At 70.5% G+C, this 57415-nt stretch carries 48 protein-coding genes (2 of these 48 cut by a window edge); 17 read left to right on the top strand and 31 right to left on the bottom strand.

What is annotated here, in order from left to right; translation table 11 throughout:
- A protein-coding gene (locus tag MWN52_RS01000; RefSeq protein WP_130516108.1) for an AI-2E family transporter crosses the window boundary here: on the bottom strand, positions 1–710 show its 5' portion. The gene continues 274 nt to the left of window position 1, outside the view; only the first 710 of its 984 coding nucleotides appear in the window; it begins with the start codon at positions 708–710; its stop codon lies off the left edge, out of view.
- A 200-nt stretch (positions 711–910) separates the two neighbouring features.
- On the opposite strand from MWN52_RS01000, the gene MWN52_RS00995 reads away from it, so the two are divergent.
- Entirely contained in the window at positions 911–3451 is a 2541-nt protein-coding gene (locus MWN52_RS00995; RefSeq protein ID WP_286576141.1) for a DEAD/DEAH box helicase, read from the top strand.
- Entirely contained in the window at positions 3448–4620 is a 1173-nt protein-coding gene (locus MWN52_RS00990) for a ribonuclease H-like domain-containing protein (protein WP_425608066.1), read from the top strand. Before MWN52_RS00995 ends, MWN52_RS00990 begins: the two co-directional genes overlap by 4 nt.
- A gap of 12 nt (positions 4621–4632) precedes the next feature.
- Here MWN52_RS00990 and MWN52_RS00985 read toward each other — a convergent pair whose 3' ends face one another.
- The 17 genes from MWN52_RS00985 to MWN52_RS00905 form a co-directional block, all read right to left on the bottom strand.
- A complete protein-coding gene (locus tag MWN52_RS00985; protein ID WP_286576140.1) occupies positions 4633–5883 on the bottom strand; it encodes an XVIPCD domain-containing protein in 1251 nt (416 codons plus the stop codon).
- Between the two features lie 89 nt (positions 5884–5972).
- Complete coding sequence (locus MWN52_RS00980) at positions 5973–6620, bottom strand: hypothetical protein (protein WP_286576139.1); 648 nt, start codon at positions 6618–6620, stop codon at positions 5973–5975.
- 166 nt (positions 6621–6786) lie between these two features.
- Positions 6787–7221: a glyoxalase superfamily protein gene (locus tag MWN52_RS00975; RefSeq protein ID WP_286576137.1), complete on the bottom strand. Its 435-nt coding sequence runs from the start codon at positions 7219–7221 to the stop codon at positions 6787–6789.
- Positions 7218–8609 (bottom strand): MATE family efflux transporter, encoded by a 1392-nt coding sequence (locus MWN52_RS00970; RefSeq protein WP_286576135.1) that lies wholly within the window; start codon positions 8607–8609, stop codon positions 7218–7220. Before MWN52_RS00970 ends, MWN52_RS00975 begins: the two co-directional genes overlap by 4 nt.
- A 486-nt stretch (positions 8610–9095) precedes the next feature.
- A complete protein-coding gene (locus MWN52_RS00965) occupies positions 9096–10925 on the bottom strand; it encodes a M56 family metallopeptidase (RefSeq protein WP_286576133.1) in 1830 nt (609 codons plus the stop codon).
- 2 nt (positions 10926–10927) lie between these two features.
- Positions 10928–11314: a BlaI/MecI/CopY family transcriptional regulator gene (locus tag MWN52_RS00960; RefSeq protein ID WP_130514591.1), complete on the bottom strand. Its 387-nt coding sequence runs from the start codon at positions 11312–11314 to the stop codon at positions 10928–10930.
- A 289-nt stretch (positions 11315–11603) separates the two neighbouring features.
- Positions 11604–12926, bottom strand: a complete 1323-nt coding sequence (locus tag MWN52_RS00955; RefSeq protein WP_286576130.1) for a DUF3999 domain-containing protein — start codon at positions 12924–12926, stop codon at positions 11604–11606.
- 13 nt (positions 12927–12939) lie between these two features.
- Positions 12940–15591, bottom strand: a complete 2652-nt coding sequence (locus tag MWN52_RS00950; protein ID WP_286576128.1) for a DUF2339 domain-containing protein — start codon at positions 15589–15591, stop codon at positions 12940–12942.
- A gap of 296 nt (positions 15592–15887) precedes the next feature.
- A complete protein-coding gene (locus MWN52_RS00945) occupies positions 15888–16220 on the bottom strand; it encodes a hypothetical protein (protein WP_286576127.1) in 333 nt (110 codons plus the stop codon).
- Positions 16221–16231: 11 nt separating this feature from the next.
- Positions 16232–16513: a hypothetical protein gene (locus MWN52_RS00940; RefSeq protein ID WP_286576126.1), complete on the bottom strand. Its 282-nt coding sequence runs from the start codon at positions 16511–16513 to the stop codon at positions 16232–16234.
- Positions 16514–16565: 52 nt separating this feature from the next.
- Entirely contained in the window at positions 16566–17279 is a 714-nt protein-coding gene (locus MWN52_RS00935; protein ID WP_130514587.1) for a response regulator, read from the bottom strand.
- Positions 17263–19920 carry a sensor histidine kinase gene (locus tag MWN52_RS00930; RefSeq protein ID WP_286576124.1) on the bottom strand — a complete coding sequence of 886 codons (2658 nt, stop codon included), beginning with the start codon at positions 19918–19920 and terminating at the stop codon, positions 17263–17265. The genes MWN52_RS00935 and MWN52_RS00930 overlap by 17 nt, the downstream gene beginning before the upstream one ends.
- Positions 19921–20298: 378 nt before the next feature.
- Entirely contained in the window at positions 20299–20889 is a 591-nt protein-coding gene (gene kdpC, locus MWN52_RS00925; protein ID WP_286576123.1) for a potassium-transporting ATPase subunit KdpC, read from the bottom strand.
- Between the two features lie 56 nt (positions 20890–20945).
- Positions 20946–22988, bottom strand: coding sequence for a potassium-transporting ATPase subunit KdpB (gene kdpB, locus MWN52_RS00920; RefSeq protein ID WP_286576122.1), 2043 nt, complete (start codon positions 22986–22988; stop codon positions 20946–20948).
- A gap of 12 nt (positions 22989–23000) precedes the next feature.
- Complete coding sequence (gene kdpA, locus MWN52_RS00915) at positions 23001–24704, bottom strand: potassium-transporting ATPase subunit KdpA (RefSeq protein ID WP_286576121.1); 1704 nt, start codon at positions 24702–24704, stop codon at positions 23001–23003.
- 13 nt (positions 24705–24717) lie between these two features.
- The gene (locus MWN52_RS00910) at positions 24718–24810 is read right to left on the bottom strand and encodes a potassium-transporting ATPase subunit F (RefSeq protein ID WP_130514578.1); all 93 of its coding nucleotides are present in this window, start codon (positions 24808–24810) and stop codon (positions 24718–24720) included.
- A gap of 217 nt (positions 24811–25027) precedes the next feature.
- A complete protein-coding gene (locus MWN52_RS00905) occupies positions 25028–25771 on the bottom strand; it encodes a transporter (protein WP_345783522.1) in 744 nt (247 codons plus the stop codon).
- A gap of 437 nt (positions 25772–26208) precedes the next feature.
- Between MWN52_RS00905 and MWN52_RS00900 the strand changes: the two genes are divergently transcribed.
- From MWN52_RS00900 to MWN52_RS00885, 4 genes are all read left to right on the top strand, one after another.
- Positions 26209–26610 (top strand): type II 3-dehydroquinate dehydratase, encoded by a 402-nt coding sequence (locus MWN52_RS00900; RefSeq protein ID WP_286576120.1) that lies wholly within the window; start codon positions 26209–26211, stop codon positions 26608–26610.
- 11 nt (positions 26611–26621) lie between these two features.
- On the top strand, positions 26622–27068 hold the full coding sequence (locus MWN52_RS00895) for a 3-dehydroquinate dehydratase (RefSeq protein WP_286576118.1): 447 nt from the start codon (positions 26622–26624) through the stop codon (positions 27066–27068).
- A complete protein-coding gene (locus MWN52_RS00890; RefSeq protein WP_286576117.1) occupies positions 27055–27294 on the top strand; it encodes a hypothetical protein in 240 nt (79 codons plus the stop codon). The genes MWN52_RS00895 and MWN52_RS00890 overlap by 14 nt, the downstream gene beginning before the upstream one ends.
- Before the next feature lie 100 nt (positions 27295–27394).
- A complete protein-coding gene (locus MWN52_RS00885; RefSeq protein ID WP_130530032.1) occupies positions 27395–27709 on the top strand; it encodes a hypothetical protein in 315 nt (104 codons plus the stop codon).
- Between the two features lie 69 nt (positions 27710–27778).
- On the opposite strand, the gene MWN52_RS00880 is transcribed toward MWN52_RS00885, so the two are convergent.
- Positions 27779–28939, bottom strand: a complete 1161-nt coding sequence (locus tag MWN52_RS00880) for a DNA topoisomerase IB (protein WP_425608065.1) — start codon at positions 28937–28939, stop codon at positions 27779–27781.
- 54 nt (positions 28940–28993) lie between these two features.
- Between MWN52_RS00880 and MWN52_RS00875 the strand changes: the two genes are divergently transcribed.
- From MWN52_RS00875 to MWN52_RS00840, 8 genes are all read left to right on the top strand, one after another.
- Positions 28994–29356 (top strand): I78 family peptidase inhibitor, encoded by a 363-nt coding sequence (locus MWN52_RS00875; RefSeq protein WP_286576116.1) that lies wholly within the window; start codon positions 28994–28996, stop codon positions 29354–29356.
- Positions 29357–29428: 72 nt separating this feature from the next.
- Entirely contained in the window at positions 29429–30451 is a 1023-nt protein-coding gene (locus tag MWN52_RS00870) for an RNase A-like domain-containing protein (protein WP_425608064.1), read from the top strand.
- A complete protein-coding gene (locus tag MWN52_RS00865) occupies positions 30448–30729 on the top strand; it encodes a contact-dependent growth inhibition system immunity protein (RefSeq protein WP_286576115.1) in 282 nt (93 codons plus the stop codon). The genes MWN52_RS00870 and MWN52_RS00865 overlap by 4 nt, the downstream gene beginning before the upstream one ends.
- Before the next feature lie 346 nt (positions 30730–31075).
- Entirely contained in the window at positions 31076–35533 is a 4458-nt protein-coding gene (gltB, locus tag MWN52_RS00860; RefSeq protein WP_286576114.1) for a glutamate synthase large subunit, read from the top strand.
- Positions 35534–35649: 116 nt separating this feature from the next.
- Complete coding sequence (locus tag MWN52_RS00855; protein ID WP_286576113.1) at positions 35650–37095, top strand: FAD-dependent oxidoreductase; 1446 nt, start codon at positions 35650–35652, stop codon at positions 37093–37095.
- A 294-nt stretch (positions 37096–37389) separates the two neighbouring features.
- Positions 37390–38571, top strand: coding sequence for a benzoate/H(+) symporter BenE family transporter (locus MWN52_RS00850; RefSeq protein ID WP_286576111.1), 1182 nt, complete (start codon positions 37390–37392; stop codon positions 38569–38571).
- 194 nt (positions 38572–38765) lie between these two features.
- Positions 38766–39824, top strand: coding sequence for a glycoside hydrolase family 5 protein (locus MWN52_RS00845; protein WP_286576110.1), 1059 nt, complete (start codon positions 38766–38768; stop codon positions 39822–39824).
- 446 nt (positions 39825–40270) lie between these two features.
- A complete protein-coding gene (locus MWN52_RS00840; protein ID WP_425608141.1) occupies positions 40271–41401 on the top strand; it encodes a glycoside hydrolase family 5 protein in 1131 nt (376 codons plus the stop codon).
- A gap of 32 nt (positions 41402–41433) precedes the next feature.
- On the opposite strand, the gene bphP is transcribed toward MWN52_RS00840, so the two are convergent.
- The 3 genes from bphP to MWN52_RS00825 all read right to left on the bottom strand — a co-directional run bounded on the left by bphP (position 41434) and on the right by MWN52_RS00825 (position 45324).
- Complete coding sequence (gene bphP, locus MWN52_RS00835) at positions 41434–43341, bottom strand: bacteriophytochrome BphP (RefSeq protein WP_286576108.1); 1908 nt, start codon at positions 43339–43341, stop codon at positions 41434–41436.
- A complete protein-coding gene (locus MWN52_RS00830) occupies positions 43338–43931 on the bottom strand; it encodes a biliverdin-producing heme oxygenase (protein WP_286576107.1) in 594 nt (197 codons plus the stop codon). Before MWN52_RS00830 ends, bphP begins: the two co-directional genes overlap by 4 nt.
- A gap of 94 nt (positions 43932–44025) precedes the next feature.
- A complete protein-coding gene (locus MWN52_RS00825; protein ID WP_286576106.1) occupies positions 44026–45324 on the bottom strand; it encodes an ATP-binding protein in 1299 nt (432 codons plus the stop codon).
- Positions 45325–45615: 291 nt separating this feature from the next.
- Here MWN52_RS00825 and MWN52_RS00820 point away from each other — a divergent pair, with 291 nt between their 5' ends.
- Entirely contained in the window at positions 45616–46209 is a 594-nt protein-coding gene (locus tag MWN52_RS00820) for a hypothetical protein (protein ID WP_286576104.1), read from the top strand.
- Between the two features lie 88 nt (positions 46210–46297).
- A complete protein-coding gene (locus tag MWN52_RS00815) occupies positions 46298–46720 on the top strand; it encodes a hypothetical protein (protein WP_286576103.1) in 423 nt (140 codons plus the stop codon).
- Between the two features lie 50 nt (positions 46721–46770).
- Here the strand turns inward: MWN52_RS00815 and MWN52_RS00810 are convergent, their stop codons facing one another.
- From MWN52_RS00810 to folE, 6 genes are all read right to left on the bottom strand, one after another.
- The gene (locus MWN52_RS00810) at positions 46771–47628 is read right to left on the bottom strand and encodes a D-hexose-6-phosphate mutarotase (RefSeq protein ID WP_286576101.1); all 858 of its coding nucleotides are present in this window, start codon (positions 47626–47628) and stop codon (positions 46771–46773) included.
- Positions 47629–47695: 67 nt separating this feature from the next.
- Entirely contained in the window at positions 47696–48757 is a 1062-nt protein-coding gene (locus tag MWN52_RS00805; RefSeq protein ID WP_130514542.1) for an NAD(P)-dependent alcohol dehydrogenase, read from the bottom strand.
- A gap of 167 nt (positions 48758–48924) precedes the next feature.
- Complete coding sequence (locus tag MWN52_RS00800) at positions 48925–49323, bottom strand: YchJ family protein (protein ID WP_286576098.1); 399 nt, start codon at positions 49321–49323, stop codon at positions 48925–48927.
- A complete protein-coding gene (locus MWN52_RS00795) occupies positions 49316–49900 on the bottom strand; it encodes a manganese efflux pump MntP (RefSeq protein WP_130524022.1) in 585 nt (194 codons plus the stop codon). Before MWN52_RS00795 ends, MWN52_RS00800 begins: the two co-directional genes overlap by 8 nt.
- Positions 49901–50138: 238 nt before the next feature.
- On the bottom strand, positions 50139–50678 hold the full coding sequence (locus MWN52_RS00790) for a cytochrome b (RefSeq protein WP_286576095.1): 540 nt from the start codon (positions 50676–50678) through the stop codon (positions 50139–50141).
- Between the two features lie 75 nt (positions 50679–50753).
- Positions 50754–51356, bottom strand: coding sequence for a GTP cyclohydrolase I FolE (folE, locus tag MWN52_RS00785; RefSeq protein ID WP_130514534.1), 603 nt, complete (start codon positions 51354–51356; stop codon positions 50754–50756).
- Positions 51357–51576: 220 nt separating this feature from the next.
- Between folE and MWN52_RS00780 the strand changes: the two genes are divergently transcribed.
- Entirely contained in the window at positions 51577–53409 is a 1833-nt protein-coding gene (locus tag MWN52_RS00780; protein WP_286576090.1) for a glycoside hydrolase family 15 protein, read from the top strand.
- 391 nt (positions 53410–53800) lie between these two features.
- On the opposite strand, the gene MWN52_RS00775 is transcribed toward MWN52_RS00780, so the two are convergent.
- The 3 genes in view from MWN52_RS00775 to MWN52_RS00765 are tightly spaced (at most 30 nt apart) and all read right to left on the bottom strand, a layout consistent with a single transcriptional unit that may run on beyond the window.
- Positions 53801–54604, bottom strand: a complete 804-nt coding sequence (locus tag MWN52_RS00775) for an SDR family NAD(P)-dependent oxidoreductase (RefSeq protein WP_130534295.1) — start codon at positions 54602–54604, stop codon at positions 53801–53803.
- Positions 54605–54634: 30 nt separating this feature from the next.
- A complete protein-coding gene (locus MWN52_RS00770; protein ID WP_286576087.1) occupies positions 54635–56158 on the bottom strand; it encodes a GMC family oxidoreductase in 1524 nt (507 codons plus the stop codon).
- On the bottom strand, positions 56155–57415 hold the 3' portion of the coding sequence (locus tag MWN52_RS00765; protein WP_425608140.1) for an alpha/beta fold hydrolase. Its footprint extends 107 nt past the window's final position; 1261 of the gene's 1368 nt are visible here — the last part of the coding sequence; its start codon lies off the right edge, out of view; its stop codon occupies positions 56155–56157. The genes MWN52_RS00770 and MWN52_RS00765 overlap by 4 nt, the downstream gene beginning before the upstream one ends.

The following is a 57415-nucleotide window of genomic DNA, read 5'->3' as shown; positions in this document are numbered from 1 at the left end:
CCAAGCAGGATGGCCGGGATCGCCGCCAGCACCGGGCCGACGATGGGAATGAAGTCCAGCAGCGCGGTCAACAGGCCGATGCCCAGCGCCACCGGCACGCCCAGCGCCCACAAGCCCAGGCCGGTCAGCGTGCCGATCACCGCCATGGCCAGCAGCTGGCCGCCCAGCCAGGCGCGCAGGGCCTTGCCGCTGCTGCTCAGGGCCTCGTCGGCGACCGGGCGCTGGTCCAGCGGCAGCAGGCGCAGCACGCCGCGGCGGTAGAGGTCCGGCTGCGCGGCCAGGTAGAGGCCGCCGACCACCATCAGCACCGCGTCGGTCACCCCGCGTCCGGCCGACATGACGAAGGCGCCGGCGTGCGCGGCCAGGGTCGAGGCGCCCTGGCGCAGCTGCTCGGGCAGGCGCTCCAGCTGCGGGCCCAGCGGGCTGGCCTGCAGCCAGGCGTGGAACTTGTTCCAGGCCGCCGGCAGGGTCTCGCGGAAGGTGTCGATCTGCCCGGCCACCTCGGTGCCGAACAGGGTGAAGATCCCGGCCAGCACCACCACCAGCACGGTGACCACCAGGCCCAGCGCGGCCCAGTCGGGCACCCGGATCCAGCGCCGCACCAGCAGGGTCAGCCCGTGCAGCAGCACGGCCACCACCACCGCGCCGAACATGATCAGCAGCAGCTCGGACAGCTGCCAGGCCAGCAGCGCCAGCGCGCCGATCGCCAGCACGACCAGCACGCGCGCCGCGAAGGGCCGCAGCGGGGAAGAAGGCACAGGGGTGGCGGTCATCCAGGACATCCAGGTAGGCAAGTGCGCAGACAGTAGCCGCAACCCGGGTCGAAACGAAGCGAAGGCGCCCGCGCCGGTCTCGCCGGCTGAGACGCCGCCGTGCTCCCCTGCCTCGCCCTGACCGCCCGGGCCCTCGCATGACCTACTCCCTCGCCCCCCGCACCGAAGCCAGCGAACGCGCCCTGGCGACCACCCAGGGGCAGCCCTCGCGCGACGGCGCGGTGCTGGGCGCGCGCCTGGCCCAGCGCTATGCCGACCGCATCACCGGGCGCTTCACCCTGCCCGGGCGCGAAGGCCGCTACGCGCCGATCCCGGACGATGTGCCGCGCGCGCTGGCCGATGCCCTGCGCGCGCGCGGCATCGAGCAGCTGTACGCGCATCAGGCGCAGGCCTGGGCCGCCGCGCAGCGCGGCGAGCACATCGCCGTGGTCACGCCCACCGCCAGCGGCAAGTCGCTGTGCTACACGCTGCCGGTGGTGAGCGCGGCGATGCGCGGCAAGGCCAAGGCGCTGTACCTGTTCCCGACCAAGGCGCTGGCGCAGGACCAGGTGGCCGAGCTGCTGGACCTCAACCGCGCCGGCGAGCTGGGGGTCAAGGCCTTCACCTTCGACGGCGACACCCCGGGCGATGCGCGCCAGGCCATCCGCCTGCACGGCGACATCGTGGTGTCCAACCCGGACATGCTGCACCAGGCGATCCTGCCGCATCACACCAAGTGGGCGCAGTTCTTCGAGAACCTGGCCTTCGTGGTGATCGACGAGATCCACACCTACCGCGGCGTGTTCGGCAGCCACGTCACCAACGTGCTGCGGCGGCTGAAACGCATCTGTGCCTTCTACGGCGCCAACCCGCAGTTCATCCTGTGCTCGGCCACGATCGGCAACCCGCAGGCGCATGCCGAAAGCCTGATCGAGGACCGCGTGCATGCGATCACCGAGTCCGGCGCACCGACCGGGGACAAGCATGTGCTGCTGTGGAACCCGCCGGTGGTCAACGCCGACCTGGGCCTGCGCGCCTCGGCGCGCTCGCAGTCCAATCGCATCGCGCGCATCGCGATCAAGTCGGGGCTGAAGACGCTGGTGTTCGCGCAGAGCCGGCTGATGGTCGAGGTGCTGACCAAGTACCTGAAGGACATCTTCGACCACGACCCGCGCAAGGCGCCGCGCATCCGCGCCTATCGTGGCGGCTACCTGCCGACCGAACGGCGCGAGGCCGAGCGCGCGATGCGCGACGGCCGCATCGACGGCATCGTCTCGACCTCCGCGCTGGAGCTGGGCGTGGATATCGGCAGCCTGGACGTGGTGGTGCTCAACGGCTATCCGGGCAGCGTGGCGGCGACCTGGCAGCGCTTCGGCCGCGCCGGCCGCCGCCAGCGCGCCAGCCTGGGCGTGCTGGTGGCCAGCTCGCAGCCGCTGGACCAGTACGTGGTGCGGCACCCGGAGTTCTTCGCCGACGCGCCGCCCGAACACGCGCGCACCGCGCCGGACCAGCCGCTGATCCTGTTCGACCATATCCGCTGCGCGGCGTTCGAGCTGCCGTTCAACGCGGGCGAGGCCTTCGGCCCGATCGATCCGCTGGTCTACCTGCAGGCCCTGGCCGAGAGCGAGGTCGTGCACCAGGAAGGCGAGCGCTGGGAGTGGATCGCCGACAGCTATCCGGCCAACGCGGTCAGCCTGCGCTCGGTGGCCGACGGCAACTTCGTGGTGGTCGACAAGACCAACGGCAAGCAGACCATCATCGCCGAGGTCGACTACTCGGCCGCCGCGCTGACCCTGTACGAGGGTGCGATCCACATGGTCCAGTCCACGCCCTACCAGGTCGAGCATCTGGACTGGGAAGGACGCAAGGCCTTCGTCACCCGCACGCACGTGGACTACTACACCGACAGCATCGACTACACCAAGCTCAAGGTGCTGGAGCGTTTCGACGGCGGCCCGGCCGGGCGCGGCGACGCGCACCACGGCGAGGTGCACGTGGTGCGGCGCGTGAGCGGCTACAAGAAGATCCGCTACTACACCCACGAGAACATCGGCTACGGCCCGGTCAACCTGCCCGACCAGGAGCTGCACACCACCGCGCTGTGGTGGCAACTGCCCCAGGCCACGCTGGGCAAGGCCTTCGCCTCCAAGCAGGACGCGCTGGACGGCTTCCTCGGCGCCGCCTACGCGCTGCACGTGGTCGCCACGGTGGCGGTGATGGCCGACGCGCGCGATCTGCAGAAGGCGGTGGGCAATGGCGATGGCGCATGGTTCGCGCTGGCCGACCAGACCGGCCGCGGCCAGCTGCGCGGCGCCGATGGCGCCGAAGGCGTGGTGGAACTGGAGCAGGCCTTCGTGCCCACCGTCTACCTGTACGACAACTTCCCCGGCGGGGTGGGCCTGAGCGAACCGCTGTGGCAGCGCCAGGCCGAACTGGTGCAGCGCGCCGGCGAGCTGGTGCAGCGCTGCGACTGCAGCGCCGGCTGCCCCGCCTGCGTCGGCCCGGTCCTGGCCGCGCACGAGGACGGCCAGGGCGCCTCGCCCAAGACCCTGGCGCTGAAGGTGCTGGCGCTGCTGTCGGACCTGGAAGCGCGTGCGCGGCGCGAAGCGTCCTTCGACGGCGAAGCGGTGTTCGCGCCGATCGACCCCGCGCCGCAGATGCTGGATGGAGACCGTCCGGCCCGGGAGGCGCGGTCGTGAGCATGAGCCTGGAGCGCCTGCGCGCGCTGCGCAGACAGGCCGGCGACCCGACGGTCCGGCAGGCGCCTGCGGCGCCGAGCGCCGCCGCGTCTGCTGCTGCGGAAACGGCGCAGGACAGCGGTGCCCAACCTTCTCAGTCGTTTCCCGCAATCCCGAACTCCGCTTCGCAGCGCGAAAGACAGGGCGCCCTCAGTACCTCCGACCGCGCCGGTCCCGCTTCTGCCCCCTCCCTTTGCGAAGCAAGGGGAGGGCTGGGGAGGGGTAAAGCTCTTGATCTTGATCTCGCTCTTGATCCGCACTCCACACGCCCGGTCCGCCTGCGAACGCCCTCCACCCCTGCCGCCAACGACACCCAACCACCGCGCAGCCTGGACGCCCTGCGCCGACTGATCGCCACCCGCGAACGCAAACCCGGCACGACGCCGGTACCGGCACGCAAGCCGGCCTCACTGGACCGCAGCCTGCCCGGGCGCGAACTCTCGCCCGGCCTGCACCTGATCGAGGCCTTCCTGCCGCAACCCATTCCCCGCGCGGCCCTGTCGCTGGCCTTCGCCAAGCGCCACGAAGAAGCCGTGCACCCGCGCGACCTGCTGTTCTTCGACACCGAGACCACCGGCCTGGCCGGCGGCACCGGCACCCGCGCCTTCATGATCGGCGCGGCGGACTGGCATGTGGACGCCGACGGCGGCGAAGGCCTGCGCGTGCGCCAGCTGATGATCTCCACCATGGCGGCCGAAGCGCCGATGCTGCGCGCCTTCGCCGGCTGGCTGTCGCCGACCACGGTGCTGTCCAGCTACAACGGCCGCTGCTACGACGCGCCGCTGCTGAAGACGCGTTACCGCCTGGCGCGCATGGCCGAGCCGCTGTCCGCGCTCGACCATGTCGACCTGCTGTTCCCCACCCGCCGCCGCTATCGCGGCACCTGGGAGAACTGCCGGCTCGCCACCATCGAGCGCCAGTTGCTGCGCATCGTGCGCCAGGACGATCTGCCCGGCGCCGAGGCGCCGGCCGCGTGGCTGTCGTTCCTGCGCGGCGGCAGCGCCGGCAACCTGCGCCGCGTCGCCGAGCACAACCGCCAGGACGTGGTCACGCTGGCCCAGTTGTTCCAACGACTGGTGCAGGCCGAAGCCGACGATCGCGAGGTACTGTCGTTCGAAGAGGCGCCGTAGCGCGCGACGCGCTCAGCGGCCGAGGGCGCCCATCGACTCGTGCTGCTGCGGGGCCTGCCGCGCCTGCGCGGCCGCCTGCTGCTGCAGGGTTCGGCTCTGCTCGGCCTGGCTGAAGGACTGCTCGACCGGCGCCTGCACCGCCTCCTGGGTGGACACGGACGTGCGCAGATGCGTCGGATCGGCCGGGTTGCCCTGCACGGCGAACACGCGTTCGCCGGCGCGGGACTGTGCGCCCTCGATGCTCAGATGCACGCCATCGACCCGGGTCATGCCCGACTCGACGGCCTTGGCGTAGAGGCTGGCGCTCATGCGCTCGCTGGCGGCATCCGGCGTGCGGCCCAGGCTCGCATCCAGCCGGGCCACATGCCCCTGGATCTGCTGGAACATCGGGTCCAGCCGCAGATCCGCATGGCCCGGCAGCGGCACGGAGACCGGCTCGACCTCGCCACCGACCTGCCCATGGCGCGCCTCGCGCCCATGGCCCAGCACATCGGCCATGCCGTGGACGACGTTGCGCGGCAGGGCCAGGCCCTGATGCACCAGATGGATGTCGTTGCGGTACTTGTCGATCATCGGCCGATACTCGGCGTAACGCGCCGCGTCCTCGGCGTTGATGATCGAGCCGCCGCCTTCGGGATTGGTCGGCAGGAAGTTGCTGCTGTAGTGCGCGGCGACCCCGACACCGAGGGCCACGCCGAACGGATTGCGCAGATCGGTCAGCACGCGGTGGTCGTTGGCGTAGCCGTGGCCCTTGAGCGCGGCGATGTCCTGCACGGTCGCATAGGTGCGGACTTCACCGTAATGGCGGCTGGCGGCGCTCACGAAGTCGGTCGCACGCACGTGGTTGACGACGTCCTGGCCGCCTTCCGGAATGTGCCGCGTCAGGCCCGCGGCGCCGTATGCATCGAAGGTCTCGCCCTTGAGGCCGTACTCGTACGCGGTGATCTGGGCCAGCGTTCCGCCGAGGGAGTGGCCCACGACGATGGGACGCGACGTCAGGTAGCCGCGCGCCTCCAGTCGCTCGTACTCCTCGATGGCGCTGCGAGTGAATGCTGCGGCATCGGCCGCTTGGCTGTTGACGCCAGCGAGGACCATCCCGCCGTCCGCCACGATGCCGTCTTTCACCAGTTGCCGGTCGAACTCCGTCCCACGATGGGCCACCACCAGTTCACCCGTTTCGATGTTCTTGTAGAGCGTGCCTTGGTAGCCACTCGGCCGAGAGACTTGATCGACGATGGCATAACGCACGCCATCGGCGGTCACGCCCTTTTCCCATTCCTCCCGGGGATGAAACTGGTATGCGTCCGCTGCCAGTATCGCTCTCGCTTCCGTCGAGACCGTCATGATCGTTCCTACTTGGTAGAGATGATCAGGGTGAAGAGCTGGTCGCGCACTTCGGGTTTAAAGCGCGATGGCGACTCCTCGCCTGGATATGCGATGCCGCTTCGGTCAGAACTGGCATAGGCACTCCTGGGAAAGTACGCACGGATCTCATGCGCGTGCTGAAGGTCCTCACGCCAGAGGTGGTAGGAAAAACTCGGCGAGTCCGGCTCCTCGCTCTTGAGCAACTTGAACTGCGTTGTCACCAGCGACCAATGACAGACACCGAGTCCGTAGTAGTCCTCGTCCTTCAGAAGCCCGTCGTAGATCGTGCCGCGATAGGTGCCGTCGGCCTGCTTCGCCAGCTCGACGGGCACCCACTCCAGCAGGCTGGCGCGAGTGCCGGCCATGCCGCCGAGATCGGGACGACACGCGGGGTCCAGCACCTCGTACTGCATGGCCGCCTTGACCACCTCGAACGGCCCCGGCGCATCCTTGATGGCGACAGTGACCTCGTATGCCGTGGGATGCGGATTACGGTGGATGACCGGCTTCGGGGGCTGGTTGTCCTTGACGTCCACATGGGTGCGCGGGACTTGGCTTTGCATGGGCGTGGATCCACAGGCGGTGGCGACGAGCGCCAGAAGAAGGCCGGGCGCGATGACCGATGCGGATTTCATGGGCAGCGTCCTTGGCGGGAAGGAAGATCGGCCTGCTCCGAGCAGGCAGGCCGATCTAAGCGCACTTCGGTGACGACTTCAACTTGCGCCGGGCAGCCTGCTTGTAGGTATCGCATTCGAGGCTCGAGCGCTGACGCCGCGCGTACCGGTCGCGACGCGGACGCGTTCAGCGCCGCCTGGCGCCTGCGTCCAGCACCAGATGCGGCACGCCGTCGGAGGTCTTCTGCGGCGATCGCCCGTGCGCATCGACCGTGGCGCGCACCAGGCTGCGCAGGTTGGAGAAACTGGCGAACCGCACCGTATCCACCGGCGCATCGAGCCTGATCTCGATCCGGAACAAGTCGCCGACGGCAGACAACGTCACCACACGGCCGGTGAAAGGCTGCCCCAGGTAGCGCCCATGCACCCGCGCGTTCAAGTCCAGGGCGGGCAGCCCTTGCTGCCGCGCCAGGCGCGCATGCAAGGTGTTCCAGTCCTTCGCGCCGTGCTGGGCGGCGATCGCCTCCAGCGCCTGGGCATGACGGATTGCCGTCCCCTGCGCCTGCAGCGCCAGGCGCAATGCCTTGGCCTGGCGTTTGGCTTCGACGAGGGTCAGGGTCATGGCGTCCCCTCGCCTGTCGCATCGCCAACCGGACCTCGCCCACGGCGCAGACGCCAGACGACAAACACGGCGCACAGCAGCATCGCGTCCGCCAACGGAAACGCCCACCACAGCGCGCGGCTGCCCCACGACGCGACGCAGATCAGGACAAGTCCCGGAGTGAGCACCCAGGGCTTGAGCAGCGTGAGCAGCGCCGCCTCGCGCGCCCTGCCCGCCGCCTGGACGGACAGCGCCAATACCAGCAGCGGCCCGGAGCAGACGTAGAACAGCAGCTGTGCGTGCAGGATCCTGGCGACGTCGTGGGCGACCTCGCGCGAGGGGGTGAACCACCACCCCAGCTCGGCACCGCCGGCCAGCAGCACGACCGCCACGCACAGGCACCAGAGCGCGGCGGCGACCATGCCCAGACGCACGCACGCCGTGGCGCGCTGCGGGAGGCCCGCGCCCAGGTGATGGCCCACGATCGTCTGCACCGCCAGCGCCATGGCCATCTGCACCAGGAAGGCCAACCCCATCAGGCGGGTCACGATGCCATAGGCCGCCAGCGTCGTCTCGCGATCCGGCGCCGTGCGCAGCGCCAGGATCACCGTCGCCGACACCACGACGGTGCCCAGCAGCCCCAGGCTGACCGGCAGGCCCAGCAGCAGGATGCTGCGCCAGGCCTGCGCGGGAATCGCGCCGGGTCGCGGGGGCGTCGGCAACCCCCGCACCGCGCGCCGGCGTGCGGCGACCAACAGGATCAATCCCACGGCCTGCGCCAGCAGCGTGCCGAGCGCGGAACCGGCCACGCCCAGGCCGCACCCTGCGATCAGCACCGCGTTGGCCGCGATGTTGACCAGGTTCATCACGACCGAAAGCCGCGCGACCAAGGCGGCGCGGCCCTCGGTGCGCGAGGCGTCGGCGTAGACGCCGAGCAGCAGCTGCAAGGGCGCGGCCAGCGCGATGACGCGCAGGTAGTCGTGACTCAGCTGTGCCGCCCGCGAGCCGCCGCCTGCCAACGCCGCCTCGAGCGGCCTGCCGCACGTCAGGAACAGCGCCATCAGTCCGAAGCCGATGACCAGGGCCAAGGCCCGCGCCGCGCGCAGGTCATCGAACGCTGCGGCGTGTTGCCCGGCACCCAGGTGGCGGGCCATGCGGCTGGACAGGCCACCGCCCACCAGCGCGGACAGCGCCGTGGTCAGCATGACCAGGGGAAAGAGCGCGCTGACGGCCGCCAGTGCGTCGGGGCCGACAAAGCGCCCGACGAAGACGCCATCGACCGCATTGAGCAGGCCGCCCAGCGACAACACGATCGCCATCGGCAGGGCGTTGGAAACGAATAGACGGCCAACCGGCGCCGTCAGGAACGGCTGCGCCGCTCCGGCTTGCTGGGCGTGTCGGGACGACATCGCTCACTCCTCATCTGAGGCATTTCGATGGGGGTGGGGCGCTTGCGTTGCCCACCTGCGAAATGCTTCGAGGGTGAGGGTTCACTGCTTCGGGGCTTCACCGTGACATGGCGTCAGCAAGCGGCCGGTGCCCGAGACCGGCGCGCATCTTACCCGACAAGCCGTCGCCGCTGTCGCGGCGACGCGGATGGAAGCCGCTGCGGGATGCTGGTTCATGCCCGAGGGCTGACGAGGACGGCCCTTGAGCGTGCCGCTCAGGGAGATCGCTCCAAGCTTCGATTCGCGACGCGTTCCGTAGCCGCTGCTCGCCTCACTGACGGGATGCCGGCCTGCAGCGTCTGCTTCGCTCTCACCGTCGCCGTGGCCCAGCGAGTGCCGAGACCGGCCGCGGTGCCGCGATTCGAAGAACCCGGAAAGCATTCGGCACCCGCATCATGCGGGTGCCGAAGCCTCGTTCACGACCCGCCCGCTTCTCGCACCAAGCACTCAGCCGTCGATGGGCTGGGCGAGGCCGCTCTGGAGGGTCTGGTTGATGATGCTCTCCGCCTCGCGTTGCGCGCGTGCGCTGGCGGCGGCCTGCTGTTTGCCCAGCACGGCCTGCTGCTGGCCCAGCGCCTCCTGCTGGCGGGACAGCTCGGCCATCTCGCGTTGCATGGCCGGGTCGTCCATTTCCGCGCGGGCCTTCTCGGTGGCGCGGTGGGCGTCCTCGATGGCCTTGCGTGCGGCGGCGCTGTCGCCGCCGGCCAGGCTCAGCTGCGCCTCGCGCACAGCGAGATCACCCAGGCGACTGCCGATCTCGCCCATGCGCCCGCCGATGCTGCCCTGCCGTTCGCCCAGCGCGCCCTGCTGCTCGCCGAGCTTGCCCTGGGCCTCGCCAATGCGAGAGGTCTCGGCATACACCGCCTTGAAGCGCGACAGGGTGGCCGCGTCGCGGATCACGTAGCTCTTGCCGGCGCGACGCACGAACAGCACGCCCTTGCCGTCGTCCAGCGCGCGCGCCCGGCGCAGATCTTCGGAGGACCCGCTCATCGTGCTCTCATTGCCCTGCACCAGCACGTAGGCGTCGCGAGTGGGGTCATGCGACTGGTGGAACAGGCCCCGGGTGCTGAACGCCGTGGCCGGCGGCTTGGGCGGGGCCGGCGGCGCAGGAACCGCGTCTGCCGGTGGCGCGGGCGGCGGCGGCGGCGGAGCGGGAGGCGCCAGCAGGGCACGCATGCCGGCCGCCCGGGCCGCAGGCGCCGCGGGCGCGGCGGCGGCGGCCGGCTGCGCGGCAGCAGCGGGCTTGGCGTCGGCTACCGGCGTCTGCGGGGCCGGCGCGGCCGCCACCAGCCGCAGCGGAGTGACGCCGGCCACCGCAACACCGGCCAGGATCAGGACCGCGCCGATGCGCGGGAAGGAGTGCGTGTTCTGCAGCATGAGCAGTCTCCGTTTGAGGCTGAGGAAGGACGGCGATGCACTGGCCAGGCCCGCCCCCGGTCTCGGCGCGACGCCGAGGCGGACCAGCAGGCGGCCGTAATCGCCGCGACAGTGACGGTTGCCGGCGATCACCGCGGCATCGACGGCGGCCTCGCGGGCCACGCCGTATTCGCGCACCGCGTAATGCACCAGCGGATGGAAGAAGGCCACGTGCTGGGCCAGCGCGGGCAGCAGGCCCCACCACAGGTCGCGGCGACGCAGGTGGACCAGCTCGTGGGTGAGGGCCATGTCCAGGTCGTCGTCGCCGATGCGGGCAGCTTCGGGCGTGGGCAGCAGCAGCACCGGGCGCCGCACGCCGACCAGCTGCGGCGAGCTGATCTGGCGCGACAGCCGCAGCGGCGGTGCGGTGCGCAGGCCGTGGGCCTCGGCCGCCAGGCGCAGGGCGCCGCACAGCACCGCGTCATCGCAGGGATGCGAGGCGCGCACCAGCGCGCGGCTCGCGCGCCAGGCCAGCGCCGTGCGCAGGCCCATCACGACGATCCCGGCCAGCCACAGCGCCAGCAGCACCGTCTGCCAGGCCGGCAGCGCCCACAGCGGCGCGAGGGTGGGCGCCGAAGCGAGCGGCGCGATCACGAGCGGCGCGGTCGCTTCGGCCGCAGGCACCAAAGCGGGCGCGGCGGCCGATGCGCGCGCGGCGGCCGGCAGCCACGGCAGCTCCAGCGGCGCGGCGACCAGGCCGATCACCGCCTGCAGCGCCACCGTCCACCACAGCCAGCATTGCGTGGACGCCGGCAGACGCGGCAGCGCGCGGCACAGCGCCCACACCAGCGCGACCAGCAGCGCGGTCTGCACGCTGGTCGTGGCCAGGCGCGTGATCAGTTCCGAGGCGAGGGCGTCCATGCTCAGCCCTCCTTGCGCTGCGACTGCAGCTTGGCGACCAGCGCCTCGAGTTCGGCCAGCTCATCGTCGCTGACCTCGCTGCGCTGGGACATCCACGCCACGAACGGCGAGACCGAGCCCTGCAGCGTCTTCTCCACGAAGCTCTGCACCGCGCCCTGGACCACCGCGTCCTGGCCGGCCGTGGCGGCGTAGCGATACACGCCGTCGACCTGCTTGCGCCGCAGGTAGGCCTTGGTGCGCAGGCGCTCCATCATGGTCAGCACGGTCGAGCGCGCCAGCCCGCGCGCCTCGCCGAAGCCAGCGGCCACCTCGCCTACCGTCGCCTCGCCCTGCTCGCCGATGTACTGGAGCAGCGCCAGCTCCTGGTCCCCGATGCTCTTGCGGCGCATGGCCGTCTCCGGTTGCCTACACTTGTAGTCAACCTAGCCGTGACGACAACTGTAGTCAACCCTGCCGGAGGTCATGGCTGACGAACGGCTTGCCCATCCTGCATCGCCACCACCGCGCCTCCCCGGTGCGCAAGCGCCGGGAGTTCGTCTGCACTCGTTGAAGGACGGAATCGCGGGGGATCCGGATACCGGCCGGTTCGCCTGCGAAGGCCTCAGCGTCGCATCACGAACCCAGGCCCTGTGCGCTGGCAGCAGGCGCCATCGCAGCCAGGCCCGCGCCCATGCTGGATCAGTCAGGCTTTGCGCCGAAGGCGCCACGCAACAGGCTGAGGGCGAAGCCGCCCACCACCAGCGCGCCAAGTACCAGCAGGCCCCATAGCAGCCATGTCTTCCAGTCGCGCGCCGGTTGCAAGGCGGCCTGGCCGGCCAGATCGCTGGGCGCGGCGAGGGTGGCCGGCGCCGGTTGCCATTGCGGACCGCCTGCCCGCTGCAGGCTATCCAGCAGCGATTGCAGCGGGGCGTTGGCGCGCGCCGCACGCGCACTGCCGGCGACCAGGATGTAAGGAGGCTGCCCGCTGGCGACGAAGACCAGTTCCTCCGCCCGCCAACCCAGGCGCAGGCGCGGCGGCACCGAGACGGTCGCGCCGTCGGCCGGCAACAGCCGCCACTGACGGTCGCGGGTGAGTTCGAACGACTGCGGTTGCGACCGGGAGGCCGCATCGCCGCCGACGCGGAATGCCAGCCACGGACCGGCCCGCTCGCGCCAAGGGGCGTCGTCCGCATCACGGCTCTGCAGCCGCCATTGGATGGCGTCGTTGCCGGCAAGCGCGACATCGGCCAGCTCCACGGGGAAGCGCCCGCTGGTGGTGAACACATAGCCGCCCTCGCGCGCGGCGCCGTCCAGTTCCAGCCATTGCAGCGGCGCCTGCGTCCGCTGTGGCGCCAGTTCGGCCTGCGCCGCGCTGATGGCGACCAGGCCCGGCGTCAACGCGGTGAGACGCAGGTAGCGCGCGCGCAGGTTCAACGGAATGCGCCGCTGTGCCAGTCGCTGGGTGCCATTGTCTACCTGCACCAGCGTGGTCGCCGCCTGTACCGTGGTCCAGTCGCGCAGGTCGTCGCTGACCTCCACCCGCACCTGCGCTTGGGCCTGCGTGGCCGGCCAGTCCAAGCGCAGGGCCCGCAGCGGTTCATGCACGCCGCTGGCATCTAGCAGCCAGGCTGGCAGGCCGTCGGCGGCCATGGTCGTGCGCGTCTGGATGCGCTGCACCGCGCCGCTGGCATCGCGTTCGGCGACCACGTCGGTGGATTGCCCGGACGCCGGCACCGACGGCAGCGCGAAAACGGGCAGCGGCTGCAGCCGTGGCTGCGCCTGGGACGCGAGCGCGTCCAGCAGCGCCGCAGGCAGCGGCTGGCCGCCCGAGTCGAGCGGCTGCACGTCGCGCAGCGATGCATCGATGGCGGTGCGATACACCGTCGCGTCCAGCGCCACGCGGTAGGCGCCAGCGTCGGCCGGAGACAGTTGCAGCGGCCATTGGCGCGCGTAGTCGCCGCGCAGATCCGCGGCTGGAGCGGCCGGGGCCAACAGCAGGGCCAGGATCAGCCAACGTTTCATGCGTGCGGTGTCCTCAAGCATCGCGCCGGCGCGGAGGCGCCGGCGCCAGGTAGCCCACCGCCGTGCACAGCAGGCCGTAGGCGATGAACGAACCGATTCCCAGCAGATTGCCCAGATGCTGGCGGTCCACCAGCACCAGCTTGGCCAGCACCAGCGCCATCAGCGCGGCGCCGGCGATCCACAAGGGGCGCTGGCCCCGGCGCGAACCCAGCACCCAACCGATGACCCCCAACAGACTCCAGGCCACCGTCAGGCTGGTCTGCGCCAGACTGGACGAAAGCAGGCGCGCGTCCCAGGCGATCCCACCCCAGTGGTGCACGCCGTGCAGCACGCTGCCGGTGAGCAGCAGCAGGGCGCCTCCGGCCAGCACAAACAGGCGTTGCCGCCGCAACATCGCCGGCGACCAGTCCTGCGCCAGCCAACGCCCCAGCAGCACCAGCATCGCCAGCTGCGCCAGTTCGCCCGGATTGAGCAGCGGCAGCCACGGCAGCGGCGCCGGCGAGGCCGGGCTCATCAACACGCCCAGCCAGCCAAGCGCCAGGATCGCGAACAGTACGCGCATCAGCGGCCCGCGCAGCCCAGCGACGTCCGCGTTCTGCGGCCACGCCAACCACGACCATCGCCACAGCGCCAGCGCAGTGGCCAACAGCCACGGCCAGCCGGCCAGCGCCCAGCGCCAGCCATCGGCCAGGTCGAAACGCTCCGCCACCCAGGCGCCGCCTAATGCCAGCACGGTCGGCCACAGCAGCACCCACAGGCATTGCGCCAGCATGCTGGCGCGGCCGCCGCCGGCGCGTCGCAGATTCCACAGACCGCGCAAGGCGAGCGCAGCGAACACCACCCATGCGGGCCCGCCCGAACCAGCAAAGGGCTGGTCATGCGCGGCGATCTGCCAGGCGACGAGGGGGAAGGCCACGGCCAGGGCCGCGATCATCGTCCACGCCAGCGGCGCGGCGGGACGCCGGCGATGCGCCTCGGCCGCGGCCGCGCCACTCAGCGCCGTCCAGGCCAGCAAGGCATCGGGAACGGCCTGTCCGGGGACGAAGCGCACGATGTCGACCACCCCTGCCACGCACCACCATCCCAAGCCCCACAGGTAGGCGAGCAGCGCTTCCCGGCGCCGTTCATGCGCGCGCAGTGTCCACGCGCTGGCCAAGCCCGCCAACGCCAACAACAACGCGCTCATGAAACCGGGATTGGCGACGGCCTTCTCATCCAATGTCATCCCATCCGTGCCCAGCGCATAGCCGGCCGCCGCCATCGCCTGCAGTGCCACACCGGCCAGCTGCGGCAGGCGCCGCTGCTGGCGCAGGCCCAGCCACAGCAGCCCGGCGCCTTCCAGCGCGAACACGCTGGCGGTAGCGCGCGCCGACAACGCGAGAGGAATGGCCAGGGTGGCGAAGCCGACCGCCAGCGCCGCATGGCCCTGGCCAAGCAGACGCGTGCGGTCGCCACGCAGCAGCCACGCTGCCAGCGCGGCGTAGATCGCCGCCAGGACCAGTGCGTTCAGCGCCAGCGGCATGCGCGCGCCGTCCAGCAACCCCGCCTGCAGGGCGAAAGCCACGAGCGGGGTGCCGAACAGCAGGCTGCCGTCCACCATGGGAGCGCGCACGTCGCCGCGGCGCGCGTGCAGCACCGGGATCAGCAGGTAGAAGGCGAAGAACAGCAGCAGGAAAGGCTCTGCGCTGGCGAACAGCGCCGGCCGGTAAGACAGCACGCCCCACACCGTACCGATGCCGAAGGTGAAGGCGAAGCCCAGCAGGTTCAGCACCCGCCACGCGCGGAACCAGGCAATGGCGAAAACCGCCGCGTTGAACATCGCGTAGTAGGCGAACAGCGCCACGTGGTTGCCGCTCCCGTCGGACAGCCACACCGGCGCCATGAAGCCGGCGAGCAGCGCCAACATCGCCAGCGTGCGCGAATCCTGCGCCACCGCCAGCACGCACATGCTCGCCACCAGGGCCACGCTCAACCCCAGCGCCAGCGGCGCGGCCATGAGCGCGCTGAGCTTGAACGCAGCGAACACCACGAGCAGCAGCACGCCGATCGCACCGCCCTGCAAGGCCAGCGCGAAGCCGCGCCGCGCGAAGCGCTGGCGCCAGCCGAACACCAGCCCGCCCAGCGCGGCGGCGGCGATGCCGGCATAGCGCAGCTCCACCGGCAGGGTCAACCAGCCCTGGTCGCCGGCGTACTTGAGCAGCGCTGCCACGCCGGCCAGCAGCACCAGCATGCCGACCTTGACCGGCACATTGCCTTCAGTGATCCACCGCTTCGCGGCGGCCAGCGCGCGCTCCAGAACGGAGGGGCCGTGCACGTCGCCGGCCTGGACCGGCTCGGGAGGAGGCAGCGGGGGCGGGCCTTCCTGCGCGGAAGAGGCGGCCACCGGCCGGGCGGCAACGTCCTCCGATGCAACGGAGGAAGGCGACCCCGGGTCGTCGCGCTCGGTGAGCGCATCGAGCGCCGACTGCGCGGGCTCGTCCTCCGGCCTCCAGGCCGAAGCGCTTGCCGCGCGCGAGTCGGTCGACGTCGAGGGGGTACGTGCGTCCAGCCGCTCCTCGAGCATTCGCAGGCGCCGCTTCAGTCCGGCGATCTGAGCCAGCGCCACCACCAGCGCCACCGGCACGGCCAGCAGCACCAGCACGACCAAGGCAATGCCTGCTTCCACGACCACTCTCCGCGGGCACCGTGCCCTTCCCTGATCGGCATGATAAGGCTGAACAGGCGCCGTCCATCTCTGCGCCCATAGCGTGCGGCACTCCGCCATGGCGACCGGTACGCACGGGCGGGTCAGGTCTCCGGCGGGACGACCGGCGACCTCCGGTGCTTCCGTCGCATTCCCTCACCGTCTCCGGCCGCCTGCACTTGTAGTCGACCCAGGCGCGGCGACAACTGCAGTCAAACCTGCAGGAGGTCATGGCCGACGAACGGCGTGGGTCGGGTCTCCACCTGCAGGGGCGTGCATCAGGCGATGCCGTTGCAGAAAACGTGCAGTACTTTGTTCGCGCCGGGGTCGTAGCGCAGGTGGATCACGTTACAGCCACCGTCGAGAATGAGCGGCATCTCGCGCTTCGAAACCAAGTGCGCCTGACGATCACCGCCGTCAAAGTCCTTGACGTAAATCCCGACCAGCATGCCCTCGGCGGTGAGCGTGTAGTAGCGCGTGTAATCGGACAACGGCGAAGCGTCCTTCGCAAGTCTCACCTGCTGCTCAAGCGCTATCACCAGCTGCGCGCCCTCCAGACGTTTGGCACCTGGCCCAGTGCAGGCCGACATCAGCAGTACCGCGACCAGCATGCCGGTGAACCTCACGGCGCTTGGCCTGCCAGCCCAGTCATCAGTCCAGGCAGCCGCCGCTCATACTCGGTCCCAAGCATGCTGTCGACTGCACCTAGCGCCCGAAGCGCTTGCTGGGTATCGAAAGACTTTCCTTCCAGAACAGCGTGGGCCTGGTTGTGGAGTGCGTACGCCAGATGAGCGGCAATCCGTACGGATAAATCCGCATCGGCCTGGCTTCCGAGATAACCCGCCAGGAGCTGGCGGATCTCAGTGATCGCAAAAGCCAGGACTTGTTCCTGGGTCAGGCTCATATCGCTCAATGCCTTCTGAAAGTTGACCTTTGAATGACGCTGAGCATGCCGGCTAACACCCCAGAAAGCGCAGCCCCACCCCCGGCTCGGTCGCCAGGTACTTCGGCGCCAGGGCCGAGTCGCCGAGCTTGGCGCGCAGCTTGCCGACCAGCACGCGCAGGTAGTGGGTGTCCTCGGTGTGGGTGGGGCCCCAGACCTCGCGCAGCAGCTGCGGCTGTGTGACCACGCGGCCGGCGTTGGCCACCAGCAGCGAGAGCAGGGCGAACTCCTTGCGGGTCAGCACCACGGGGGCGCCGTCCAGGTGCACTTCGCGGCGCACCAGATCGATGTGCAGGTGGCCGTCGTCGAACAGCGGCGGCGCGCTGGCATCGGCCACCACGTGCTGGCGCAGCAGGCCGCGCACGCGCGCCATCAGCTCCTGCGTGCCGAAGGGCTTGGTGACGTAGTCGTTGGCGCCGCCGTCGAGCGCGGCGACCTTCTCGCTCTCGGCGGCGCGCACGCTGAGCATCAGCACCGGCACCTGGCTCCATTGACGCAACTGCGCCAGCACCTCGTGCCCATCCAGATCGGGCAGGCCGATATCCAGGATCACCAGGTCCGCGCCCTGCGTGGCCAGCGTCTCCAGGCCGGCGCGGCCATCGGCCGCCTGCAGCACCACGTAGCCCTGCGCGCGCAGGGAGATGTCGAGGAAGCGGCGGATCTGCGCTTCGTCGTCGATCACCAGCACGCGCGCGGGCGTGGTGGGGGCTTCAGTCGTCGTCGGCATCGTTGCGGGGCGGTGGCTGCAGCAGCGGCAGGGTGATGCGGATCAGCGTACCGCGCCCATCCTGACCGGGAAGTGCCTCCACGCTGCCGCCGTGCGCGCCGATCATGCCCTGGCAGATGGTCAGCCCCAAACCGGTGCCGTGGCGGCCACGGTCGCCGCGCTCGACGCTGTAGAACATGTCGAAGATGCGCGCGCGCTCGTCCTCGGGGATGCCCGGGCCACGGTCGGCCACATCGATGCGCAGTCCGCCGGGCGCCAGCTGGGCCGACACGCGCACCGCTTGGTCCGGTGGGGAGAACTTGGCCGCGTTCTCCAGCACGTTGAACACCGCCTGCTCGACCAGCGCCGGATGCACCCACAGCATCGGCAGCTCCGGCGCCAGCGCGGTCTCCACGCGCACGCCGGGCTGGTAGCGCTGCAGCCGGCGCACGGCCGAACCGATCAGCTCGTCCACGCCGATCCAGTCGCGGTTGAGGGTCAGGCCGGTGTGGCCCAGGCGGGTCATGTCCAGCAGGTTCTGGATGTAGCGGTCCAGGCGCTCGCCTTCGGTGAGGATGGTGTCCAGCAGCGCGCGCCGGTCCTCGACCGGCATGGCCTGGCCGTAGCCGGACAGGCTGCTGGCCGAGCCGATCATCGCCGCCAGCGGCGAGCGCAGATCGTGGCTGACCGAGGACAGCAGGGCCGAGCGCAGGCGCTCGGTCTCGCCGCTCATGCGGGCGTTCTCCAGGTCGCCGACCAGGCGCGTGCGCAGGGCCGCTTGGGCGATGTCCTCGACCATGGCCTCGGCCAGGCGGCGGCGCTCCAGCCCCGGGGGCGAGGGATCGTCCATGCGCAGCCCGGCCACGCCGATGGTGGTGCGCTCGCCGGCGGTCATCGGCACGAACCACCAGCCCGCGCCGGCCAGGGTGTCGGTATGCCGGCCGCTGGGCGCGCCGTGGCGCTGGGTCCAGGCCGCGGCGGCATGGTCGGTATCGCCCAGCGCGGCGGTGGGCGCGGCCTCGACCTGCTCGCCCACGCGCAGCCAGGCCTGCGCGTCCAGCGCCCGCTCCAACGCGCGGCGACCGGCCTGCAGCACCTGGCCCAGGTCGGCGGCGGTGGACAGCTCGCGCCCCAGCTGCTGCATCGCCGTGGCATGGCGGTTGGCCGCCGCCAGCGCCAGCACCTGCATGCGCAGGCGCGAGGCCAGGCGCCCGGCGACCAGCGCGGCGGCCAGGAACAGGAACACCGTCACCACGCCCTGCTCGGCGCTGATGTGCAGGGTGAAGCGCGGTTCGATGAAGAAGAAGTTGTAGGCCAGGAAGCACAGCACGGCGCTGAGCACCGCCGCGGCCATGCGCGTGCGCGCGGCCACCACCACCACCGCGACGATGAACACCATCGACAGATCGTCCAGCCCGACCCAGCGCTGCGCGATCCAGGCCAGCGCCACCGCGGCGACCGTCGCCAGCAGCGAGAAGCCGGCATCGTGCCGGCTCAGCCGCTGCGGCAGCGCATGCAGGCTGCGCCGCGCCCGGGCGCGCGCGGCCGGCGTGCTGACGATGTTGATCTCCAGGTGCGCGCCGCGCTGGATCAGCTGCTGGGTCAGGGTGCGGTTGACCATGCGCGCCAGCGGCCGCTCGCGCGTGCGGCCCAGCACCAGGGTGGACACGCCCGTATGGCCGGCGTGGTCGAGCAGGGCGTCGGCGATGTTGGGGCCGTGCAGCAGTTCGGCCTCGCCGCCCAGGCGGCGGGCCAGGGCGAAGGCGCGGTCGATCTCCTGCTGGCTCTCGGCATCGAACCCGCGCCGCTGTACGGTGACCACGGTCCACGGCGCGCCGCGGCGTTCGGCTATGCGCCGGGCCACGCGCACCAGGTATTCGCTCTGGCCGCCGCCGTCGATGGCCACCAGCACGCGCCGGCGCACGGGCACGCCGGCCTGGCCGCGCGCGGCGGCGTCCTCGCGCAACGCGTTGTCCACGTGCTCGGCCGCGGTCTGCATGGCCAGCTCGCGCAGCGCGGTGAGGTTGGACGGCGAGAAGAACGCCTGCAGCGCCTGCGCCGCCTGGTCGGGCAGATAGACCTTGCCCTGCTGCAGGCGTTCGACCAGCTCGCGCGGCGGGATGTCGACCAGCACGATGTCGTTGAGCCGGTCGAACACCGCGTCGGGCACGGTCTCGGACACGCGCACGCCAGTGATACGCAGCACCATGTCGTTGAGGCTTTCCAGATGCTGGACGTTGATCGTGGTCCACACGTCGATGCCGGCATCGAGCAGTTCGACCACGTCCTGCCAGCGGCGCTCGTGGCGGCTGCCCGGCGCGTTGCGGTGCGCCAGTTCGTCCACCAGCACCAGGGCCGGCTTGCGCGCCAGCAGCGCGTCCAGGTCCATCTCCTCCAGCACCCGGCCCTGGTACTCGACGCGCTTGCGCGGCTGCTGCGGCAGGCCTTCGGCCAGGGCGGCGGTCTCGCTGCGGCCATGGGTCTCCACGATGCCGACCACCAGGTCGGTGCCGCGCCGGAGCTGCTCGCGCGCGCGGCCGAGCATGGCGTAGGTCTTGCCCACGCCGGGCGCCGCGCCGAGGAACACGGTGAGCTGGCCGCCGTGCTCGCGTTGCAAGCCCTCGATGAGGGCGTCGGCCTGGCGGGTGCGGGGGTCGGTCATGGGGAGATTTTGCTTGGGTTGCTTGGGGTTTTGGTGGTTGAGGCTTGAGTGGGTTGGACAGGGTTCTTTGATCCGCAAGGGGCAATGATCTGTCCGTGGGACGAGCGTCCGCTCGAGACCGAAGCGCCAACCTGAAATCCGTCATTCCCGCGAAAGCGGGAATCCAGGGACTTTCCGCTTTTGCCTTTGAATTGGGCTCTCTTTGTCCGCGTCAGTACCCCGTGGGGTGAAGCTCTTGATCCGCGGCCTGCCGCTGTGAGTGCGCCGCATGCGTAGAGCCAGAAGCAACGTCCCTGGATTCCCGCTTTCGCGGGAATGACGAATTTTGCAGGGGCCGACACCAATGACGAATTGGGGGAGCCGACGCCGGCCTCGATCTCAGCGCTTGGAGGCGTCCTCCAACGCCAGGTTCAGCGCCACCACATTCACCCGCGGCTGCCCGAACACGCCGAACTGCTTGCCGGTCGTATGCGACTTCACCAGCGCGGCCACCGTCTCCACCGGCAAGCCGCGCGCACGGGCCACGCGGGCGATCTGGATGCGCGCCGCGGCCGGCGAGATGTCCGGGTCCAGGCCGCCGCCGGACTGTGTCACCAGGTCCGAGGGCACCTGCGAGGGCGACACACGCTCGCGCGCGGCGACCTGCGCGATCGCGTCGTCCACGCGCTTGATCGCGTCGGGATTGCTGCGCGCCTGGTTGCTGCCGGCGGCCGACATCGGGTCGTACTTGGCCGCCGAGGGGCGCGGCTGGAACCACTGATCGCCGGCGAACGGCTGCGCCACCAGCGCCGAGCCGATCACGGTATCGCCGCGCCGCAGCAGGCTGCCGGTGGCCTGCTCGGGAAACGCCACGCGCGCCAGGCCCGTGCCGGCCAAGGCGTACAGCAGCCCCATCACCAGCAGCGCGACCAGGGACAGCACCAGAGCCGGCCGCCACGCGGCGCGGTCCTGCAGAACAGGGGAAGACATGGCAGCTCCTTTTCCGGAAGGGCGGGACAACAGGGTCTGGGCGAGGTCGACGCGGCTCATGCGCCCACCACCGCGTTCAGGACGAGATCGATCAGCTTGATCGCCACGAACGGCAGCACCACGCCGCCCACGCCGTAGATCAGCATGTTCCGGCGCAGCAGCACGGTGGCCGTGGCCGGGCGGAAGCGCACGCCGCGCAGGGCCAGCGGGATCAGCGCCGGAATCACCAGCGCATTGAAGATCAGCGCCGCCAGCACCGCGTTGCGCGGGCTGGACAGGTGCATGACGTTCAAGGCGGCCATCGAGGGAATCGCCGCGGCGAACAGCGCCGGCAGGATGGCGAAGTACTTGGACACGTCGTTGGCCAGCGAGAAGGTGGTCAGCGCGCCGCGCGTGATCAGCTGCTGCTTGCCCACTTCCACCACCGCCAGCAGCTTGGCCGGGTCGCTGTCCAGGTCGACCATGTTGCCGGCCTCCTTGGCGGCCTGGGTGCCGGAGTTCATCGCCAGGCCCACGTCGGCCTGGGCCAGCGCCGGGGCGTCGTTGGTGCCGTCGCCGACCATGGCCACCAGCCGCCCGCCGGCCTGTTCGGCGCGGATGCGGGCGAGCTTGTCCTCGGGGCGGGCCTGGGCGATGTAGTCGTCCACGCCGGCCTCGGCGGCGATGGCCGCGGCGGTGAGCGGGTTGTCGCCGGTGATCATCACCGTCTTGATGCCCATCGCACGCAGCTGGGCGAACTTCTCCTTGATGCCGTGCTTGACCACGTCGGACAGCTCGATCACGCCCAGCACGTGCCGGCCTTCGACCACCACCAGCGGGGTGGCGCCGCCGCGCGCGACCTGCTCGACGCGGCCGGCCAGTTCGGAAGGCACGCTGCCGCCCAGCGCGGTCACGTAGGCGGCAATCGCATCGACCGCGCCCTTGCGGATCGCGCGGCCGGCCACGTCCACGCCGGACATGCGGGTCTGCGCGGTGAAGGCCAGGTACTCGGCCTGGTCGGGCTCGGCGGCGGTGCAGCCCTGCTCGCGCGCAAGCCGCACGATCGACTTGCCCTCCGGCGTGGGGTCGGCCAGCGAGGACAGCAGCGCGGCCTCGCGCAGCTGGATCGCGTCGATGCCGGCCAAAGTATGGAAGTGGGTGGCCTGGCGATCGCCGTGGGTGATGGTGCCGGTCTTGTCCAGCAGCAGCACGTCCACATCGCCCGCAACTTCTACCGCCTTGCCCGACTTGGCCAGCACGTTGGCGGCCAGGGCGCGGTTCATGCCGGCGATGCCGATGGCCGGCAGCAGGCCGCCGATGGTCGTCGGGATCAGGCAGACCAGCAGCGCGATCAGCAGCAGCGGGTCGACGCGCACGCCGACGAACGCGCCGATGGCCGGCAGCGTAGCGACCACGATCAGGAAGGTCAGCGTCATCGCCGCCAGCAGCAGGGTCAGGGCGATCTCGTTTGGCGTCTTCTGCCGGTTGGCGCCCTCGACCAGGGCGATCATGCGGTCCAGGAAGCTGTTGCCCGGCTCGGCGGTGACCTTCACCACGATCTCGTCGGTCAGCACCTTGGTGCCGCCGATCACGCCGCTGCGGTCGGTGCCGGCCTCGCGCAGCACCGGCGCCGATTCGCCGGTGACGGCGGCCTCGTTGATGGTCGCCAGGCCGCGCACGATCTCGCCGTCGGCCGGGATCTGCTGCCCGGCCGAGACGATCACCAGATCGCCCGGGCGCAGCTGCGCGGCCGGCAGGCTGCGTTCGCTGGCGTGGCCCTGGATGGCATCGACCTTGCGCGCGATCAGGTCCTGCCGCGCGGTGCGCAGCGAGGCGGCCTGGCCGCGGCCGCGCGCCTCGGCGATGGCCTCGGCGAAATTGCCGAACAGCACCGTTAGCAGCAGGATCGCGCTGACCGCCAGGCCGAAGCCCAGCGGCGCGTTGCCGGTCAGCGTGACCAGCAGCGCGACCAGGGTGCCGGCCATGACCACGGCCATGACCGGGCTGCGCACCAGCTTGGCGGGATTGAGCTTGAGCACCGCATCGCGCAGCGCGGCACGGATGGCCGCGCCATCGAGCAGGCGCTGCGGCGCGCGGTGGGAATGGACTTGGGAGTTCATGTTCAGCGTCCTTCAGTGCGCCATCAGCGCCAGGTGTTCGGCGACCGGGCCCAGCACCAGCACCGGCATGAACTGCAGCACGGTCAGCACGGCGATCACCGCGATCAGGGTCAGGGCGAAGGTGGGGGTTTCGATCTGCAGGCTGCCCGGCGACTCGGGCGCGGCGCGCTTGGCCGCCAGCTGCGCGGCGACCACCAGCGGCACGATCAGCGCCGGGTAGCGGCCCAGCAGCAGCACCAGGGTGCAGCTGAGGTTCCACCACGGCGTGCTGTCGCCCAGGCCCTCGAAACCCGAGCCGTTGTTGGCGAAGGCCGAGGCGTACTCGTAGAACACCTGGCTGATGCCGTGGAAGCCGGGATTGGAGTTGGCGGTCAGCGCGGGCACCGCCAGCGCGATGGCGGTGAACAGCAGCAGCACGATCGGCTGCAGCAGGATCAGCAGCGCCAGCAGCTTGACCTGGGCGGTCTCGATCTTGCGCCCGAACAGCTCCGGCGTGCGCCCGGTCATCAGCCCGGCCAGGAACACGCCCAGCAGCAGGTACACGATGAACTGCTGCAGGCCGCAGCCGATGCCGCCCCAGATGGCGTTGATCAGCATGTCGATCATGGCCACGCCGCCGCTGAGCGGGCTGAGCGAGTCGTGCATGGCGTTGACCGAGCCGTTGGAGGTCTGCGTGGTCAGCGCCGCCCACAGCGCGGAAGGCACGGCGCCGAAGCGCACCTCCTTGCCTTCCATCAGCAGCGGGCTGGCGGCGCTGGCCGAATGGCCTTCGGCCCACACCAGCGCCGCGGTGGAGGCGGCCGACATCGCCAGCATGCTGCCGAAGATCAGCCCGGCCAGCTTGCGCCGGCCGGTGAACGCGCCGACCATCACCACCACCGCGATCGGGATCAGCACCAGCGCGATGCATTCCAGCGCGTTGGAGAACGGGGTCGGGTTCTCCAGCGGCATGGCGCTGTTGGGCCCGTACCAGCCGCCGCCGTTGGTGCCCAGCTGCTTGACCGCGACCATCGCCGCGACCGGGCCCAGCGGCAGCTTCTGCGCGCTGAAGTCCGCGCTGTGCGCGATCGGCGTGGCCGTGGGACCGGCCTGCAGCGTGGAGGGCACGCCCTGGCTGCCGAGCAGCAGCGTCCACAGCAGGCACAGCGGCAGCATGAAGCGCACGCAGGCGCGGATCACATCGCTGTAGTAGTTGCCCACATCGACCGCGCGCGCATCGCCTTCCTGCGCATCGGCGGCGCGGCCCTTGCCGAAGAACGCCCGCAGCGTGGCCACCGCCAGCCCCAGGCCCATCATCGGCGTGACCACCTGCAGCCCGGTGATGGCCACCATCTGCGACAGGTAGGACAGCTGCGCCTGGCCGGAGTAATGCTGCTGGTTGGTGTTGGTCAGGAACGAGACCATGGTGTGCAGCGCCAGGTCCCAGCGCATGTTGGGCACACCGTCAGGATTGAGCGGCAGCCAGGCCTGGGTCATGAACATCGCCCACACCAGCACGCCCACCACCACATTGCTCAGCACGAAGGCGCCGGCGTAGCCGCGCCAGGACATGCCGCGTGCCGGGTCCACGCCCAGCAGCGCATAGAGCGGCCGCTCGACGAGGCCGAACAGCGCATCGCCGCGCATCGGCGCGCCGCGCATCACCCGGGCCAGGTACAGACCCAGCGGCCAGGCCAGCAGCAGCGCGGCGGCCAGGATCAGGAAGATCTCAAGCATGTCGTGGGTTCCTTCAGAAGTCTTCGGGTCGCAGCACGACGTAGAGCAGGTAGGCGGCGGCGAGGATCACCAGCGCACCACAGGTCAAAGCTAGCCAGCCAGGCATTGGTTGTGTCTCCATGGACTGCGGTCGGCGGCCATGCGTGCCGCGCGATCCGCAGGGGAATGAGGAAAGGGGGCATGCAGCTCCCTGCATGCGGCGCCCGCCCCGGGTGTGCCGGAACGGGCGAAAGTGTCGAGCGCGTGCCGGTAAAGGCGCTAGGCGCGATGCGCCGCCGTGCGTAAATTCTTCATCAAATCTCCGCCCGGCCAGGCCGCGCGGCTCAGAACCGATGTGCGAATCCGACGTAGCCCTGGACATCGGGCGTCCGGTCGTTCAGACCGAAGTTGGCGCCGAGATCGATCTGGAACTTCGGAGCCAGCAGGTAGCTGACCGCCACGTCCGCGGAGGCCTGCCTGATCGTGCCGGCCGGGTCCTTGTTCACCGAGGACCACAGCTCCACCGCCACGCCCAGTCGCGGGGTGAGCGCATGGGAGAGGTTGACCAGATTGGTCACGCCCAGGTGCGTGCCGCTGCCGTCGCTGTCGGCCAGCGCATCCAGCTCCGGCCCCAGCAGCAGGGTGAAGCCGCGCGGCAGGTTGAGGCTGATCGGCAGGGCCACGCCCCCTTCCCACTTGTCATTGCCCAGGCCGTCGGAGGCCGTGGGCATCTTGACGAACGGAATCACCGCCACACTCACCGATGGACCCTCGTAGAAGCGGGTCTTCAGGCGCAGGGTCGCATCACCGCCGCCGGACAGGCGGGACATGGCGCCGTCGGTGCGATCCAGCGTCCGCACTTCCACCTGCGGGGACCAGTACAGCTGGAGGTCGGTGTCGTCGCTCAGTCCGTACTTCAGCCCGGTATTGGCGAAGGCGAAGGTTTCGGTCCTGGTCGCGGGCTGGGTATCCCGGGTGTAGCTGGTGACATCCGCTTCCACCTGCCAATCGCCGGCGGGAACGGTGCAGACCGCATTGCTCTTGGTCGGGCGGTCGGTGCAGAGCGGTGCGTCGTCGCCGGCCGCCATGGCCGGGGCCGCACAGGCCAGGCCGAGCAGCACCAGGGCGCCAGAGGCCAGCGGCGCGCGCCCACGCGGCGCGTTGAGTGATGTCTCGATGTTCAAAACGAAGCTTCCTTGGCGTCGCCCGGCAATCAGCGGACGCGCGGTATGACGACATTCCACGACCTTTGCACGGGATGTCGATCTGCTGGGTTAAGTGCGTGGGTGGCCTCGCCACGCCACGCTGCAAGGCCAGCGCAAGATAGGAAGGGGCGGCGTAAAGACACCATCCGCGCCCGCTGCCTCTGACATAAAAACCGCATCAAATCGCCAGGCGCGCGTGCTGCGCGGCGCAGAGATTGCGAAGAATTTATGCCGCAGGCGCCGATGCGCATGGCGCGTTGATGCCCTCGGCGCGAACCATGCGCGTCCCGCACCGTGGTGCGCTGTCAGCTGCCATGTTCATGTCCATCGTGTTGCTCCAAGGGCCGGCCGCCGGCCCGGTCTCACTGCCCCCGCATGCCGCGCTGTCCATCGACCTGATCCAGTGCGACACGCTGCCGGCCATGGTCGGCGGCCTGCACCTGGCCCGCCGCCAGCGCGCGCCGCTGGTGGTGCTCGACCCCGGCGCGTGGTCCGCGCGCGACTGCGCCCTGCACGGCGCGGCCTTGCGCGACGCGCTCGATGCGCTGGACGCGCCGTATATCGAACTGCACGACCACAGCGCCCAGGAATTCGCCCACTGGGCCCATCCGCAGCACGAGGCGCTGGCCGTGTTCAACGTCGACCGCGACGCCGCCGCACGCCTGACCATGGCGTTTGCCGTGGCCACGCGCCTGGTCGCCGCGCCGCTCGACCCGCACTGAGGGCCGCCCCCATGTCCATCGTCATCGTCCGCGGCCCCGACCGCCTCCATGCCACGCCCGCGCCGCCGGCCTCGCTGCCCTCGCCGGTGATGCACGGGCTGGCCGAGCTGGCCTGCTGCGCCGGCAAGACCATCGCCCTGCGCAGCTGCGCCAGCGAGCGCGAGCTGCTGCAGACCCTCACCCTGTGCCGGCGCACCCAGGTCGAGCTGGTGCTGCTCGATCCCGGCGCCTGCAGCGCCAGCCCGCGCCTGCACGCGCTGCTCGCACAGCAGCCCCTGCCCTACATCGAAGTGCACGACGACCCGCCCGGCCAGCCCGAGGCCTGCCTGCCCGACGCCAGCGGCCGGCGCGTCGGCCGGGCCCAGGGCTACGGCGCGCACAGCTACACCCTGGCCCTATCGCTGGCGCTGGAACATCTGGGCTGCAGCGAACTGGACGATGTCCATGTGGGCACCTGAGCCGGGCCCGGCGCGCACGCCGGTCGCGGTGCGCTACTTCGTCGATTACGAGGTGTGGGTGGGCGGCCAGGCGATCGCCTGGGGCCAGCTGATCCAGGCCGGGCCGCCCGGCGACCCGCTGCCCGGCGCGGACGCGGCCTGGCTGCACGATCTGCAGCAGCGCGCGGCCGACCGCCACGGCGTGGGCGCCACCGAAGTGCGCATCCGCACGCTGGCGCGGCTCTAGGACACGCCAGGCCCGCTGACATGCGATGACACGCGGCTTCATCACGCCGCAACACGATCGCGGCAATGCTTAGCTCCGCTGCCCACTGGAGAGAGTTGCCATGCGTCTTGCCCTGACCGCCGCCGCCGTGTCCCTGGCCCTGTCCGCCTGCGCCTCGGCGCCGCTGGCGTTCCAGCCACTGGACGGCACCATCTCCGGCACCTGCCATACCGACATGGTCAAGGGCGCGGTCGGCCTGGCCGCCGCGCAGCCGACGCTGGAGCGCATCCGCGTGGACAGCGACAGCACCGCGCTGTCCACCGGCGATCAGGCCGCGACCGCGACCGAAGGCGGCTCGACCGTGCACGTGCAGGTCGGCGAGCACAACGCGATCACCGCCATCGGCTGCAGCGGCACCACGGTGGCGATGCGGTAAGCCTTTCGCGGGCGCATCCGCTGTCCCGACGCCGGCGCTCGCGCCGGCGTCGTCGTGTCCGGGTCCGGATCAGGCCGCGGCCGCGCGCTTGGTCTTGCCGAGCGGGACCTTGTGGACCTTGGCCATCAGCTTCAGCGCGGCCTGCTCCCACTGCCGCTCGCCGCGCGCGTCGCCGGCGATCTTCTGCAGGCGCCCGTCCTCCCAGGCCACGAACACGCAGGGGTCGATGTACGCCTTGCGGCACACCGCCGGCGTATTGCCCAGCGCCCGCGCGACCTCCTTGATCACCCCGTTCTTGGCGCGGTTCAGCGCGGCCTTGCTGGGCGGCTCGGGCAGCGGCGTGGCCGCCAGCAGCTTGAACGCCGCCAGCGTGCCGCCCCAGGTGCGGAAGTCCTTGGCGGTGAAGTCCTCGCCCATCACCTCGTGCAGGTAGGCGTTGACCTGCCCGGAGTCGACCGGCTGCAGCGTGCCGTCGTCGTCCTGGTACTGGAACAGCGCCTGCCCCGGCAGGTGCTGCACCGCGCGGATCAGCTTGACCAGGCGCGCATCGTCGATGCCGATGTCGTGCTCCAGCCCGCCCTTGCCGCGGAACTTCAGCCGCACCCGGTCGCGGGCAAAGGCCACGTGCCGGTTGCGCAGCGTGGTCAGGCCGAAGGAGCGGTTCTCGCGGGCGTAGGTGGCGTTGCCGATGCGCACCAGCGTCTCGGCCATCACCGCCACCACGATCGCCAGCACCTTCTCGCGCGGGAAGCCGGGGCGCTTGAGGTCCTGGCGCAGGCGCCGACGCAGGCGCGGCAGGGCGGCGCCGAACTGGACGATGCGGTCGAACTTGCCCTCGCCGGTGACCTGCATCCAGTCCGGGTGATAGCGGTACTGCTTGCGCCGGCGCGCATCGCGCCCGGTGGCCTGCAGATGCCCGCGCTCCTGCAGGCAGATCCAGACCTCGGTATAGGCCGGCGGGATGGCCAGCGCGCGGATGCGGGTCAGGGTCAGCGCATCGCGCACCGCGCGGCCTTCCGGGTCGCGATAGCCGAAGCCCTTGCCGGCGCGTCGCCGCGAGTAACCGGGCTCGGCATCGCTGACATAGACCAGGCCGGCCAGCTTGGCCACGTCGGCCATCGGCGGCGGGACCGCGGGCGGGGCGGGGGTGCGCTTGCGGGAATTGGGAGAGGCAGCCATGCCGGCGGCACGTTGTCTGCTCGTGCATGAAAGCGCCGTCAACCGACGCATGCGCGGGCGCGTCGGCTGGTTAACATGAGGCCCTCATCGTCACGGAGCCTTCGCATGTCCCCCCTCTCCGCCTCCTCGCTGATGCTGCTGCTCGCGCTGGCCGGCTGCGCCGCGCCCAATCCCGACGAACAGGAACAGGCCGTGGCCCAGTCCGAGCAGCGCGCCGATGCCGCCGCCACCCCGACGCCGGAAGCCGCGCCGCCGGCCGACGCCAGCGCCTGCGACGCCACCCAGGCGCAGTGGATCGTCGGCAAGACGCCGGCCCAGGCCGACGTGGACCAGGCGCAGAAGGACGCCGGCGCCAAGAGCGCGCGCACGCTCAAGCCCAACCAGCCGGTGACGCTGGAATTCAACGAGAGCCGGCTCAACATCGAGGTCGACGAGAAGGGCGTGGCGATCTCCGTGCGCTGCGGCTGACGCGCGCCTCTATTTCAAACCCTCTCGGCAGGCTACTCTTCGCCCTTCACAAGGGCTCAAGGAATGGACTCGGTGAACGCCAGCGCCAAGACCGCGGTTACGAAAACTCCGTCCGATTGGAAGCTTTATTTGTGGAAGAAAATAGTCGCACTCACGGGTGCGGCTGGTTTGTGCGCCTCGGTTCATGCGCAAACCGTTGAATACATCCATACCGATGCACTGGGAAGCCCCGTCGCGGTGACCGACGCTAACGGCAACGTCATCGGACGCACCGAGTACGCCCCTTATGGCGACGTACTGAACCGTCCAGATACCGACGGACCCGGATACAGCGGACATGTGCTGGATGCGGCCACCGGGCTGAACTACATGCAGCAGCGATATTACGACCCGAACATCGGGCGGTTTCTATCGGTGGACCCGGTGAGCGCTAACACGGCTACGGGCGGGAACTTTAATCGCTACAAGTATGCCGCGAATAACCCCTACACATTTACCGATTCTGATGGTCGGCAAGAGGCAGCAGATCGGTTCGGTGATCGATTAAAAACGGATGCCGAAGCGGGCAACCTAAGTGTTTACAAACCTCTCGAAAAACCTGCCATTGCCATCACGGCGTTCATGCTTGTGGGTCCACCGGCGCTTGCCCTTTTGCCGGAAAGCGCTGCGACTGCTGCTGCCACGTCAGCGGGCGCAGGTGGTACTGGCGGTGGGCTGGGGACGCTGATTTCTGCGTCGGAGGCCGCTGGCGGGCATATGGTTGCAAGGCATGTCGGCCTCTCTGCGGCACAGCTTGCGGGGCGACTTGCAACCGACACGGGCATTAAAGCGGCTTCTACGTTTGCCTCGGCCTCAACCGCTGAAACTTCTTTAGGCAGTGCATTGGCGGCAAACCAAACACAGGTTGCCTCTTGGATAGCCGGAAACGGCGGAGCTCGCTTAGTCATTGAGGGGACTGCAGCAAGCTCTGTTGGTAGCGTACTCGTTCGCGGCGCAGCTACCGCAGTAGAATCGCCTACGGGAAGATTTGTTCTACAACGCGCGTCCGAAATGGCGCAAGGTTTCAAAATAGTTACGGGCTACCCAGTACCATGATCAATCTCGTCGACGAATTCTTCGCCCCTTATCTCCACCAGGACTTTGCCCGGGAGTTTGGCTCCGCTGAGAAACTGGCGGATGAGTTGGTTAGGACGAACAGTTCACCGTGGATCGAAGATCTGACTGAAGGTCTAAAAGCGCTTCTGATCCGGTTCCCTTCGAACCAGATGCTCTATACCGAACTTTCCCGCCTCTCTGTCGAGTACATCCCGCCTCTTCCTACGAATTTCTTTAGGGCGCTCGTTTCGGAAATCACACGCATACGTGGCTGTTGAGTCGAGGCGAATCGGCTGCTGGCAATGCAAAAATCCTCGCGGATGTGTTGTAGGCGCTGCAGTTGAAAAAACAGTCCGTTAGCTTTAGCTCTTTCAAGACGCACCCGGGCTGTCGTGCATGCCTGAAACTACCCACCCTTGGCGGGTTGGGTCGCAAGGAGACTGATCGGAAAGCCTCGGGTTTGTTGCCCCTGAAACCGTCACTGCACCAAGGTGGCGCAGGCGTTGCGGCGGCGCACCAAGTTGTGGTGTCATCGCAAGTCCGGTGACACCTTCTTCACGTCTGCGCCGCCCATCGAAGGGCTCGGGTGCCGCCTGCCCCTCCTTCGTTTTCGAGGTAGCACCAATGGCCCCCCGCAACCGCCACGGGCTGTACGACCCCAACGACGAACGCGATGCCTGTGGCTTCGGCATGATCGCGCAGCTGGACGACCAGCCCTCGCGCCAGCTCGTCGATACCGCCATCACCGCCCTGTCGCGCATGACCCATCGTGGCGGCGTGGCGGCCGATGGCCTGACCGGGGACGGCTGCGGCCTGCTGATTCGCAAACCGGAAGGCTTCCTGCGGGCGCTGGCGCGCGAGGCGCATATCGAGGTCGGCGCCCGCTTCGCCGCCGGCCTGGTGTTCCTGCCGGGCGACGGCGATGCCGCGCACGACTGTCGCGACCGCCTGGAGGCCGAGCTCACCGCCACCGGCGTGCGCGTGTGCGGCTGGCGCGTGCCGCCGACCGACGAATCGGTGTGCGGCGAGCTGGCCAAGGCCACCCTGCCGCGCATCGAGCAGATCTTCGTCGAGGCCGGTGCCGAGCAGGACGTGGAGGCCTTCGCCCTGGCCCTGTTCCTGGCGCGCCGCCGCGCCGAGCAGGCCCTGCGCGAGACCACGCCCGACTTCTATGTGGTGACCCTCTCGCCGCACGTGATCGGCTACAAGGGCATGGTGCTGCCCGACAAGCTGCCGGTGTTCTACCCGGACCTGCAGCGCAACGACCTGACCTCCAGCGCGGTGGTGTTCCACCAGCGCTTCTCGACCAACACCATGCCGCGCTGGCCGCTGGCGCACCCGTTCCGCCTGCTGGCGCACAACGGCGAGATCAACACCATCGAGGGCAACCGCTCCTGGGCGCAGGCGCGCAGCAAGGTGTGGAAGACGCCGAAGTTCGACATCGCCCAGTTCGATCCGGTGATCTCCATGCACGGCTCGGATTCGCAGAGCCTGGACAACATGCTCGAGCTGCTGGTCGCCGGCGGCATGGAGCTGATCCAGGCGCTGCGCATCCTGGTGCCGCCGGCGACGGCCTCGCTGGAGTTCAAGGACGCCGACCTGGCCGCGTTCTACGAGTTCTACGGCCTGAACACCGAGCCGTGGGACGGCCCGGCCGGCATCGTCGCCTGCGACGCGCGCTATGCGGCGTGCATGCTCGACCGCAACGGCCTGCGCCCGGCGCGCTGGATGCTGACCTCCGACCGCCACTTCCTGGTCGCCTCCGAGGCGGGCGTGTGGGAGCTGCCGGCCGAGCGCATCACCCGCAAGGGCAAGCTGGGCCCGGGCGAGATGATGGCTATCGACCTCAAGCGCGGCGACCTGCTCGACTCGGATGCCATCGATCGCATCAACCGCGGCCGCGCGCCGTTCAAGCAGTGGCTGCAGCAGGGCGTGACCTATCTGCAGACCGAGCTGATCGACCCCTCGCTGGTGGAGGAGCCGTTCGACGAGAAGACCCTGCGCAGCTACCACAAGCTGTTCCAGCTCAGCACCGAGGAAGTGGAGCAGATCCTGCGTCCGCTGGCCGAGACCGAGCAGGAGGCCACCGGCTCGATGGGCGACGACACGCCCATGGCCGTGCTGAGCCAGCACACCCGGCCGCTGTACGACTACTTCCGCCAGGCCTTCGCGCAGGTGACCAACCCGCCGATCGACCCGCTGCGCGAAGGCATCGCCATGTCGCTGTCCACCCAGCTGGGCCGGGAGACCAACATCTTCCACGCCGGCCCGGAGACGGTGAACCACGTCATCCTCAACTCGCCGGTGCTGTCCCAGCGCAAGCTGCGCCAGCTGTTGAAGATGGACCAGTACGCGCACAAGAACCGGCTGATCGACCTGTCCTATGCGCCCGAGGAAGGCCTCAAGGCCGGCATCGAGCGCATCTGCCGGGAGGCCGAGGCCGCCGCGCGCGAAGGCATGGTCATGCTGCTGCTGTCCGACCGCTATCCGGTCGCCGACCGGCCGATGGTCCATGCGCTGCTGGCCACCGGCGCGGTGCACCACCACCTGTCCAACGTCGGCCTGCGCTGCGACGTCAACCTGATCATCGAGACCGGCACCGCGCGCGATCCGCACCACATGGCCTGCCTGCTGGGCGTGGGCGCCACGGCGGTGTATCCGTACCTGGCCTACCAGACCCTGTTCGACCTGGGCCGGCGCGGCATCCTGCTGCTCAAGGCCGGCGGCGAAGTAGCCCAGATCGGCCGCAAGTACCGCAAGGGCGTCTACAAGGGCCTGTCCAAGATCATCTCCAAGATGGGCATCTGCACCATCGCCAGCTATCGCGCCGCGCAGCTGTTCGAGGTGGTCGGCCTGGACCGCGAGGTGGTGGAGCTGTGCTTCCCCGGCGCGGCCAACCGCGTGGGCGGCGTGGGCTTCGAGCGCCTGGATACCGAGGCCCGGCAGCTGACCCGCAACGCCTGGAACGACCTGCGCAAGCCCGAGGTCGGCGGCCTGATCAAGTACGTCCACGGCGGCGAGTACCACATGTACAACCCGGACGTGGTCATGACGCTGCAGCGCGCCACCCGCACCGGCGATGCGAAGGATTGGCAGGCCTACACCGACGCGGTGCACAACCGCCCGGTCTCGACCCTGCGCGACCTGCTGCAGCTCAAGCTGGCCGACACGCCGCTGCCGCTGGATCAGGTCGCCGAGGCCGGCGACGTGCTGCGCCGCTTCGACACCGCCGCCATCTCGCTGGGCGCGCTCTCGCCCGAGGCGCACGAGGCCCTGGCCATCGCCATGAACCGGCTGGGCGGGCGTTCCAACTCCGGCGAGGGCGGTGAGGACCCGGCCCGCTACGGCACCGAGAAGCGCTCCAAGATCAAGCAGGTGGCCTCGGGCCGCTTCGGCGTCACGCCCGAGTACCTGGTCAATGCCGAGGTGCTGCAGATCAAGGTCGCCCAGGGCGCCAAGCCCGGCGAAGGCGGCCAGCTGCCCGGGCACAAGGTCAACGAGCTGATCGCGCGCCTGCGCTATGCCAAGCCCGGCATCGGCCTGATCAGCCCGCCTCCGCACCACGACATCTATTCCATCGAGGACCTGGCCCAGCTGATCTTCGACCTCAAGCAGGTCAACCCGAAGGCGCTGGTCTCGGTGAAGCTGGTCAGCCATGCCGGCGTGGGCACGATCGCCGCCGGCGTGGTCAAGGCCGGCGCGGACCTGATCACCATCTCCGGCCACGACGGCGGCACCGGCGCCTCGCCGATCAGCTCGATCCGCTATGCCGGCGTGCCGTGGGAGCTGGGCGTGGCCGAGGCCCACCAGGCCCTGGTGCAGAACCAGCTGCGCGAGCGCACCGTGCTGCAGACCGACGGCGGCCTGAAGACCGGCCTGGACGTGATCAAGGCCGCGCTGCTGGGCGCGGACAGCTTCGGCTTCGGCACCGGCCCGATGATCGTGCTGGGCTGCAAGTACCTGCGCATCTGCCACCTCAACAACTGCGCCACCGGTGTGGCCACCCAGGACGAGCGGCTGCGCGCGGACCACTTCACCGGCCTGCCCGAGCGCGTGGAGAACTACTTCCGCCTGCTGACCGAGGAAGTGCGCGTGTGGCTCTCGCGCCTGGGCGTGCGCTCGCTGGACGAGATCGTCGGCCGCACCGACCTGCTCGAGCAGGTCGTCCACAGCCCGCGTCCGGGCGTGCACGTGGACCTGACGCGGCTGCTGGCCGGCGCCCAGGTCGACGGCGGCACCTGCGCCGCGCAGCGCATGTACGAGCCGCCGGACAGCCTGGCCACGCAGCTGGATTCGGAGCTGGCCCGGGCGATCGCGACCAAGGCCGGCGGCGACCACCGCCACCTGATCCACAACACCGACCGCTCGATCGGCACGCGCCTGTCCGGCGCGATCGCCCGCGCCCACGGCAACCACGGCATGAGCGATGCGCCGATCCAGCTACGCTTCCGCGGCACGGCCGGGCAGAGCTTCGGCGCGTTCAACGCCGGCGGCCTGAACATGGAGCTGGAAGGCGAGGCCAACGACTACGTGGGCAAGGGCATGGCCGGCGGCCGGCTGGTGGTGCGCCCGCCGCGCGGGGCGCGCTTCGAGGCGCGCAACACCGCCATCCTGGGCAACACCTGCCTGTACGGCGCCACCGGCGGCGAGCTGTTCGCCGCCGGCCGCGCCGGCGAACGCTTCGCGGTGCGCAACTCCGGCGCGCTGGCGGTAGTGGAAGGCGCCGGCGACCACTGCTGCGAGTACATGACCGATGGCATCGTCATGGTGCTGGGCCGGGTCGGCCTGAACTTCGGCGCCGGCTTCACCGGCGGGCTGGCCTATGTGCTGGACGTGGACCGCGATTTCGTGGACCGCTACAACCACGAACTGATCGACATCCACCGCATCAGCGGCGAAGGCTTCGAGAGCTACCGCCAGCACATCCACACCCTGATCCAGCGCCATCGCGAACTCACCGGCAGCATCTGGGCCCAGCAGATCCTGGACGAGTTCCGCGACTACATCGGCAAGTTCTGGCTGGTCAAACCCAAGGCCGCCAGCATCGAGTCGTTGACCGACGCGTTGCGGCGCGCCGCCTGACGGTGGCGGGATTGGGGATTGGGGATTCGGGATTGGCAGAGGCGATCCCTCCCCCCCGATCCCCGCCCGGTCCCGCTTCTTCGAATCCCCAATCCCGAATCCCGAATCCCACCCCAATGAGCCGCAAGCACGCCTTCCAGTTCCTCGACCTGCCCCGGCAGATGCCCTCGCGCATCCCGGTGGAGCTGCGCACGTCCGGCGACTGGGGCGAGCTGTACGGCAAGTTCGACAAGGCCGACGCGCAGTACCAGGCCGGCCGCTGCCTGGACTGCGGCAACCCGTACTGCAGCTGGAAGTGCCCGGTGCACAACGCCATCCCGCAGTGGCTACAGCTGGTGCAGGAGAACCGCATCCACGAGGCCGCCACGCTGTGCCACTCGACCAATCCGCTGCCGGAAGTCTGCGGCCGGGTGTGTCCGCAGGACCGCCTGTGCGAAGGCAGCTGCACGCTGGAGGAGTTCGGCGCGGTCACCATCGGCGCGGTGGAGAAGTACATCGTCGACACCGCGCTGGCCACCGGCTGGCGCCCGGACCTGTCCAGCGTGCAGCCCACCGGCAAGCGCGTGGCGGTGATCGGCGCTGGCCCGGCCGGGCTGGGCTGCGCCGACCGGCTGGCGCGCGCCGGCATCCACGCTGTGGTGTTCGACCGCTATGAGCAGATCGGCGGGCTGCTGCAGTTCGGCATCCCCAGCTTCAAGCTGGACAAGACCGTGATCGCCCAGCGCCGCGAGGTGCTCGAGGGCATGGGCGTGGAGTTCCGCCTGGGCGTGGAGATCGGGCGCGACGTCAGCCTCGATGCGTTGCTGGAGGAATTCGACGCGGTGTTCCTGGGTACCGGCGCGTACCGCTACACCGACGGCGGCCTGCCCGGGCAGGACCTGCCCAACGTGCTGCCGGCGCTGCCCTTCCTGGTGCAGAACAGCCGCATCGTCACCGGCAGCGACGGCTGGGGCCGGCCGATCGCCGGCTGGGAGGACAAGATCATCCTGCCCGATCTCACCGGCAAGCGCGTGGTCGTGCTGGGCGGCGGCGACACCGGCATGGACTGCGTGCGCAGCGCCATCCGCCTGGGCGCGGCCAAGGTCACCTGCGCCTACCGCCGCGACGAGGCCAACATGCCCGGCAGCGCGCGCGAGGTCGCCAACGCGCGCGAGGAAGGCGTGCGCTTTCTGTTCAACCGCCAGCCGCTGTCGATCGAGGCCGGCGCCGACGGCCAGCTGGTCGGCGTGCGCGTGGCCGAGACCCGCCTGGGCGAGCCCGACGCGCGCGGCCGCCGCAACGCCGAACTGATCGAAGGCAGCGAATCGCTGCTGGACGCCGACGTGGTGATCATCGCCTTCGGCTTCTCCCCGACCCTGCCCACTTGGCTGTCGGCGGTGGGCGTGGAAGGCCAGGCCAACGGCCGCATCGTCGCCGGCGGCGACGAGCGCCTGCCCTACCAGACCACGCACCCCAAGCTGTTCGCCGGTGGCGACGCCGTGCGCGGCGCCGACCTGGTGGTCACCGCCGTGGCCGAAGGCCGCGACGCCGCCCAGAGCATCGCCGAGCTGCTGCTGGGCTGACAGCTCCCGACGAACAGAGACCCCCATCGTCATTCCCGCGAACGCGGGGATCCATGGACGGCCTGGCAGACCGCGTAACGTCCATGGGCTCCCGCGTGCGCGGGAGCGACGAGGGTCTGACTATCGCAGCGGCGGACTGCATCGCCCGCAGCTAACAACCCTTCGTCATTCCCGCGAAGGCGGGAATCCAGCGGCCTTCCACGTCCTGCATCCGGTTGCCGATGCAACCGAACTGGGCGTCGTTGAAGCCGCCCGTTAAGCTCAACGCTTCCCTCCCCTCGTCTCGCCTCGAACATGCCTGCCTTGCCTGCGCGCGTGCTGCGCGATTCTTCGCTCTCGGCCATGGCGGCCGGCTTCGTCACGGTGCTGGTGGGCTTCGCCAGTTCGGTGGTGATCGTGTTCCAGGCGGCGCAGGCGGTGGGGGCCAGTCAGGCGCAGATCGGCTCGTGGATCCTGGCGCTGGGGCTGGGCATGGGCGTGAGCTGCATCGCGCTCTCGCTGCGCTATGGCGTGCCGGTGGTCACCGCGTGGTCGACGCCGGCGGCGGCGATGCTGGCGGCCAGCCACACCGGCCTGCCGCTGCCCGAGGCGATCGGTGCCTTCGTGGTGTGCGCGGTGCTGGTGGCCGTGGCCGGGTTCTCCGGCCTGTTCGAGAAGACGCTGCACCGCATTCCGCTGCCGCTGGCGGCCGGCATGCTGGCCGGGGTGCTGCTGCGCTTCGGCCTGGACACCTTCGTCGCGCTCAAGACCCAGCCGCTGCTGGTGCTGGCGATGCTGGTCACCTACCTGGTGATGCGCCGCTGGTGGGCGCGCTATGCGGTGATCGCCTGCCTGCTGGTCGGCGTGCTGGTGGCCGCCGCCAGCGGCACGCTGCATCTGGAACAGGCGCATCTGACCCTGGCCCAGCCGGACTGGGTGACGCCGCGGTTCTCGCTGGCCGCGCTGCTGGGCATCGCGTTGCCGATGTTCGTGGTGACCATGGCCTCGCAGAACGTGCCGGGCGTGGCGGTGATCCGCGCCTCGGGCTTCGAGGTGCCGGTCTCGCCGGTGATCGGCTGGACCGGCGTGCTCACCGCGCTGCTGGCGCCGCTGGGCGCATTCTCGTTGAACCTGGCGGCGATCACCGCGGCGATCTGCATGGGCCCCGAGGCGCATCCGGACCGCACGCGGCGCTACATAGCCGCGGTCTGGGCGGGGCTGTTCTATCTGGTCGTCGGCCTGTTCGGCGCCACGGTGGTGACGCTGCTGGCGGCGTTCCCGAAGGAGCTGGTCATGGCCATCGCCGGCATCGCGCTGCTGGGCACGCTCGGCGGTGCGCTGGGCACGGCGGTGAAGGACGAGGGCAGTCGCGAGGCGGCGCTGGTGACCTTCCTGATCACCGCCTCGGGCCTGAGCCTGGCCGGCATCGGCGCGGCGTTCTGGGGCCTGGTCGGCGGCGTGCTGACGTTGCTCGTCCTGAAGCCCCGCAAGGCATGACACCTGCGTCAGTCACCGCGGGTTTCATGCTGCGGTCGCACACGATCGCCTAGGCTCGGGATCACGATGCGGCCGTTCCCCCACCTGCCGCCGATGGCTGCTCGCAGCCGTGAGTCTTTCGCATCGTGGCCTGTCGTGCTCCGCGCCCGCGCGGAGCCGCCAACGGCCGGCGGCGCCTGATCCGGAGACGTCCCATGCGCCCGATCCGCTATCGCCCCGCCGGCCTGCTGCTGGCGACCGCCCTGGCCTTCGCCCCCCTGGCCCACGCCGAACAGGCCCTGCGCTACGCCGGCGTCAACCTGGCCGGTGCCGAATTCCAGTCCAGCAAGAAGCCCGGCACGCTGTACAAGGACTACACCTATCCGTCCGAATCGGACTTCGCCTACTTCGCCGCGCAGGGCATGAACTTGGTGCGGCTGCCGTTCCTGTGGGAACGCCTGCAGCCGACGTTGAACGGCGAGTTCGACCGCGCCCAGCTGGACCTGCTGCGCAAGACCGCGCAGACCGCGAGCAAGCACGGCATCACCCTGCTGCTGGATGTGCACAACTACGGCGGCTACAACGGCCAGACGATCGGCAGCGCGGCCGTGCCGGTCGCGGCCTTCGCCGACCTGTGGCGGCGGCTGGCCAGCGAGCCGGCCTTCGCCAACAACGACAAGGTGCTGTTCGGCCTGATGAACGAGCCGCACGACATCAGCGCCAACGACTGGGCCGCCGCCGCGCAGGCGGCGATCGATGCGATCCGCGGCACCGGCGCGAAGAACCTGATCCTGGTGCCGGGCACGGCCTGGAGCGGCGCGCACAGCTGGACCAGCGCCTCGGCCGGGCGCGGCGTTTCCAACGGCGATGCGCTGGCCAGTTTGAAGGATCCGGCCAACCGTCTGGCCTTCGAGGCGCATCAGTACCTGGACCGCGATTCCTCCGGCACCAAGCCCGAGTGCGGCGACGATCCGCAGATCGGCGCGCGCCGGCTGGAAGGCTTCACGCGCTGGCTGGAGGCCAACAAGAAGGTCGGCTTCCTGGGCGAGTTCGGCGCCAGCGCGGAATGCATCCCGGCGCTGGACGCGATGCTGGCCTACATCCAGGCCCATCCGCAGCAGTGGCTGGGCTGGAGCTACTGGGCGGCGGGCGCGTGGTGGGCACCGAGCTATCCGTTCAACGTGCAGCCCAATCGCGATGGCAGCGCCAAGCCGCAGCTGCCGACGCTGCGCAAGTACGCCGGGCAGGTCACCGGCAAGCCCGCCCACGACTGATTCGGCACCACCCAGCCGGAATCGCCGCCGTGTGGGCGGCGGTCCGGCGTTGGCGCAGGCGACCGGGAGGCACGGCCACGGCGCGAGCTGGATAGCGCGCAACGCAAGGCCGCGCGCGGCTTGCGCGATCGGTCCGAAACGAAGCATGCGGCGTGTTCCAGAACGCGACACGACCCGAGGATCCATCGGATCCGGCATCCGGCTTGCGCCTATGCTGGATGCGTGCGCTCGGCTCCCGAGCCCAGGGACCAACCACCGAGCGCATCGGTGAGGACGCGGCGCGATCGCAGCATCGAGCGCCTTTAGCGTCTGCGCAGGATCGTGGTCGCCGCCGAGTTCGCCCTCTTCGCAACGCCGCCATCGGCCTGCCTCGTGCTCGCCGCTCCTTCGCCCGTTTGCCGTCGCCGGCGTCCGCTCCGACGGTGACCGACACCAGAGCCATCGCCATGCGCCCGATCGCCTCCCCCGTTCTGATGCGTTTCCCCCTGGCCGTCGCGCTGGCCTGCCTGCCGGCGCTCGCCGCCGCGCAGACCCGCGCGCTCGCGTATGTGGGCGTCAACCTGGCTGGCGTCGAGTTCGCCTCGGACAAGAAGCCCGGCGTGCTGTTCAAGGACTACACCTACCCTTCCGATGGCGACTTCGGCGACTTCGCCGATCGCGGCATGAACGTCATCCGCCTGCCGTTTTTGTGGGAGCGCCTGCAGCCGGCGCTCGGCGGCGCGTTGGATGGCGCCCAGCTGGCGCAGCTGCGCACCGCCGTCACCCGCGCGCGCGACCATGGCCAGGTGTTGATCCTGGATCCGCACAACTACGCGGCGTTCAACGACCAGGCGATCGGCTCGCAGGCGGTGCCCGATTCGGCCTTCGCCGATCTCTGGCGGCGGCTTGCGCTCGCCTTCGGCAACGATGAGACGGTGATCTTCGGCCTGATGAACGAGCCGGTGGGGCTCAAGGCGACCCGCTGGGCGCGCACGGCGCAGACGGCCATCGACGCCATCCGCGCCACCGGAGCGAACAACCTCATCCTGGTGCCGGGCGTGGCCTGGACCGGCGCGCACAGCTGGACCAGTGCCGAGGCCGGCGGCGGCGTGTCCAACGCCGATGCGCTGGTCGGCCTGCGCGACCCGGCCAACAACCTGGCCTACGAAGTCCACCAGTATCTGGACAGCGACTACTCGGGCACCTCGCCCACCTGCGTGAGCCCCACCATCGGCGCCGAGAAGCTCACGGCCTTCACCGACTGGCTGCGCGCCAATGGCAAGCGCGGTTTCCTTGGCGAGTTCGGCGCCGCCGCCAACGCCACCTGCCTGGCCGCGCTGGACGGCATGCTGGGCTACATCCAGGACAACGCCGAGGTCTGGCTGGGCTGGACCTACTGGGCCGGCGGTGCGTGGTGGGGCGATTACATGTTCAGCGTGCAGCCGAACGACGATGGCAGCGCCAAGCCGCAGATGGCGATCCTGTCCGAGCGTGCGCGCCAGGCGCTCGATGCCGCGGTTCCGGCGCGTCTATCCATCGGCGAGTCGCAAACGGCCAAGGCTCAACCGGTCGAGATCAAGGCCAAGGGCAAGCGCTGAGTCCAGCCGCCAGCGCCGCTCCACGCCCGGGATCAGTCCGGGTCGCGCAGCTGCAGCAGCCAGTGGCTGACCTGGCCGCGGCTGGCCGGCAGCGGCTCGAAGTCGAACTGCTGCAGCACCGGGTCGGCATTGGTCACACGCAGCGGCAGCACCGCATTGCTGGGTTCGCGCGCGTGCAGGCCCTGCTTGAGCGCCTGCAGCTGCGCCTCGGACACCGAGGGGTCGAGCAGGGCGCGCATGTCGCGGCCGATCATGCCGCTGGCGTCCTCGTCGGCCAGGTGGGCGAAGGCGTCGTTGGCGAACAGCACCCGGCCGATCCCGGTCGGCCCGCGCTCGATGATCGCCACGCCCTGGCGCAGGCGCGCCAGCGAGGCTTCCAGCAGGCTGAAGTCCTGCTGCACGCGCTTGCGCTCCATCAGCTCGATCAGCACGCGCAGGCTGCGCGCCGATTCCAGATGCAGCAGCGACCACGGCCGCGCCTGGCCGCGCACGGTCTGCTGCCACAGATCGAAGCTCTTGCGCGGCGACAGGCGCGAGTTGGGGATGTCCACCAGCTTGGCCAGCTCCGGGTTGCCGGCCCAGTTGATCGTCTCGATCTGCTCGCGGCGCGTCCACAGCAGCGCGCTGCGCGCCTGCGGCATCAGCGGCACGAAGATCAGGCCGGCCGCCAGCGGCGCCAGGTCGGCCAGTTCCGGGAAGGCGCTGCCGATGGCGTCCACGTGCAGCGCGCCGACCACGCCCTCGCGCAGGACCTCGTCGTCGCGCGCTTCGATCTGCTGGCGGATGCGCGCCAGATCCTCGACCGACGGCAGCGTGCCGTAGCCGATCACCTCATCGCCGTTGTAGATCGCCACGCCGTCGGCATCGACCACGTCCATCAGCTCCGGCGCCAGCTCGGTCAGCATCTCGGTGGAGAGCGTGTCGGCATTGTTGAAGGCGGTGATCAGCTTCTCGCGCACGGTCAGCAGCACGGCCTCGGTGCGCGCGCGCTCGACCGCCTGCAGCGCGCCGATGCGCGCGGCCAGGCCGCGGGTCAGCGCATCGGCGACATCGCGCATGGCGTGGCTGGCGAACAGCGGCGCGTAGTGATGGCAGGCGATCAGCCCCCACAGCACGTCGTTGACCACGATGGAGGTCACCAGCGTGGCGCTCACGCCCATGTTGCCCAGATATTCCAGGTGCACCGGCGAGACGCTGCGGATGCTGACGTCGCTCAGATCCACCGGCGCGTGATCGCGCGGGTCCAGCGGCGGCTCGATCGGCGAGGGGCGGTAGCCAACGTGCGCGATCTGGCGCACGCGGTTGCGCAGGTACAGCGCGCGCGCCTGCGCCGGGATGTCGGTGGCCGGGTAGTGCAGGCCCAGGTAGGCCTCGAGCTCGGGACGCCTGGCCTCGGCGATGACGTCGCCGTTCCACTCGTTGTCGAAGCGGTAGACCATCACCCGGTCGTAGCCGAGCTGGGCGTGGATCTCGCGCGCCACGCGCAGGCTGGCCTCGTGGATGTGGCGGTCGCGCTCGACCAGGCGCAGCACCGGCAGCACGTCGCGCACGCCGACGTCGGAGGCTTGCGAGTCGCGCGGCTCGATCTCCACCAGCCACTGGCTGGGCGCCAGATGCCAGGCCGCCACGTAGACCTGCGACGGCGCATCGGCGCGCTGGGGGAAGCCGATCGCTTCGTGCGCCAGGTGCAGGGGCTCGCGCACCTCGTCGGCCGCCGGCAGCGTGCGCGCCTCCAGCGTCAGCAGCGCGTCCCAGCGCTGGCCGATCAGCTGTGCATGCGGCACGCCCAGCAGGTCGGCGGCGGTGCCGCTGGCCTGCAGCACCTGCCCGCTGGCAGGCTCGATGACGAGCAGCGCGCCGTAGGGCTGGACCGAGCCGGGGATATGGATCGGCTCACGCGCGCAGGCATCCATGTCCACGGTGTCCAGCGACAGGCTCATGCGGCCACCCCGGCGGCGAGCTGCTGATGGAAACGGGCGAACATCGACTGCGCGCCGCCGATGGCGGCCTGGCGCTGCGCGACGGAGGGCAGCGCCGCCTCCAGGCAGGCCTGGAACTGGCGCCATGCGCCGGGCGCCTCGCTGCCCAGGTCGAAGTAGGCCAGCGCGGCGGACAGCGCCGGCTGGGCGGCGCGGAAGGCGCGCGCGATCAGGCGCCCGCCCAGCAGCGAGCCTTCGATCACATACAGCTGGCCCCAGGCCGCGGCCGCCGTCTCCACCTCGGTCAACGGCGCGGCCGCGGGCGCGGCGACGCCGAGCGTGGCCAGGTCGGCGCGCAGCGCCGGCCCGCGCGCACGGTAATGCCAGCCCTGCGCCCCCAGCGTCTGCAGCCAGGCCGCATGCGTGCGTTCCCAGGGTTCGACCAGGGCCAGATGCTGTTGCAGCACCCGCACGTACTGGTCGGAAGGCAGCGCGCCGTGCGCGAGCGCGTGCATGTGCGGCAGCGCTTCGACCGCGGCGTGGGCCTGGGCGGTCGCCTCACGCAGCGCGCGCGCCAGGGGAACGGGGGCAAGGGCGGCGTCAGCGGGCATGCGGGATCGGACGAGGGTGGGAGGGCATCGCGCCAAGCCTACCAGCGCGGTCAGCGGCGCCATACCCGGACGTGTGGTCGCAGGTCATCGAGGCTCACGCCTGCAGCGCGGGGAAGTACAGCCGCACGCAGGCGCCCTGGCCCGGCTCGGACCACACTGTGGCGAAGCCTTCGGACTGGCGCATCAGCCCGGACACTTGGGCCAGGCCCAGCCCGGTGCCGATGCCTTCGGGCTTGGTGGTGAAGAAGGGTTCGAAGATGCGCGCGCGGGTGGCCGCGTCCATGCCGCAGCCGTCGTCGCGCACCTCCACGTAGGCATAGCGGCCGCCGGCGCGACGCAGCGTGCCGTCCTGCCCGGCGGCGACGTCTTCGAGGCCCAGCGCGACGTCGATGCGGCCGTGCCCCTGGCAGGCGTCGCGCGCGTTGACGCACAGGTTCATCAGCGCCTGCTCGATCGAATGCCGGTCCGAGCGGATCGGCAGCGCCACCTCGGTCGGCGCCAGCGCCATCGTCATGCGCGCGCCCAGGCCGTGCGCGATCAGCGGCAGCATGTCGTTCACCACCTGCGCCAGGTCCAGGGCTTCGGCGCGATAGGGATGCTCGCGTCCGAACGCCAGCAGACGCCGGGCCAGGTCCACCGCGTGACCGACGGCCTCCTGCGACCGGGCCAGCAGGCGCGCCTGGCGCGGATCGCTGGCGGCCTGCAGCGCCATCATGTCCAGCGTGGTCTGCACGATCTGGAGCATGTTGTTGAAGTCGTGCGCGATGCCGGCCACCAGCTGGCCCATGGCTGCGCTTTTCTGCGCCTGGCGGCTGATCTGCTCGGCGCTGTCGCGGGCCACGGTGGCCAGGTCGAGCTGGTCCTGCAGCGCCTGTTCGCGGCGCACGCCCAGGGCCACGTCGTCGCGGGCGCGCAGCAGCCGGTTGTGCAGCCCGAAGCGTTCGCCGCGGCGCTGATGTTCCTCGGCGCTGGGCGGGTCGGGCAGCACTGCGGCGTCGGCGCCGTCGTCGGTGGCGGCAGCCGCGGCCTGCAGCAGCGCGCTCAGCGACGGGCGGACGTCGGGGACGCGCCTCGCGTCCGGGTCAGGGCGCTGCCCGCCGATCTGGCGACTGACCGCGACCACCGCGTCGATCGCGCCGTGGACATCGTGCAGTGGGGCGATGTGGATTTCCCAACCGTCCGCTTCGCCGTCCGCGGTCTGGGCCTGCGGTGCGACGCGGCGTTCCAGCCCCCCGGCCCAGGCTGCGTCCAGCGCCTGTCCCAGCTGAGCGCGCTGCGCCTGGTCCCAGCGCGCCAGCCAGAGATCGCCGGGCTGGGAATCGGGGTGCGCCACGCTGGTCAGGCGCACCCGGCCGTCGGCATCGACGATGTCGATGCGCTCCTTGGCGCGCATCGTGCCCTGCGGTTCCCTCGCCCCGGACGGGGAGCGCACGCTGTCTTCCATCTGATCGAACGCCGCAGAGACGGTGGTTCAGTGTAGGTGCGCGCCGCAGCGTGTCCGTTGCAGCGCTGCAACGTCGGCAGGCAAACGCGGCAGATGTACAGAACCGGTGACGGCACCTGCGTCCCGCCTCGGACTGTGTCACGGGCCGAAAACGTGACAGGTGTCCTGAATTGGCCGCTTTTGGTGTTAGCACAGGGACAAGCCGGGATTCCCCCGCCCGGCGCCACGCCGGAGGTCCGCGTGTCTCCTGCCCTGCTGCATGCCCTGCGTTCGTCGTTCTTCGCGCTGGTCCTGGTCCTTGCGGCGTGCTCGCGTCCGCCGCCTGCCGCCGCGCCCGTCGCTGCGCCGCCGTCCACGACGCCGGCGGCCGCGGCCAAGGCCGAAACGGTGTGCGACCTGATCACCGCGGACGAACTGGAGACCGTCTTCAGCGGCACCTCCACCGCCACGCCCGAGCACCACCAGACCTTCGGCATCACGGCCTGCGAGTGGAACGGCGACTTCGGCCGCCTGCTGGTACAGCAGTGGCCTTCCAAGGGCCATACGCCGCAGGATGAGGTGCGCGACCTGGTGACCGGCTTCATCGACGCGAGCAATCCCGGCGCCCGCGCCGGCGTGCGCCTGGTCTCGCCGCCGGGCCTGGGCCACTACGCCACCGCCGTGGTCGAGCGGCGCGATCTCGAGCGTGGCGTGCTGGCCGATATCGCGGTGCTGTCCATCGCCCGGGACGGGCAGACGCTGGTGTTCCTGACCAACGGCCTGGAGGGCATGGAGCGCCAGGCGGCGCTGGCCAAGCTGGTGCAGCTGGGGCGCTTCGCCTATCCCAGGCTGTAAGGGCCGCCGGCCGCCGATGGCCGGTTCCCGACGCGATCGAGGTTCTTCCAGCTGTGCGGTCCGAAGTGTGGACCGCCGGGAGGCTCGGATGAGGGAGTGGAAAGCGGCGGGCGCCCGTCTCGGCAGCCTGCTGATCGCCGTCGGCCTGTGCGGCTGTCGGCCCGAGGCCGACGCGCGCGCGCCTTCGCAGATCAGCCCGTCACCCGCGGCGAGCCGTGCGCCCAGCGACAGTCTGGTATGCGCACTGACGACCGATGCCGGGCTGGGCGCGGCCGAGCCGCTGGCCGGACGCGGACGCGTCGCCCTGCTGCGCCAGCGGTTCGGCGAGGTCGGCTGCGAAGCCAGCGGCGCAGCCGATCTGGCCGGCACGCACCAGTGGATCCCGCGCGCGCTGCCATCGCCGGACGCGGCGGCCGGCGTGCCGGTGTCGATGGGCGCGGGTCGACGGCTGAGCCTGGTCGCGCCTGCCTGCGGCGCGCAGCGGGCCTGCGCCACGGCGGCCGTGCCCTGACGCCAGGCCGCGCATCTTCAGGCGGGCGGCCTGCGTGAGGCGGACGCCGCCTAAGCGGTCAGCACTTCCACGGCCTGGCCGAGGGTGTGGCTTGCGCCCGGGGCCAGCTTGATGACGTCGTGCCCGGCGTTGGCCGCCTCGACGCAGACGAAGGCCGGCCACGCGTCATCGGGCACGTCGGCCATGGCCTGCGCCCCGGCCTGGCCGGGGTTCCACACCACCACCGAGCGGCTGCCCGTGGTGCTGATGCGCAGCTGCCGGGACAGCACCGGATCGTGCAGCACGTAGTGCCCGCCGGCATCGTGGTAGATGCGGTCGCTGCGGCCGGGATCGCGCGGGTCGGACAGGGTCCAGTCGCCGGACTGGGGGAAGGTCTGCCCGGTGAACTTGTCGTTGTAGTCCAGCCCGTCCAGTCCGCTCAGCCGGACCTGGCGCGCGTCGCCGGCGTGGAAGTAGCTGTGCAGCGCATCGGTGAAGGCGACCGCCTCCGCGGAAGGGTTGTGCGTGGTCAGCGCCTGCTGCAGGCCTGCGCCCAGCACCAGCGTCTGCTTCAGGCGCAGCGGTGTGGAGGCGTGCGCCGGCAGGTCCAGCGTCAGGTGCACGTTGCCGTCGCCGTCCTCGCGCGCCTCGGCCAGCGTCCACGGGCTGATCCGCGCGAAGCCATGCTGGATCGCGTCGGCCGGCTGATGCTCGCGGGCGAAGTAGGGCCAGCACACCGGCACGCCGCCGCGGATCGCCTTGGGCGCGCCCTGCGCCAGCGGCGAGAGCCACAGCACATCGGCTCCGCCGGCGGGCACGAACGACAGCAGCTGGCCGCCGTGGAGCGAGAGCTGCGCGGTGCACAGCGGCGTGTCGATCCGCAGCACGGACAGGCCGTGCAGCGTGGTCTCGGTCAGCGTGTGGGTCATGACATCGCACATGAAGACGGGCGGCCAGTGTAGCCGCCCGTCGCTTCGCCGCCTGTCGTATGAGGCCTTAGGCGGCCTTGTCCAGCTTGGCCAGATCCATCACGAAGCGGTACTTCACATCGCCCTTGAGCATGCGCTCGTAGGCCTCGTTGATCTGCCGGGGCTCGATCATCTCGATGTCCGACACGATGCCGTGCTTGGCGCAGAAATCCAGCATCTCCTGGGTCTGGGCGATGCCGCCGATCAGCGAGCCGGCGATGGTCCGGCGGCGCATGATCAGGTTGAACACCGTCGGCGTCGGATGCGGATGTTCCGGCGCGCCGACCAGCACCATCGCGCCATCGCGCTTGAGCGCATTGAGGAACGGATCCAGGTTGTGCGAGGCGGCCACGGTGTTGAGGATGAAATCCAGCTTGCCGGCCTGCGCGGCCATCTGCTCGGGATCCTTGGAGATCACCACCTCGTCGGCGCCCAGGCGCTTGCCGTCCTCGCGCTTGCTCTCCGAGGTGGTGAACAGCACCACGTGCGCCCCCAGCGCCTTGGCGATCTTGACCGCCATGTGGCCCAGGCCGCCCAGACCGACCACGCCGACCGACTGGCCCGGACCGACCTGCCAGTGCGCCATCGGCGAGTACACGGTGATGCCGGCGCACAGCAGCGGCGCGACCGCGGCCAGGTTGTCGGTGCCGTGGGTCACGCGCAGCACGTAGCGCTCGTCGACCACGACATGGTCCGAGTAACCGCCGTAGGTGTTCTCGCCGCCGCCGAACAGCGGGCCGTTGTAGGTGCCGGTGAAGCCGTTGTCGCAGTACTGTTCCTCACCCGCCGCGCAGGAAGGGCAGGTGCGGCAGCTGTCCACCATGCAGCCGACGCCGGCCAGGTCGCCGACCTTGAAGCCCTTGACCTCACTGCCGACGGCGGTGACACGGCCGACGATCTCGTGGCCCGGCACCGAGGGAAAGATCGTGTTCTGCCACTCGTTGCGGGCGGTGTGCAGATCCGAATGGCAGATGCCGCAGTACAGGATGTCCATCTGCACATCGTGCGGACCGGGGGTGCGACGTTCGAACACGAACGGCGCCAGCGGCGCATCGGCGGAAGTCGCGGCATAGCCGTGGGCTTGGGACATGGGGGAGTCTCCTTGGCGAAGTGTCGAAGAAAGCGCGCGCACTAAAGGCGCAACGTCATGCGACAGATGCTAGACCCGTTGCGCGAGAAACCCACCGCAGCACTGCAACGCTGCATCGCGCGCGGCTGGTCTTGACCGCCACGTCGTGCGCGCGCGCCGCGCCGCCTTCAGCCGACGTCGCCGTCCACGTAGAACCAGTGCCCGCCTTCGCGCACGAAGCGGCTGCGTTCGTGCATGCGCTGGGCCGAGCCGCCGCCCACGCGCAGCCGCGCGGTGAACACCACCTCGGCGGTGTCGGCGCCGGTGACGGTGTGCGATTCCACCTTCAGCCCCAGCCAGACGGTGCGCTGGCCGGGCGCGTCGGCCAGCGACAGCTGCGCCGGACGCGTGGACGGATGCCAGCTGGCGCGCAGGTAGTCGGCCTCGCCCAGCACATAGGCGCTGTAGCGCGAACGCATCAGCGCCGCGGCATCCGCTGCCGGCGCGCCGCCGTGCAGCGGGCCGCAGCAGCGCGCGTAGGGCGCGCCGCTGTCGCAGGGGCACGCCTTCGGTGCCGGCTTAGCCACCGGCCGCGCCGCTGAGGTGTTCGTAGAGGATCGCCGCGCCGACCAGGATCAGGATCACGCCGCCGACCAGCTCGGCGCGGCGGCCGATCACCGCGCCCAGCGCGCGCCCGGCCATCACGCCGATGGTGACCATGGTGAAGGTGCACAGGCCGATCACGCCGGCCACCAGGTAGATCGGCACCTGCACGAAGGCCAGGCCCACGCCCACGGCCATCGCATCGATGCTGGTGGCCAGGCCGGTCAGGGCCAGGGTGACGATATTGCCGTGGCGGTTCTCGCCGGCCTCGGCGGCGTCCTCATCGTCTTCGTGCAGCGCCTTCCAGATCATGTGCAGGCCCAGCGCGCCGAGCAGGACGAAGGCGATCCAGTGGTCGAAGCGCTCCACGTACTTGGAGGCGGCCGAGCCGATCAGCCAGCCGATCACCGGGGTGATGGCTTCGACCACGCCGAAGATCAGGCCGACGCGCAGCGCCTGGGCGAGCGTGGGCTTGGCCATGGCCGCGCCCTTGCCCAGGGCGGCGGCGAACGCATCGGTGGACATGGCCAGACCGAGCAGGAGGATGGAAATCGGGTTCATGGGGGTTGGGACACCAGGCCGGGAATGCGGACGATACGAACCGCCCAACACGCCGGCCATCAGCCGTGCTGGACTGCTCGTTGGTCTCGCCAACCGGTGTGGTTGCATCCGCCATGGCCGGTACAGGCCAAGTGTGTTGACGGCTACGCGTGCGCTGTTGGGCGACGCTGGCTACTCCCCAAGGAGACCCCGTCAGCCGCACTGAGCGCCTTTCGGGGCGCGCAGTATACACATCCGATCAGGTCATGCGTTGCAGGGCGTTGTCCCGCCGCACCAGCAGGTGGAACAGGGCCGCCAGGATGTGCAGCCCGATCACCCAGTAGAACGCCTCGCCCAGCCAGACATGGACCGATTCCAGGGTATGTGCCAGGTGCTCGTGGGTGCCGAAGAAGGACGGGATCGCCCAGTCGGTGAACGGCAGGCCGATGCCCCGGCCCGTGGCCAGGCGCGCGACGATGCCCAGCAGCGGCTGCACGATCAGGAAGGCATAGAGCAGCACATGCGTGGCATCGCCGGCGCGCTGCATCCAGCGCGGCAGCGGCGGCACGATCGGCGGCGCGCGCTCGCCCAGCCGTGCCGCCAGCCGCGGCAGCACCACCAGCAGCACCGCGATGCCGATAAGGAAATGCGACTCGACCACCAGCATGCGCGCGTCGCTGCCGCGCTCGAAGGCCTTGCGCAGGTTGATGGTCACGTAGGCGACGACGACCAGGGCGAAGGTCGTCCAGTGGAAGATGCGGGCGCGCCGGCTGTAGCGCGCGGTCTCGACCTGGGTCATGGCGATTGCCTGGGCGGTGGGGGGCTCCAGCGCGATCCTAGCCAGCGCCGCGCCGATGCGGCGCTGACGATCCGGTCAGCGCTTGCCGCCGACCTCGATGAAGCGCAGGAACTCGGCGCGGGTGCGCGCGTCCTCGCGGAAGGCGCCCAGCATCTTGGAGGTGACCATGCTGACCCCGCGCTTGTGCACGCCGCGGGTGGTCATGCATTCGTGCGCGCCTTCGACCACCACGCCCACGCCGCGCGGCTGCAGCACGTCCTGGATGCACTGGGCGATCTGCGCGGTCATCTTCTCCTGCACCTGGAAGCGCCGGGCGTAGGCATCGACCACGCGCGCCAGCTTGCTGATGCCCACCACCTTGCCGTCGGGCAGGTAGCCGACATGGACCTTGCCGATGATCGGCGCCATGTGGTGCTCGCAATGGCTTTCGTACTCGATGTCGCGCAGCACGATCAGCTCGTCGTAGCCGGCCACTTCCTCGAAGGTGCGCGCCAGGTACTCGTGCGGGTCGCGCTGGTAGCCGCTGAACCAGTCGCCATAGGCCTTGGCCACGCGCTTGGGCGTGTCCAGCAGGCCTTCGCGCTGCGGGTCCTCGCCGGCCCAGCGCAGCAGGGTGCGCACGGCATCCTCGGCCTGGTCGCGGCTGACGCCGCCGCGGGTGTTGTCGGATTCGCTCATCGGAACAGCCTTCTGCTGCACCACCAAGGGGGCGGGCATCGTACCGGACCGGCCAGGGCCGCGCCCGCGCGCGCGGCGCAACGCCGTGTTGCCCGGCCACCTTCACCCGGCCTGGGCGGCGGCGCCCCTAACGTCCAGGGCCCACCCGCCCAACGAAAAGATGCCGGCATGACGCCTTCCCCTGCCCGGTGCCCGCGCACCTCCCGCACCGGCCCGCGCCATGTCGGCTGACGCGCGCGGGGCCCAGACGCGCGGGGCCCAGACCGGCGCCATCGCGCCGCAGCGCGTGGAGGGGGTGCTGCCGATCGCGCATTACGGCGCGCTGGGCGAAGGCCGCTCGGTGGCGCTGAGCGGGCTCGATGGCGGCCTGGACTGGTGGTGCGCGCCGAACATGGACAGCCCGCCGCTGTTCGACCGGCTGCTCGACGGTCCCGACGGCGGCCACTTCACCCTGGCGCCGGAGGGCGCGTTCACCGCCCGGCGCCGCTACCTGCCGGACAGCAACGTGCTGGTGACCACCTTCACCACCGACACCGGCGAGGCGACGCTGACCGAGTCGCTCAACAGCGGCAACGCCGGCCGCCTGCCGTGGTCCGAGCTGGCCCGGCGCATCGACGGCGTGCGCGGGCAGGTGCGCTTCGGGCTGGAGATGAAGCTGGGCATGCGCGCGCGCAACGCCAACCCGTACCACTCGCGCATCGGCCCGCACACCGTCTTCCATGTCGAGCGGCTGCTGGGACTGATGATCCACCACGACCGCATCGACATCGCCTGGTCCGACGCCGGCGCCTGCGGCACGGTGGAGGTCAGTGCCGGCGAGCGCATCACCGTGGCGCTGGTGGTCGGCGAGGAGGAGCCGCTGGTGGCCCCGACCATCGAGGAGATCGACGGCCGCATCGACCTGACCGACCGCGAGTGGCGCGACTGGGCGCGCAACGTGTCCTTCGACGGCGACCAGCGCGAGGCCTTCGTGCGCAGCGCCCTGGCGCTGAAGCTGCTGCTGTACTCGCCCTCCGGCGCGATCGCCGCGGCCGCCACGACCTCGCTGCCCGAGCGCATCGGCGGTCACAAGAACTACGACTACCGCTACGCCTGGATCCGCGACGCGGGCTACACCATCCAGGCCTTCCTGGCGGCGGGGCTGGAGGCCGAGTCCAAGGCCGCCTTCACCTGGCTGCTGCGCCAGCTGCGCCGGCATGGCTCGCGCGTGGTCTTCACCCTGGACGGCGCCCTGGTGCCGGACGTGTCGGAACTGCGCGCACCGGGCTATCGCGGCAGCCAGCCGGTGGTGAGAGGCAACCTGGCCGGCGCGCAGCACCAGCACGGCATCTACGGCGACATCTTCGAGACCGCGTACTGCTTCGTCGACTGCGGCAACATCCTGGACCCGGCCAGCGCCGAGCTGCTCTCGCACATCGCCGACGAATGCGCCGACCGCTGGCGCCTGCCCGACTCAGGGATGTGGGAGCTGCAGGAGCTGCAGGACTACACCATGTCCAAGGTCAGCTGCTGGCAGGCGCTGGCGCGCGCGGTCGAACTGGCCGACCAGGGCCAGCTGCCGACCACCTGCCGCGACCGCTGGGGCCGCGAGCGCGATCGCATCAAGGACTGGATCGAGACGCACTGCTGGTCCGAGGACCTGCAGGCCTTCGCGATGTATCCAGGCAGCGACAAGCTGGACGCGGCCATCGCGCTGGCGGCGCGCTTCGGCTTCGACGGGCCGGAGCGGTTGAAGCTGACGATGGCGGCGCTGGACCGGGAACTGGGCGCCGGCGATTTCCACTATCGCTACAGCGGCATGGACCAGGAGGAAGGCTGCTTCCTGGCGTGCTCGTTCTGGATCGCGGAGAGCTACGCGCGCCTGGGCGATCCGCAGCAGGCGCGGCGCCGGCTGGAACGCCTAGGCCAGGCGCTGACGCCGTGCAATGGGGTGATGAGCGAGATGATCGACCCGGATACCGGTGCGCTTTTGGGCAACACGCCGCAGGGGCTGAGCCATCTGGCGCATGTCATGGCGCTGTCGACGCTGGCGGAGATTGAAGGCGGGGGATGAGGGGGTGGGATGTGCCGCATGTGCCTCGTTTTCGGATGCGATGCAACCCGCGATCCACCGCTTGGCGCTCCAACCCACCGCGGCTATCTAACCGCGCCTCGCCATCCAACTCACCGTCACTCCCGCGGACGCGGGAGTCCAGCGACTTCGCGGGATCGGACAGAAAGTCCCTGGATCCCCGCGTTCGCGGGGATGACGAATTCAAGTGCTACGCGGGCGGTGCAGCCTCTCTGTCCGACATCTAAACGCTTGTCGCTCCCGTGGAAGCGCGAGTCCATGGACGTTACGCGACTACGCGACCCGGCCGGACGTCCATGGATCCCCGCGTTCGCGGGGATGACGGCTTGAGGTTGGAGGGGGACAAAGGTCGACCGCGTACCTCCGCGCGCGCTCAACCCGCGATGGTGAACACCGAGCCCGAATCCACGCGCAGGCCCGCGCCATTGATGAAGCTGGCGCGCTCGGAGCACAGGAAGGCCACCGCCGCGGCCACTTCCTCGGCGCGGCCGCGGCGCTTGAGCACCATGCCGGGGCGCTCCTCGTCCAGGAAGCTGGCGATGGCCTCCTCGAAGCTCACGCCCTTCTCCTTGGCGCGCTTTTTCATCATCGCGTCGGTCATGGGCGTGGCGATGAACGCCGGCGAGACCGTATTGACCAGCACGTTGTCGCACCCGTAGGCCTTGGACAGGCCCTTGGCCAGGCTGAGGATGCCGGCCTTGGAGGCGCAGTACGGCAGTTCGTCCACATAGGGCTGCACGGCGTCCTCGGAGGCGAACAGCACGATGCGGCCCCAGCCGCGCTTGCGCATCGCCGGGATCGCCTGGCGGCACATGCGCACCGCGCCCATCAGATTGATGTCCAGGGTCCGCAGCCAGCCGGCATCGTCCACCTCGAGGAAGTCGCCGGTGGCGCCGGTCACGCCGGCGGCGTTGACGTAGATGTCCGGCTCGCCCAGCCGCGCGCGCACCTGCTGCCAGATGTCCTCGACGTCCTGCGCCTGGGTGACGTCGCCGGGCACGGCGATGACCTCGCCCAGCGGCGAGAGCTCTTCCAGCGCCTGCGGCAAGGTGCCGTCGGCGCGGTCGGTGATGGCCACGCGCACGCCGGCCTGCAGCAGCAGGCGCGCGGTCTCCTTGCCCATGCCGGAGTCGGCGCCGCTGACCAGGGCGATGCGGCCGTTGATTTCGAGATCCATGCTGTGCTCCTCGTGGTGGATAGGGGGAAGTCAGGCCGCCAGGAAGCGCTCGGCCGTGCGCAGGCCCAGCGCCATCTGGGTCAGGGCCGGGTTGGCCGCCAGCGCGCTGGGGAAGGTGGAGTTGTCGCAGACGTAGAGGTTGTCGATGTCGAAGCTGCGGCCGTCGGCATCGACCACGGCGTGCTCGGGATCGCTGCCCATGCGGCAGGTGCCCAGCGTGTGCGCCGAGCGGTCGGCGGCGAGGATGTCGCGCGCGCCGGCGGCCTCCCAGATGGCGGTGAGCGTGCGCCGGGCATGGGCATCGAGCGCGCGTTCGTTGGCGCCGTAGCTGAAGTCGATGCGCGCCTTGCGCAGGCCGAAGGCGTCCACCTCGTCGGACAGCGTCAGGCGATTGCCCTGCGCCGGCAGGCAGTCGCCGTTGATGCCGATGCCGGCCAGCTGGTTGTAGTCGCGCAGTCGCGAGGTCAGCGCACGGCCCCACAGCCCGGCGCCGCGCGCCAGCGTGTTGGCCAGGGTCAGCGGCTGCACGCCGAGGCTCTGGATCAGATAGCCGCCGGCGAAGTCGGCATCGGCCGGCACGCGCATGTCCTCGCTGATCAGGGACGAGGGGTAGCCGCGGTTCATGCGCATGTCCGCGTCGAACCTGCCCCACACCTGCGTGGCCACATGCGCCATGAAGTTGCGCCCGACCTGGCCGCTGGAATTGGCCAGCCCCAGATTGAGCAGCAGGCGCGGGGTCTCCACGCCGCCGGCGCACAGGAACAGCGCGTCGCAGCCCACGCTCACTTCGCGCCCGTCATGGCGATAGACCACACCGGCGATGCGGCCGCGCGCGTCGCGATGCACATCGACCACGCGGCAGTCGGCGCGCACCTGCGCACCGTGCGCACGCGCCAGCGGCAGCCAGCTGGTGTCGGTGGCGGCCTTGGAGGCGTAGATGCAACCCTGATGGCAGGCGCCGCAGTTGGTGCAGGCGCGCCGCGTGCCCCAGTGCGGCTGCGCGTGCGCGGCGGTGACCAGCGCGGCGGGGCTGTCGGTGGCGGTGATGCCCAGCGCCGCGCAGCCGCGCGCCATGGCCTGCGCCGGCGCATTGCGCAGCGGCGGCGCGTACGCATAGGCGCGCGCCGGGTCCCAGGGATAGGGCGAGGGGCCGGACACCCCGATAAAGGCCTCGACCCGGGCGATGTAGTCGATCAGCTCGGCGTGCGCGATCGGCCAGTCCCAGCCCTGGCCGCTGCTGCGGCGCAGGCGCAGCTCGGCCGCATCCGGACGCGGGCAAAACGCGCCCCAGTGCAGGGTCGAGCCGCCCACGCCCTGGCCGGAGTTGTTGGCGCCGAAAGCGGTCGGCGTGGCGCCGCCGCTCAGCCGTTCCTCCATCCAGTACAGGTCGGTGGTCAGCTCGTCGGGTAGATGATCGGTCGGCGCGAACGCCGCACCCGCTTCCAGCACCAGCACCGAAACACCCGCCTGCGCAAGACGCGCGGCCAGCGGCGCACCGCCGGCGCCGCTGCCCACGACCACCGCTTCGACGCGGTCCGTCCGCGCCACCGTCATTCGCGCGGGTCCGGCAGCCGCTGCCAGGGCTCGCGCTGGTCGGCGCCGGCCAGGACATAGCCTTCGCCCTCGCCTGGCGCGCTGCCGGTGGCGAAGCCGTCGTAGCCCATCGCCGCCATCGTCGCCGGCAGGCTGGCCCAGGTGCGCGCGATCTCGGCGCGTACGTCCTCGAACCAGCGCGCCAGCTGCGCGCCATCCAGCGCGCTCTGCGGGCCGGGCTGCGCATCACCGCGCGCGATGCGGGTCAGCCACGCCTCCTGCGCGAGCGAATCGCGCGCGCACCAACCGCCGGTCATCGCGTCGAGCGCATCCAGCCCGAGCGGCCAGGCCTGCGCATCGGCCGGCAGATCGGCGAAGCGCCAGCCATCGCCGGCCTGGGTGGCCAGGCCCACGTCCAGGCGATGCGCCAGGTCGGCCGCCTGCGGCGCATCGTCCAGCGCCAGCACGCTGGCCACCACGTCGGCCAGCACCGCGCGCTGCGCATCGGACAGCACGCGCGGCGCATCGCGCGGCGGGCCGCGATGGCGCGCCAGCAGCGTGGCGCGCATGCGCGGCTGCACGCGCGGCAGGTTGAGCAGGTCGATGAACGCGGGCGGCAAGGCGCCGGCTTCCGCCCACTGCAGCAACGCGTCGATGTGCGCGGCCAGCGCATCGGGCTGTTCGTAGGGGATCAGATGCGCGGCATCGGCGATGGCGACGACCTCGCCCGCCTCCGGGTAGTGCGGCAGGTTCAGGCGCCGCTGCGCATCGGCGTCCAGGTCGCCGTCCTCGGCGCCAGCCAGGAGCAGCGCCGGCAATGCGATCCGGCCCGCCTGGGCGGAGGCATCTTCCTTGCTGCCCTGCTCCAGCCAGGCGCGCCAGGCGCGCGGATCGCTGCGCCGCACATCGGCGATGGCCTGCTCGCGCGGTGCCTCGTCCAACCGGCGCGCGCTGTTGTCGTCGACGAACTGCGCGGCTTGCGCGGGCGTGGGCGCGCCATCGGCGAACCAGTCCAGCATCTGTTGGCGGCGCTGCTCCTCCATCGGCTCGGGCGATGGCGGCGAGGCGGCGACCAGCACCACCCCGCACAGGCCGGCCAGCCCCGGCGCGCCCTCCCGCGCGCGGGCGGCGGCGAGCGTGGCGATCTTGCCGCCCATGCTGTGCCCGACCACGCACCAGCGCGAGGGCGCACGCGCGGCCACCGTGGCGCAGAACCAGTCCACCAGCGCCGGCACATCGGTGCATTCGCCCGCGGATGTGCCGCCGAAGCCGGGGATA

Origin of the sequence: Pseudoxanthomonas winnipegensis (assembly GCF_030322905.1) — a bacterium.
Taxonomy (GTDB): domain Bacteria; phylum Pseudomonadota; class Gammaproteobacteria; order Xanthomonadales; family Xanthomonadaceae; genus Pseudoxanthomonas_A; species Pseudoxanthomonas_A winnipegensis.
This window is presented reverse-complemented; position numbering and strand designations above follow the sequence as displayed.

Excerpts from the sequence above, each read along its gene's own strand:
- MWN52_RS00850 (WP_286576111.1), top strand. The coding sequence starts at position 37,390 with ATGCCTGCCTTGCCTGCGCGCGTGCTGCGCGATTCTTCGCTCTCGGCC.
- kdpB (WP_286576122.1), bottom strand. The coding sequence starts at position 22,988 with ATGAACTCCCAAGTCCATTCCCACCGCGCGCCGCAGCGCCTGCTCGAT.
- MWN52_RS00865 (WP_286576115.1), top strand. The coding sequence starts at position 30,448 with ATGATCAATCTCGTCGACGAATTCTTCGCCCCTTATCTCCACCAGGAC.
- MWN52_RS00805 (WP_130514542.1), bottom strand. The coding sequence starts at position 48,757 with ATGTCCCAAGCCCACGGCTATGCCGCGACTTCCGCCGATGCGCCGCTG.
- MWN52_RS00965 (WP_286576133.1), bottom strand. The coding sequence starts at position 10,925 with ATGGACGCCCTCGCCTCGGAACTGATCACGCGCCTGGCCACGACCAGC.
- folE (WP_130514534.1), bottom strand. The coding sequence starts at position 51,356 with ATGAGCGAATCCGACAACACCCGCGGCGGCGTCAGCCGCGACCAGGCC.
- MWN52_RS00930 (WP_286576124.1), bottom strand. The coding sequence starts at position 19,920 with ATGACCGACCCCCGCACCCGCCAGGCCGACGCCCTCATCGAGGGCTTG.
- MWN52_RS00810 (WP_286576101.1), bottom strand. The coding sequence starts at position 47,628 with ATGACCCACACGCTGACCGAGACCACGCTGCACGGCCTGTCCGTGCTG.
- MWN52_RS00880 (WP_425608065.1), bottom strand. The coding sequence starts at position 28,939 with ATGCGTCGGTTGACGGCGCTTTCATGCACGAGCAGACAACGTGCCGCC.
- MWN52_RS00975 (WP_286576137.1), bottom strand. The coding sequence starts at position 7,221 with ATGACCCTGACCCTCGTCGAAGCCAAACGCCAGGCCAAGGCATTGCGC.
- MWN52_RS00970 (WP_286576135.1), bottom strand. The coding sequence starts at position 8,609 with ATGTCGTCCCGACACGCCCAGCAAGCCGGAGCGGCGCAGCCGTTCCTG.
- MWN52_RS00980 (WP_286576139.1), bottom strand. The coding sequence starts at position 6,620 with ATGAAATCCGCATCGGTCATCGCGCCCGGCCTTCTTCTGGCGCTCGTC.
- MWN52_RS00780 (WP_286576090.1), top strand. The coding sequence starts at position 51,577 with ATGTCGGCTGACGCGCGCGGGGCCCAGACGCGCGGGGCCCAGACCGGC.
- gltB (WP_286576114.1), top strand. The coding sequence starts at position 31,076 with ATGGCCCCCCGCAACCGCCACGGGCTGTACGACCCCAACGACGAACGC.
- kdpC (WP_286576123.1), bottom strand. The coding sequence starts at position 20,889 with ATGTCTTCCCCTGTTCTGCAGGACCGCGCCGCGTGGCGGCCGGCTCTG.
- MWN52_RS00940 (WP_286576126.1), bottom strand. The coding sequence starts at position 16,513 with ATGAGCCTGACCCAGGAACAAGTCCTGGCTTTTGCGATCACTGAGATC.
- MWN52_RS00890 (WP_286576117.1), top strand. The coding sequence starts at position 27,055 with ATGTGGGCACCTGAGCCGGGCCCGGCGCGCACGCCGGTCGCGGTGCGC.
- MWN52_RS00960 (WP_130514591.1), bottom strand. The coding sequence starts at position 11,314 with ATGCGCCGCAAGAGCATCGGGGACCAGGAGCTGGCGCTGCTCCAGTAC.
- MWN52_RS00875 (WP_286576116.1), top strand. The coding sequence starts at position 28,994 with ATGTCCCCCCTCTCCGCCTCCTCGCTGATGCTGCTGCTCGCGCTGGCC.
- MWN52_RS00885 (WP_130530032.1), top strand. The coding sequence starts at position 27,395 with ATGCGTCTTGCCCTGACCGCCGCCGCCGTGTCCCTGGCCCTGTCCGCC.
- MWN52_RS00855 (WP_286576113.1), top strand. The coding sequence starts at position 35,650 with ATGAGCCGCAAGCACGCCTTCCAGTTCCTCGACCTGCCCCGGCAGATG.
- MWN52_RS00815 (WP_286576103.1), top strand. The coding sequence starts at position 46,298 with ATGAGGGAGTGGAAAGCGGCGGGCGCCCGTCTCGGCAGCCTGCTGATC.
- MWN52_RS00795 (WP_130524022.1), bottom strand. The coding sequence starts at position 49,900 with ATGAACCCGATTTCCATCCTCCTGCTCGGTCTGGCCATGTCCACCGAT.
- MWN52_RS00770 (WP_286576087.1), bottom strand. The coding sequence starts at position 56,158 with ATGACGGTGGCGCGGACGGACCGCGTCGAAGCGGTGGTCGTGGGCAGC.
- MWN52_RS00945 (WP_286576127.1), bottom strand. The coding sequence starts at position 16,220 with ATGCTGGTCGCGGTACTGCTGATGTCGGCCTGCACTGGGCCAGGTGCC.
- MWN52_RS00840 (WP_425608141.1), top strand. The coding sequence starts at position 40,271 with ATGCGCCCGATCGCCTCCCCCGTTCTGATGCGTTTCCCCCTGGCCGTC.
- MWN52_RS00825 (WP_286576106.1), bottom strand. The coding sequence starts at position 45,324 with ATGCGCGCCAAGGAGCGCATCGACATCGTCGATGCCGACGGCCGGGTG.
- MWN52_RS00935 (WP_130514587.1), bottom strand. The coding sequence starts at position 17,279 with ATGCCGACGACGACTGAAGCCCCCACCACGCCCGCGCGCGTGCTGGTG.
- MWN52_RS00895 (WP_286576118.1), top strand. The coding sequence starts at position 26,622 with ATGTCCATCGTCATCGTCCGCGGCCCCGACCGCCTCCATGCCACGCCC.
- MWN52_RS00830 (WP_286576107.1), bottom strand. The coding sequence starts at position 43,931 with ATGCCCGCTGACGCCGCCCTTGCCCCCGTTCCCCTGGCGCGCGCGCTG.
- MWN52_RS00775 (WP_130534295.1), bottom strand. The coding sequence starts at position 54,604 with ATGGATCTCGAAATCAACGGCCGCATCGCCCTGGTCAGCGGCGCCGAC.
- MWN52_RS00910 (WP_130514578.1), bottom strand. The coding sequence starts at position 24,810 with ATGCCTGGCTGGCTAGCTTTGACCTGTGGTGCGCTGGTGATCCTCGCC.
- MWN52_RS00790 (WP_286576095.1), bottom strand. The coding sequence starts at position 50,678 with ATGACCCAGGTCGAGACCGCGCGCTACAGCCGGCGCGCCCGCATCTTC.
- MWN52_RS00900 (WP_286576120.1), top strand. The coding sequence starts at position 26,209 with ATGTCCATCGTGTTGCTCCAAGGGCCGGCCGCCGGCCCGGTCTCACTG.
- MWN52_RS00905 (WP_345783522.1), bottom strand. The coding sequence starts at position 25,771 with ATGGCGGCCGGCGACGACGCACCGCTCTGCACCGACCGCCCGACCAAG.
- MWN52_RS00995 (WP_286576141.1), top strand. The coding sequence starts at position 911 with ATGACCTACTCCCTCGCCCCCCGCACCGAAGCCAGCGAACGCGCCCTG.
- MWN52_RS00845 (WP_286576110.1), top strand. The coding sequence starts at position 38,766 with ATGCGCCCGATCCGCTATCGCCCCGCCGGCCTGCTGCTGGCGACCGCC.
- kdpA (WP_286576121.1), bottom strand. The coding sequence starts at position 24,704 with ATGCTTGAGATCTTCCTGATCCTGGCCGCCGCGCTGCTGCTGGCCTGG.
- MWN52_RS00955 (WP_286576130.1), bottom strand. The coding sequence starts at position 12,926 with ATGAAACGTTGGCTGATCCTGGCCCTGCTGTTGGCCCCGGCCGCTCCA.
- bphP (WP_286576108.1), bottom strand. The coding sequence starts at position 43,341 with ATGAGCCTGTCGCTGGACACCGTGGACATGGATGCCTGCGCGCGTGAG.